Raw genomic sequence first — 57,671 nt, forward strand, 5'->3', positions numbered from 1 at the left:
GGTGCCCCGCGCTCCGTTGCCTTTGATGTAATCAGCGTCGCGGGCTGCCCACTGCGAAATGGCGGGGAAGTAATCCCGGTTCAGCAGATTCTCGACGCCCAGCGCCAGCGACCAGGCGGGAGTAAACTGATACGACCCGCTCAGGTTCACAAGCGTATAGGCCCGCACCGGCGCCTGCGCATAGGCATAAACCCCGCTGGCATTCGGCCGGAACCGATCGCGGCTGCCGGCGGTCAGCGTACTGATCGAGAGCATCCACGCTGCGCTCGGTTGCAGCCGAATATAGGCCGTTGTTTTGGGCGATGCGATCCGGTCGTTACCCAGGTAGGTTTCGTAATCGCCGTCGGCATTCCCGTCCGACTTTCCTTCAATGTAGGCATAGCTGCCGCCAATGGCCAGCCAGCGCAGGGGCGTAATGTCCAGGGCGGCTTCGTAGCCACTCACCCGCTCCGGTGCCCGGATAATCTCGAACACCCCCGAGGGCAGCTGCCGGTACGACGCGCCCAGTTCTGAGCTGCTCCGGTACGCATTCAGCTCATACGAGACATAACGCCCCAGTTGCCCGGCAATCCCCGCTTCGTAGTTGTTGACAATAATCGGCTTCGTTTCCAGCTGGCTCACCACCGACCGCTGCGACGTTCGAAGAATACGGCCCAGTTCGTTGATCGAGAATGCCTGCGAGAAACTCACGAACGGCTGTATCGCCTTCAGCCCCGAGTACCGCAATCCTATGTTACCCACCAGCGCGTTATAGGTCAGGTCGCCCCCCTGCACGGCCAGGCCACCGTCGTATTTTTTAGTCGTAGCGTTGTACGTTTTGAGGGTGGTAAAGTCGGACACCCGAACGGCTATATTTTCGTACCGAATACCGGCTTTCAGCGTCAGCTGATCGAAGAAATCTGTTTTTAGCTGGGCGTAGGGGGCCAGGTTACGCATGCGCATGTCGGGTGTCCAGAACCGGCCGTCTTCCAGCTTCTGGGCCGTCTGGTCGTTGAGCGCGTCGAGTCCGTAAACCAGATTTCCGCTTACAGCACGCCCCAGCCGGTACGGCGTGTACAGATTCAGCCGGACGCCGTTCTTGTTGGACACCACGTTGGACTGCCCCCCGTTTTCGAAGAACTCAGCCTCGTACCCGTATACTGTCCGGAAGCTCTGCAGATAGGCTACGACCTCCAGGCCCGTCTTGCCGATCAGCTCGTTGTGCATGTACCGAACGGTGGCGTTGTGGTTGTAGGGGGTTCCCTGCGGCCGGCCCGGTACCGATTCAGTGGGGACGCCAATGGTAGGTGTAACCCCAAACTTGCCGAGTTGCTCGCGGTAGTTCAGCTTCGACTCACTCCCGAAGTAGTTATACATCACCTCAACCCGCTGCCGGTCCGACAGGCGGTAGCCCACTTTGGCCAGCAGGTTGTAGCTGTTCATCTGGCCCAGGTTGTAAAACGGCGAAATAACCGCGCCCGTGGCATCCTTGAAGAGGCCCGTGCGCTCAACGGTTCCGTTCAGCACGTAATCGATCCGGTTTGTTTTTCCGGAGAACTGCTGACTCAGCCGCCAGCCCTGCGTATCGGTAGCGTTGCTGAGGCCACTGGTCAGGCCGACCCAGGTCTGCCCCGAAAACGGTTTGTTGCCGGCCGGATTCTTCGTGATGTAGTTGATAATGCCGCCGTCGGCCCCGTTCCCGTAAATAGCCGTTGCCCCCTTGATGACTTCAACCCGCTCCAGCGCCGACGGATCGATGGTGCGAATATCGCGCCCTCCGTTACGCAGTGGCGTCGACTGCGGCACCCCGTCAATCAGCACCAGTACCTGCCGGCCCCGCAGCGTCTGGCCCGTATTGCTGGTCCGGTTCGTGAAATATCCGAAGCCGGGCACCGTATTCATCAGTACGTTGGTGATGTTTGTATTGATAGCCAGTTGCTCGGTGATCTGCCGGGGCGTCACGATGCTGACCGCCGACGGAACCTTACTCAGACTCTCGGCCTGCCGACTGGCCGTTACGACTACTTCATTCAGCGCGCGGGCGTTTGCTTTCAGGGTTATGAGTACGTCCGATGCCGGTTGCCCGTCAACCTGAACCACCTGCTCGATGGGATCGAACCCTACCGCCGATACAACCAGCGTTTGCGACCCTACCGGCAGCGAACCCAGCTGGAACGTACCCGTCTCGTCAGCCGTTGTACCCTGAGGATATCCTTTGAGACTGATTGACACGAAAGCAGCTGGCTGACCATCGGCGCTGACGACGCGACCACGAATAGTACCGGTAGCAACCGGCTGCGCAGTACTGTTAAACGACAGAAATAGAATAGAAAAAAGAACGAATACGTTTCTCATGAAGCGAATGGTGTCGACCGGCAGGCAGGTTGGGCAAACCGCCCGAAAAGCGGATTACTGCTCAACGAATCCCCGGAGCGACCTCAGTACGACGTCGGTTGTCCGGGGGTCTGATCCGACAGACAATTGGTGAATTATACGGCAAACCTAGGACTTGTTTAGAATCGATCCAAACAAATGCCTGAGTAATTTAAAACAAGTCTAAACAACTTGGGGTAAATCGACGGCGGGTGGGTAACAGAAAAGCCCCTCCGATTGCTCAGAGGGGCTCTAATACGTTTATAGCGTTGTCGGTAATAAATACCGGCAGTTGTGCCTTAGTAAAATTACTTCGCGCTATCCGACGACATGGTCGAAGCAGAATCGGTAGCCATGGTCGAATCCGTAGCCATCGTAGATGACGAATCAGACATCATGGTCGACGTGCTGTCGGTTGTCGTCGTTTCGGTTTCGGTCTTTTTCGAGCTGCAAGAAGTAGCGAGGGCGATCATAGCCATGAAAAAGAAGGCAGATTTCGTGATTGCTTTCATAGTTTTGGAATGTTTTTGTTTACAGATGAAAAATGAATGAATGTCAACGTTAATACCCTACCGGGTAAAAGGTAACCCAACTTTTTTTTATTTTTTTTTGGGTTACGTCTCCGGCGTTTCCCGTATTAAGTAATGAACCAACGCGATGAAGGAAAGCAGGCAGCCTGCCTTGACTGATGATGAACTGCTGACGGGCCTGGCCAATGGGTCCGATCATGCGCTGACTCAGTTATATCGACGGTATTTCCCGATGGTGCTGCATCTGGTTACGACCAACAGCGGTACCGACGACGATGCCAAGGATATTTATCAGGAAGCGCTTGTGGTGCTGTATGAGAAAGTTCGCTCCGGTTCGCTGGAGTTGCACTGCCAGCTGAAAACATATTTGTATTCGGTATGCAGACGACTGTGGCTGAAGCAGTTGACCCAGCAGAGCCGCTACATGGTACGCGATGTTGACGCAGCCGCAACGGACCAGCAGGCCGTTAATCAGTTAGATGATGATCTGACTGATCACGAAGAGCGAAACCGTCAGTTCGATCTGATGGCCGACTCGCTCGACCGGCTCGGTGAACCCTGCCGAACGTTGCTGGACGATTTTTACATCCAGCACCTGAGTATGCAGGACATCACCGAAAAATTTGGCTATACCAACGCCGACAACGCCAAAACGCAGAAGTACAAGTGTCTGATGCGGCTGAAACGGCTGTTTTTTTCGGAGTACAAAGTATAGGGTTCCCCCTGCGGCAACCCTGTCAACTGATCATCCCATCTGACTCGAACGAGTCTGCACAACAAATATGGATATGAACGAACACAATGACATTGAAAACGCGCTGCGGGCCTATGGCGACCGCATCCGGTTTCGGCGCAGACTGGCGGCTATCCATGCCGACATGAACCTCGACGACGTACGTGAAGAGGCTCGTATGTACCGTTCAGACGCCACCCAGTCGGGCCAGATCCGCATGTTGTGGCGTACGTATCGCACTACGCTGGCCGTTGCCGCGTCGGTAGCCGTCATTACAACCTTTGGCTCTATTTTCCTGTATCGGGCCTATCAGCAGAGCCACAAGCAGCAGGAGCAGCAGTACAGCCAGTTGAGCAAGGAGATCCAGGCGGTAAAGTCGTCGCAGCGGAAACTCATCAATGATTTCACGGGGCGGAGTCGCTCGCTGAGCGTCAACCCGGCTCAGATTGCCGGGTCAGGTTTTCTGCTGACCCCCGATGGCTACTTCGTCACCAACAATCACATTGTTCGGGATGCCGACTCGGTTTATGTGCAGAGTGCCAAAGGCGAGATCTACAAAGCCCGGATCGTTCATACCGACCAGGCCCACGATCTGGCTATTCTGCAACTGTGCGACGATACGGCTTTCCGAACCATGCCACCGGTTCCGTATAGTTTCGAGGCACATACGTCCGATCTGGGCGAACGCGTTTTCACCCTGGGCTATCCCCGCGAAGAGATTGTTTATGGCGAAGGCTATTTAAGTTCGGGAACCGGCTTCCGGGGCGATTCAACGGCCTATCAGGTAGCTATCGGTGTGAACCCCGGTAACTCGGGCGGCCCTTTACTCGACGAGAAAGGCAATGTGATCGGCATCATCAGCGGCAAACAGACTACCTCCGAGGGGGTTAGCTTCGCTGTGAAGACGTCCTATCTGCTCGAAAGCATCAGCAGCATTCCGGCCGACTCGCTGAAGGGCCTGCCACTGCGGCTAAACCGGAAGAATACGCTGGTTCGTCTGCCCCGCAAACAGCAGATCAAACGGATGCAGGATTACGTCTATCAGGTAAAAGTGTTCAAACATTAGTCGGCTAACGTAGTTGTATACGTAGTGTAAACACTCGACAACTATGAAAAAGCTCACTATGCTGGCCTTTGCGCTGGTACTCACAATGGCTGCGGCTTCGGCGCAGGACACGAAGGAAAACGCAAAAGAAACGGCTCGTCAGGCTGGCCGCACGGTAGATGCAGCCGGCGATAAAGCCGCCCGCGAAACGCGTAAAGCTGGTCGCAAAATTGACAGAGCTGCCAAAAACACCAAAGAAGACGTGAAAGATGGCACCAATAAAGCCATGGATAAAACAGAGCGCAAGCTGAAAAAGGCCGAGCGCAAACTGGATAATTCGAAATAATACGCTCTTAGCACAGACAAAGGCGTTGGGGCATAGCTCCGACGCCTTTGCTTTTTTGCGGATCGCTCCGTTGCCTGCTACCCGTATATCTCTTTACTTTGACCTCATGAACTCAACCGTATCTGTACTGCTGTTCGGTATTACCCGCGACCTGACTGGCCAGTCGGCCCTCTCCATACCCATCCAGACCGAAACCCGTGTTGGCGATCTGCTCGACCAGGTTCGGCAGCAATACCCGGCCCTGGCGGGTGTGCGCTCCTTGCTGGTTGCCGTAAATGGCGAATATGCCGAAGTAGACCAGACGTTAACCAGTAAAGACGAAATTGCGCTGATTCCACCTGTGAGTGGCGGCTAGATACTATGATTGCTCTGACCACCGACCCCATTGATGTGGCCTCGGCCTTGAAATACCTGCAATCGTCGCAGGCGGGTGCCATTGATCTCTTTCTGGGCGTTGTCCGCGATAATACGCAGGACCGCCCCGTTGACCGGCTCGAATACGAAGCCTACGACCGGATGGCAATCAGCGAGATGCAGAAGATAGCCGACGAGGCCCACCAGCGCTGGTCGATCCTGCGCTACACCATTATTCACCGGAAAGGCACGCTGCTCACCGGCGAGATAGCTGTACTCATCGGCATCACCACCGCCCACCGGGCCGACGCCTTCGAAGCCTGCCGCTACATAATCGACACCATCAAGCAAACCGTGCCTATCTGGAAAAAAGAAATATTCACCGATGGCGAGGTATGGGTAAACGCCCATCCATAAACCAATAGGCTCTACAGGCCTGCGATTTACAAATGGGCGTTTGCTTATTGGAATGAACCGGGCGAAACTCTATCGCCTGTTGCTGCGAAATGGCTGATCAACCGGTACACGAATGGGTACAAGATTACGCTGCTGCGCGTTCGGCATAATTACCGGCCGAAAGATCCGGTCAGCCAGATGGCTCCAGTTGACCACTTGCATGTATTGACTAATCTGCTTGAGTGCGTTGTACATATGGGGAACAAGTTAACTGGTAAGAAGTTGTATATCAGCCAGAAATGCAACCACCCGGGCCTGGCTTGCCGCCAAATTACCAGTGGTAACACCGACTCGTTCTGGTTGTATATGTAGTAAACGAATTTGTAGGCAAAATGCTTTAAAATTCCTGCTATTCATTTATTTAACCGCCCTGGCTGCTGCCGTAAGCTCCGCAGATAAAGGAAGTTTTCTCCTGCTTCCCGAACTAAATTCAGCCTACTTTTCTCCGACAGCGTCCCCACCTGACGCGTGCTATGTGGCGTTGCGGCAATCCGAATTGGGTTAGGTTCTGCATGTACACCCGCCTTTCTACATACCTGGCACCACGGACCCTTAGCCGTAAAAATGCTTAATCTATAAGCAAATATATGCACTTGTATGCAAATCTTACCTGGAATAGTGCACCTCGATATTGTGTAAAATTACCTACACTTTTACACCATCCCTAAGTATACTCAGCTACCTAAATAACTATCAATCAATATATTGGTTACTCCCCAGAGTTGTTGGCACAGTTTTTCCAAATGCAATGTCGTGTTTATCACAGTCAACTTTAATACATCACTATCATGTTGTTTGAAAGAAGAAAGCATCCACAGGACTACCTCACAGACCAAACCTTTCTGACTGGAGTACTGACCGGACTGGTCACTGGCCTGACAATCGGCTTTCTGTTCGCTCCACGATCAGGCAAAAAGCTGCGCAAGCAGATTGCGAACTCACTGAGTGACCAGAGCTGGGATGCCCAGCGCCAATGGAACAGAACGAAGGAGCAAGCTCGGGAAACCGTAGATACCATCAAGGCGAACGTAGGCTACGTTGCCGATAAGGCAAAAAATAAAGCCGAACACCTGGCCGACGATGTTCGCTCGGGTGTCGATCATCTGAAAGATGCAGCCAGAATCGGTTAATACAGTTCGGCTATTCTGATTTACTCAACAAGTATGAAAGAATCCCCGACTCAGATTGAATCGGGGATTCGCTTTTAACCGCCCAGCCTTTATAAGTCGATGCAGCGCTGTGCCAGGCCCCGACGGGCCATCTTTACTTCTGTAGTCACATTAATACTCAACGTCAATTAGCAAAACAATGGAACGCGAATTTTCCTACTCGACAGATCCAGTCTACGGACGGGCTAGTTTTATGAAACGAATCTCCTGGAGCGCTGTCTTCGCCGGCGTACTGGTAGCTATTGTTAGCCAGATGTTGCTGACCCTATTGGGGCTCGGCATCGGCCTAAGCACCATCGACCCGGTATCAGAACGCAACCCAACTGCCGGACTGGGAACCGGAAGCGCCATCTGGTACATCATAAGCAGCCTGCTTTCTTTATTTATGGGAGGCTGGATTGCCGGTCGGCTAGCCAGTACCCCCCGTCTGTTCGATGGTATTGTTCATGGCGTACTGACCTGGTGTCTGGCCACACTGATCACGATCTATTTCCTGACAACGACCATCGGCAGTCTCATTGGCGGGGCTAGTCGGTTGGTAGGCAGTCTGGTAAGAACAGCCGGAACGGCGGTTGCTGCAGCAGCCCCGAGCATCGGTAACGCCGTAGAGGGTGAGCTCAAGGATAACGGAATCGATCTGAAAAACCTGGATCTGGGCGATCTGAAAAAGGAAGCCAACCGGCTGTTGCGACAAACCGGCGATGCCAATCTGAACCCAGCTACGCTGGAGCGCAAAGTAGAGCAGGCAGGTCAGCAGGCAAAAACGGCCGCCGATCGGGCCGCGACTGACCCGGCAGCAGCCGACGATATTGCCGGGGGGTTATTCGACCGGCTGTTCAAACAAGGACAGACTACGGTAAACAGCGTTGACCGGGAAGATGCGGTAAATGTGGTTATGAAGCGTACCGGAAAAAGCCGGGCCGAGTCTGAACAGATTGTCGACAACTGGATCAGTACCTACCAACAGGCAGTTGCCAAACTACAGCAAACTCAGAAAGAAGCCGAAGCCACCACCCGCAAGGCCGCCGATGCCACGGCTTCTGCGGCATCAAAAGCGGCTATTTTTGGCTTCCTCGGCCTGTTGATCGGGGTCGTAGCGGCTGGCTACGGTGCTAAGATGGGCACCGACTCTAAATACAACCTGAGTTCACTGGATCGCCCAATGGGGTCCGTCCGCTAATTATCCTACCCACTACACGCCAGGCCGGGTATCTGCTTTCAGAGCAGATACCCGGCTTTTTTGGTATCACTTTAAAACTACGGAGCTTGCGGTTTACCCCCATAGGATACCGTTCGTTTTGCGCGAGCTATCAGGTAATGCGCGGAATGGGTTCAGTAGAAGCCATTCTAATTATCCTTACGATGTGACGCTCCGTTACAGGCTACACAATCACGGCCTGGTGTAACCCGGTAACCTGATGATCTCTCCCGCTTTTTCCAGACGACTGAACATAGCTACGCTGGCTACCCTGGCCATGTTAGGCCTGTGGCTGCTGCTCGATTCTACGCTGACGGCCACGATCTGGGACGGTATGACCATCAGCCAGTCGGCCGTACAGGTAGAATATTGCGAGTTTAACCATCCGCATCGCGTCTTCCACCAGCCGATCAATACCTACTCGAACTTAGCCTACCTGTTCTTTGGCGTTTTTATTCTGCTCGTTGCTTATCAGGACCAGCAAAACCACGGGCTTCCGGTCACTAATCGGATGGCTGGTTTTCCGCTGCTCTCGGGCCTGATGGGCGCCTGCTTTGTTTATTTATGCCTGGGCAGCGCCTTTTTTCATGCCTCGCTGACTTACGTTGGCCAACGGGTAGACATGAACGCTACCTATAGCATCCTGCTCACCCTGGTGGGCATTACGATCTATCACGTTTTCCATAAACTACAGCTGAAGCCAACTCAGCAACGACTCTGGGTTGTGGTGTTGCTGGCGCTGATTGGCCTGTGGGCTCCGCTGGCCCTCCTCGTGCCCAGCTCCCGACTGGTGCCAGCGCTGATCCTGCTCCTGAACGTGGGCATGCTGGTGAACTACGTTCAGTTCAGGGTCCAGCGTTCTATCGGGCTGGTGCTGCTCAGCTTCGTGCTGATTGTGCTGGCTATTTACATCCGGACAATGGATGTACGAAAAATCAACTGCGACCCTTATTCGTATTATCAGGGACACGCGTTATGGCACGTCCTGACGGCCCTGAGCAGTTTTTGCAGCTACTGTTTCTTTCGATTCGATAAAGCTTCGAACCCTGGTCGGCCCTGACGTTTTCTCTGCGCAGGTATCCGGCTTTTATACCGCCAGCACTTCCTTAACGGTCTGTTTGGCCTGCCACCAGCCCAAGCCTGGCGGAACGAGCGTATCAACAGGTCGGCCAAGAGCCAGCTGCCGCACCATGTCCGTTAACTCGGTAGGCTCCGGGCGCCCGCTGCTCAGGTCGAAGACGCCGGGTTCGTGGCGGTTTTCGACCCGGGTCAGCAGATTGTGCCAGTCATAAAGGCCCAGTAGCGCCCAGGCCGTAACCGCCCGGATATCGGCCCCCGCCCGCCGGGCTGCTTCGGCCTGTTGCCATACTTCGCCCAGCCAGCGCTGTTGCTCATCGACGGTACAGCCCAGATGAGCTTCGGTAATGGCCATCGGCAGTCGGTACCGTTCCCAGGCCTGACAGAGCAGGGCAGCAATGCCCAGCCGCTGCGCCGGGTTGGCGCGCACAATCTCGGTATCGGCGTATCGATGACGTCCGTTACTGCCGTGGGTCCAGGCCCCGTGACGAGTCAGATCCTCGTCCAAGTATCGTTCGCTGGTTACGTAATGATTGATACCGAGTAACGAGGGCGGACAGGGGTTCTCGACGTGAAACCACAAGTCGCGTTCCGACGCACCCGATCTCCGCAGGTAGCTCCATAAAGCATGGCCAGGCGTAACGCGACCGCTGAGCAGATCCCAGGTTAGCCAGCGCCTTTCGTTCTCAAAATCAGCCTGATAGCGCAATTTTGGGGTACTATGGGTGCAGCCCAGATCATCGGTCTGAACGAGCTGGGCCGCGGGTTGAACAGCCCGAATCTGAGCCATAGCCAGCACAGTGGCGCGTAACTGCCTTAACAGAATAGCGACAAACTGTTTGTCCGACCGGCCGTGTGGATACCATATGCCGTATAAGCCCGAGAAGCGGGCCGTGGTAAGTGGTTCATTGACGGGCGTGTAGGCTTGCACCCAGGGGTACCGCTCAGCTACCTGCCGGGCATAGCGGGGGAGTTCCCGGTCGAAAGCGGGCGTATCGAACGTGGCGTAACGCGGTCCGCAGCCGTGGTGAACCAGACCCACTATGGGCCGTATCCCCAGCGCCCTCAGTCGGTTCAGCCGCTCGTCGGGCCAGCGCCAATCCAGCGAGTCGGGGTGGTCGGGGGCCGTGCGTTCCCACAGTACAGGGTAGCGCAGCGTCCGAATGCCCAGCTCAGCTACCGCATCCAGATCCGAAAGCCGGTCGTGGTGACCGCTGCGGCTGATCTGATCCTGATATACATCCCCTACCCGATTGACGGTGCATTCGATTCCGCCCCAAAGGGCTACTTTGGCCGAAGCTGGGGTGGCATCCACCGTCTTTTTCTGTATCCGTATACTCATCTGATTGTGTATAAGAAACCGCTCCGTCCGTTCGAATGGCCGCGACAGGGATTGATCTTTGGCAGCATTGCCTATCTGTATCGAATCCGGTCACTCGGTTCTGTAGTGGCAACTCCTTAATTATCAGAAAGCTCCTGAATCAGCAGCAGTCCGGTGAGGCAACGGCCGTTTTCCGTACCGGACTACCGATATCGGGTTCTGGTTGATCGACAGCAACGACGCTACCAGGGAGTCTGGCCAAGCGCTGCCTCCGGACCAAATGTTCCTGATGACCATATATAGTACTAGTTTTGGCGCAGTTTGTTGCAGATCACAGCCGGTAGAGTTACTTTCCAGGTCCATACTCCTGTACAGCAGCTGCCTGTAAAGGGGCTCCTACTGAGCATCGTCTCGTCGCCCACGCTACGGATAGGAAGGCTGATGTAATACGTGTAAAGCTGAGTTACTGGTAGAGCCAGCGGGCTACCCATCGTACATAGCGTGGCATGATAACGAACGTCATCAATCCAACCAGTACCATACTCGTCATCAGCGGTTTAACCAGGGGCGCTAACCAAGCAGGAAGAGCCGACAAAAAGGGCGATAGCAGCCAGGGAATAAGAATGGATAAGGGAAAAATAGCCGACCATGTCAGCAGAAACTGCTTGTAGGCCGGAGCCGCTTTTCGGGAAGCCGGTGGGGTGAACCAGAACTCAAGCCCTGTTTTCACATCTATCTGTTCGTCGGCGTGCAGCAAAGGCCGCACCTTCTCGATCATTTGCCGGCGGATGTCCGACTCCAGCCAGTTATGCAGGTCAGCTTCGGAAGAAAAATGAAGAACAATGGTGTATTCGTCGTTCTCGCCATGGGGTCGGATTACATTCACCCCCCGATGCCCCGCAGCCCGTTGCGCCAGGGGCACCATTTCCTTCAGCCAGTTTTCATAAGCGTGAATCTGCTGTTTGATGGGCCGCTGGAGAATAATCGTCGTCACGGCGCTGTCAATTTCGATCGGCATACTGGCTGACATGGCGAGAGTCACTTGGTGATACGGTCTGACGGATATAAGCAGTTAGTTGTAAAAATACTTTCGGAGCCGGCTCAACCTCTTTTACCAGCTGTAACAAATCCAGTAAGAAGTTATTCGTACCGGCAACCGAGCGGGCCTTAGGCCGGCAGATACAAGCTGAAGGTAGCTCCCTGGCCGGGCTGACTGGTGGCGGTAATGGTGCCGCCATGGTTGGCCGCTACTTTCTGACAAATAGCCAGCCCAATGCCGGTACCCGCAAATTCGCCCTTACTGTGTAGCCGCTGAAACACCTGGAAAATACGATCGGCATACCGGGCGTCGAACCCGATGCCGTTATCGGCCACCTCAATGCAAAAATACACGTCGGCCGTTCGGGTGGGCTGAATGGCTGGCGGCAAGGCAGCAGCCACCACCCGTTCGCACCTGATCCGGATCTGCGGAGTCGCGTCTGGCCGGCGGAATTTCAGCGCGTTGGAGAACAGATTACTGAAGAGCTGCCCCAGCTGCGATGTATCGCCTGCTACCGTCGGTAGTGGGTCAATCGTTACCTGGGCTTTGGTTTCATCAATAACCATCTCCAGGTCCAGCAGTACCTCCTGCACAACCGCCGTTAAGGAAACCTGCGCCTGGTCTTCCTGCTGGGTAGAAATGCGGGAGAAGCTCAGCAGATCTTTAATGAGCGTCGACATCCGGCTGGCGGCTGCCTGCATCCGCTCCAGAAAGTTCACCCCCTCCCCCAGGCCGTCGGCATACTGCGTTTTCAGGATATCGCCAAACGATTGGATCTTGCGCAGCGGTTCCTGCAGATCGTGGGAGGCTACGTAGGCAAACTGCTGCAGGTTCTCGTTAGACCGGCGCAGATCACCCACCAGCGCCTGCAACTGCTGGGTACGCGCCTGTACCTGCTGCTCCAGATCGGCCGATAGCTGCCGGTAACGGGCTTCGCTTTGCTGAAGATCCTGCTGCGCTTTGATCTGCTCAGTAACGTCGATGGCAATGTCGAGGATGGCAAACACCCTGCCCTGCTCGTCGCGCAGGGGGGTGTAGGTGATGTTGTAGAAATTATCCGTCATGACCCCATTGCGGACAATTTTCACCTGCGAACCGAAGCTCTGGAACATCTGCCCCGAGGTGTAGACCGTATCCAGAATTTGCAGGAAGGGCTGGTTTTCGGTTAACAGTTCGGGCATGACCTCCCGCAGCGGCTTCCCGACGATGTCGGGGCCTTTCCCGACAATATCGATGAAGGCCTGGTTGGGTAGCTCGACCACCAGATCGCGCCCCATGAACAGCCCCATGGCCGCAGGTGCACTGGCTATGACCGAACGAAGCCGGGTTTCGCTGGCCTCAACCGCCCGCCGGGTATGCACATGCTGGGTCATATCGACGACAACGACCAGCACGTGGGTAATCTGACCGGTCGAATCCCGCTGGGGATGGTAGGTGTGATCGATATAGATCGTTTCCAGCCGGTCGCCATGCCGTACAACGACGGGCACCTCATGGTTGCGGTACGACTCGCCGGTACTCATCACCTGACGGAGCAGCTCGTCGAAACCCTGCCCCGCCAGTTCGGGGAGGGCCGTCAGGAGGGGCTTCCCTACCAGTTCGTGAGGGGGGCGTCCTGCCAGCCGTCCGTAAAAGGGGTTGGCCATCTGAAAAATCAGCTCTTTCCCGCTGATGAGGGCGATCCCGACGGGGGCATCTTCAAACGAAGCCAGAAGCCGCTGCTGGCTTTGCTCGATTTGCTGACGGGCCAGCCGCTGCTCGGTTACTTCATTGGCCACTACCATAACCCGATCGATGCTCCCGTCCGGGTTGGGCAGCGGCTCGTACACGTAGTCAAAAAAGAGTTCTTTCAGTTGCCCGTTACGAACCAGCCGGACCGGTTGCTCCCGGCCAATGAAGGGCTGCCCGGTTTCCCGTACGGCTTCCAGCTGGCGATCGAAGCCCTGCCCGGCTAGTTGAGGAGCAGCTTCGAGCAGGGGCCAACCCGTTACCTCTTCAGCGGAGTGGTTCCAGAGTTGAGACAAGGCTGGATTAACCCGCTCAATCAGGTTGCTGGTGCCCCGGAAAACAGCCACCCCGAGCGGGCTGCGCTGAATCATGGCATCGAGCAGCTGCTCGTTGGCTTCTACCTGCCGACGGGTCAACACCTGGTCGGTTATCTCGGTAGAGATAACCAGTACCCCCGAGATAACGCCATCGCTCTCGTAAAAGGGTTCGTAGACAAAATCAATGTAGGTAGGCTCCAGCTGGCCATTACGCTCCAGCATAACCTTGAGTTCGTTGGCTACAAACCGTTTGCCGGTGGTATAAACGCCCGTCAGCAGCTCTTCAAAGCCCTGGCCGGCGGCTTCGGGCAGAGCGTCGAAAAGGGGCTTGTTGATGACTTCTTCACGCGTACGCCCCCAGTAGTCGAGTACCTGTTCGTTGGCGAGGCTGATGACAAACCGGGGGCCGCTGAACAAAGCCATGGCTACGGGTGCCTGTTCAATCAGTCGGCTAAACCGCTCTTCACTTACCGCCAGCTGCTGTCGGCTTTCGACGGCCTGGGTTGTTTCTGTGCAGGTGACCAGCACCCCGCTCACCGCCCCGGCATCATCGGCCAGCGGACTGAAACTGTAGGTCCAGTAGGCATACCCCATCTGCCCCTCGCGGTAAATGGGCAGTTTCTGATCTTCGAACCAAACGGCGTCACCACCGCCCATAATCCCCCTGATCATCGGGCCAATTACCGGCCACGACTCGGCCCAGCTTTCTTCACCCCGCTGCCCTAACGAAGAAGGGTGCTTGCCGTCATTTCCCAAACTGGGCCGAAAAGCATCGTTATAGAAGGTAATCAGGTCGGGTCCCCAGAAGATGAGCATGGGAAAGCGGGACGAGAGCATCATGTGGACCAGCGTACGCAGGCTGAGCGGCCAGCGGTCTGGATGCCCCAGCGATGTGTTCGACCAGTCGTAGTGACGGGTGAGCTGCCCCATCTCTCCGCCCCCGGCTAAAAACGGAAAAGAAGCGTTATCGGATTGTTCGGGTACCATAATCCAGCGTAGAGCCCGGGAGCTTTGCTTGTAAACAATCGGAACGAAAACGGCCGACCACGCTGGTCAACCCAACAGGCGTGTACGCGTTGATTTACGAAGACTGGCAGAAGCTGACAAGCCTGCTTTTCGGTCGGGTCAGCTCACCGGCTTGCCTTACTGTACTTGGCTCACCGGTTAGCCGGCAGCCGGGGTATAGCCTGGCAAATACGTCTTCTGAGCCGGTACAGCCCCTCGTCAAAACCGCCCCGTATGAGCGGCCCCGTCCTTCGCAAACATAGCTTTTTTGCCGTACAATCAGCCATAAAGCCCCTAAAACTGACCGCACGACCCAATCAGGCGCCGACGCTGAGCCCGATCCGGACGACCGGCCCTACGGGTCATTACTGCGGACTGGCTTGCATCAGTTTGAGGGCCTCTTCGTCTTTGTACCTGACAATCTGCTCTTTTAACTGGGCTTTGAGCCTAGCCGTCACGTTCTCGTAGCCTTTCTGCCCGTAGAGGTTTTTAAGATTCTGGGGATCTTTCTGAATGTCGTATAGCTCCCAGAAATCATCCGGACCGTAGAAGCGGGCCAGGGTGTACTGGTTCGTGCGTAATCCGAAATGGGGCGATACCCGGTGCGGCTGCGGATACTCGTAGTAGTGGTAATACGCCTGGTTTCGCCAATTTTTCTGACCTCCGGTCAACAGCGGCATAAACGATTCACCCTGGATATAGGCCGGAACGCGGGTGCCGGTCAGGCTGAGCAGCGTGGGCGCCCAGTCGACGTTCGATACGATCTGCCGCACCTGGCTGCCCGGTTTGATAACCCCCGGATACCGAATCACGAAAGGCGTTTTCAGTGATTCTTCGTAGATCCACCGCTTGTCGAACCACCCGTGTTCTCCCAGATAAAAACCCTGATCAGAGGTGTAAACGACCACCGTATTCTTGGCTAGGCCACTTTTATCGAGGTAATCGAGCAGTTCGCCGATGTTCCGGTCGAGTGAGTTGGCCGTCGACAGATAATCTTTCAGGTATCGCTGGTATTTCCACTCGGCCAGGGCTTTACCCGTCAGCTTTTTCTCCTCAAACTCGCGGCTGATTTTCTGATAATAGCCGGAGAATGCCTTTTTCTGCTCCGGGCTGAGCCGTCGGTAGGCGCCCTCCCGAACGTAGGTATCCAGCTGCTTTTCCTGCTCGGGCGTTGGTTGGTTCGATCCGTACAGGGCTTTCCGGAACTTGGCCTTTTCCTGATCGACGGTAGCCTCGTTGACCTCATAGGCGACGTTCACTTTCAGGTCGGCCATGAGACTCATCGTCTTGTCGATGCTCATTTCCTGTTTCTGAGCCGCCAGCCGGCCTTCGTAGTTGTCATAAAACGTAGCCGGTATCGGGAATGTGACCTTGTCATAAGCCCCCAGATCCTCCAGCGCGGGCATCCACTCGCGGTGGGTTGCCTTATGACCAACCACCAGGAAAAAAGGCTTCTTCGTATCCCGCCGGTCCAGCCAGTCTGTCGACAAGGTCGTTACGACATCGGTCACGTAGCCCGGGTAGCGTTTTGTCTCGTTGTTGGAGTTGACAAAATCCGAATTGTAATAACTGCCATGCCCCGGCAGGATATTGAGGTAGTCGAACCCGTGGGGCAGGCTACCAAGGTGCATTTTGCCGATCCAGGCGGTCTGATAGCCGTTTTTCTGCAGCTCCTCCGTAAATACCGGCTGGGTAATGTCGAAGACTTTCTCGTTGAACTTGTAGCCATTCCGGTGCGAATACTGGCCGGTCAGTAAGGTGGCCCGGCTGGGTCCGCAGATGGAATTAGCTACCACGTTGTTGTACAGAATGGCTCCCTCCCGGGCAATCCGGTCAATATGGGGCGTTTTGGCCAGTTTACTGCCATAGGCGCTGATAGCCTGGGAGGTATGGTCGTCCGAGATAATAAAAATGACATTGGGGCGCTGCGGCCCGGCCTGGTCCGGCAGGCGGTTATCCACCTGAACGGACATGTAGCTGGGGATGGCCAGCAGCGCAGCCAGGGCAGCAGCTCCCGGTACGGAGCGAAAAAGCGTCTTTCTGTTCATAGGGTCAACGATTGTGGCTGCGCTATCAATACCGGCCTGAGCCAGCTCGCAAACACCGCCGAAACGATTATCTGGATGTTACGCACCGAAAGCCGAGGTTATTACTCCCACTCGTTACTTCTCCTTTGCCCCGGCTCCCGGCTTTGTATCGAATACAATATTGATCACTGCACAGAAACGAGCCGCCCCGCTGCACCCGCTTTATGGCGCCAGGCTCGTCGGGGTCGTAGCTATCAGTGGGCCCCTGCGGATTCTGAGCCGGCGACGCAGCGTAGTAATCGGGGCGGTAAAAGTCCTGACACCACTCCCACACATTACCGTCCATGTCGTACAGCCCGTACGGGTTAGGTGGGAACGTTTTGACCGGAGCGGCTTCGGCGTACCCGTCTTCTTCCGTGTTTTTCTGCGGAAAATTGCCCTGGTAAATGTTGGCCATCCATTTGCCCGCCGGCTTCAGCTCGTCACCCCAGTAGTAGGTAGACGGCTTTTTGCCACCCCGTGCAGCCAGTTCCCATTCGGCTTCGGTAGGTAGTCGTTTGCCCGCCCACTGCGCGTAGGCGGCCGCATCTTCGTAGCTGACATGCACAACCGGCTCGTTGTCGCGCCCCTGTAGGGAACTGCCCGGCCCCTTCGGATGCCGCCAGCTCGCACCGCCTACGTACCGCCACCACTGCAGCGGATCGGTGAGGGATACGGCCTGGGCGGGGGGCGTAAACACCGCAGAGCCGGACACCAGCTGATCGGCGGGAACGTCCGGGAAATCGGCTGGCTTCAGCGGTCGCTCGGCTACGGTGACATAGCCCGTCTTGCTGACGAAGCGGGCAAACTCGGCATTGGTCACTTCGTGCTCGTCCATCCAGAAACCAGCAACGGTCACGTTATGAACGGGCCGGGCATCGGGAAACTCGTCGGCGCCCATCAGAAAGGTAGTACCGGGTATCCAGACCATCCCGTCGGGGTGGCCCGTACCGGCCGCCTGACGAATTGTGGAGGAGTCGGAAGGTTTTTCGCTGGCGCGGCCGGGCGAAGCGTTCGTGTCCGACGTTGACTGGCATCCGCCCATGACGGCGCTCCCCAAACCGATCATCACCGAGGCTACGCGCGTAACGGTTAGCACGCCCCGAAATCGTAACGCTGGGTGAACGGAGCAATCGATAAGGCGGCTAATTTTAGGGGTCATAGCTGCGTCTGGCCAGTGGCTCACTGGCTAAAGTTAGCGACATCAGCTAAACTACTAGTCCAGATGGGTTAGTAATAACAGACGGATTTTTGTCCTTATAGGAAAGTGTGTTCAATTTCTATACTACTTTAGTCTACTTTACCCCTACCTCATGAATCTCCCCATCGAACCGGGTTTCCCGAACCGACGAACCTTCCTGACCAGCGTTACGGCGCTGGCAGCAACGCCACTCCTGTCGGCTTTACCACGCGTTGGCCCGGCTCATTATCCCGGTCAAACCAGCCCGGCTTATACCGTTCAGCAGGTTATCGATCTCATCCTGCGGGAGATTCCGGGCGCGCCCTTCGCCAAAACGGTCGATCAGCTGCGGGCCGGTAGTCCTGACCAGTCGGTAACGGGTATCGTTACGACCATGTTTCCCACCCTGGAGGTCATCGAAAAGACGGTAAAAGCCGGAGCTAACTTCATTATTGCCCACGAAACCCCGTTTTACAACAACGAAGATCAGACCGACTGGCTGCAGCAGGACGATGCTTATCGGTACAAAGTAGACCTGCTGACGAAGCATAAGATTGCCCTGTGGCGATTTCATGACTACTGGCACGCCCACAAACCCGATGGTATCCTGTTCGGCAACCTGCTCAGGCTCGGCTGGGACAAACTCTACGACAGCGCGAATCCCCGCATCATTACCCTGCCCCAGGCCATGCCGTTGCGGTCGATCGTTCAGCAGGTGAAACAAAAGCTGGATATCCCCTCCGTACGGGTAGTAGGCCGGTTGCAACAGCCCTGCCGCAGTCTGTACCTGGCGTTTGGCTACATGGACAGCAAGCGTCAGATAGCCGCCATTCAGGCGTACAAGCCCGATGTGATCCTGAGCGGAGAAACCAGAGAATGGGAAACGGTGGAGCGGGTCAGAGACGGCCTGCTGATGGGCCAGAAAACATCGCTGGTCGTGCTTAGCCACGCCGTCAGCGAAGAAGCCGGCATGGCTTACGCAGCTACCTGGCTGACGCCCAAACTGGCGGGTCTGCAGGTTACCCACATACCCAGCGGAAGCCCGTTTCAGTTACTCTGACCCGCGGACTGGCAACCTGCCAACAGCGTATAGACCACTTACCACCAGGCCGGCTACAGTTACGGTTGCGCCCACGACCGTTTGCAGACCGGGTATTGGCAGGTTAGCCATAAAGGCCACATCCATCAGCCCGTGAAAAAGCGCACAGGCCAGTATACTGCCCCGACTTCTGCTGAAAAGAAACGTAAACAGGATCGAGCCACACCACAGACTAACAAGCCAGCCCGCCAGGCCAGCCCCATCCAGGCGACTAAAGCCGGACCTGGCATACAGAAACAATGGCCAGTGCCAGACTGCCCAGCCCAGCGTAAGCCAGCCCGAAGCGCCGAGTGCGGTATGTTGATTCAGGAGCCGGGGCAGGGCGTAGCCTCTCCAGCCCGTTTCTTCACCCAGGCCGACCCAGCCCAGCGTGAGCAGCAGGTACGGGAAAGGTTTGATGGCTGGCAGCTCGGACGTGCGCCAGATGGCCATCCAGTCTACCGCGATCCCCTGCCAACGGGCACTGACCCAGGCTACGCCCAGCACCAGCCCCAACGGAAGCAGGGGAACAACCAGCTCGTAAAACAGCGGCCGGCGGGGTATAACCATGCGCTGCACCAGCTTTTGCAGCCCCGCCTGGCCCCTCTCTCGCCAGGTCAGATACAGGCCTGCCAGCATGGGGCCCGCCAGACCCAGGTAATGAGGCACCGCCGACAGGGACCAGCCCGGAAACCACAGCGGCCGAATGTAAGGAAACCAGCAGGCCCACGAAAAAGCGCACGCCAGCAGATAAAAACGTCCGATTGAATACATAACCTACCCGGATTAACTCCCCCGCAATGTCTGCCCCAACGCTGCCTGACGGTATGAGAACCCTCAGCCAGCGCGCCGATAAAACTCAGCGTGCAACTGGCGCTGGGCGGGTGCTGACGGTGCTGCCCCTACTGACCTGCCGGTGTTCACTGTTTTTTTTTCGGGCTGATGTTGCACAACAAAAAATAGTATTAACTTTGAATCACAAAGTACTTTATATGACACAGCATCAAGAGCAACTCGCAGCCTTGCAGGAGATCCGCAGCCTGATGGAACGCTCCTCCAGCTTCACGTCCCTGAGTGGGTTCTCCGGCATTGTTGTCGGTCTGCTGGCCCTGGTCGGGCTCGGCGTCGTATACGGCATCATGAACCAGCAGCATGTATCCTATTCGGCTGTCTGTCAGGGTCAGCTTCCGGCAGCAACCGGCCAGCTCCTGATGCTGACGGCGCTGGCGACGCTGGTACTGGCCCTTGGCTCGGTGGTCTTTTTCAGCTGGCTGAAGGCGCAGAAAGCCGGGCAGTCGATCTGGCAGGAGCCGGGTCAGCGGGTTTTCGGCAACCTGTTCATTCCGCTGATCGCGGGCGGGGTATTTTGCGGAGTTTTGCTCTACCACCAGATCCCGTACCTGGTAGCACCGGCGATGCTTATCTTTTACGGACTCGCGCTGATCAACAGCAGCAAGTACACGTTTATCGATATCCACTACCTGGGTCTGGGGCAAATCGCCCTCGGGTTGCTGGCCAGCTTTCAGGTCGAGTATGGTCTGCTGGCCTGGGGAGCTGGCTTTGGAGGGCTAAATATCCTCTACGGTACGCTGATGTACGACAAGTACGAAAAAGACAGGTAAAGACTGTATCAAGCCATCGAACGTCCTGACTATCGAGATGTGAATGATTACATAAACCATATCAACAAAGACTTCGAGAGTCGGGTCCGGCTGGGCATCATGTCGGTGCTGATGGTGTCAGATCCTGTCAGCTTTACCGTTCTGAAAGAAAGTCTGCACCTGACCGATGGCAACCTCGCCAGCCATTTACGAGCCCTGGAAGAAGCCGGGTATCTGCGGGTCGAGAAGCAGTTTGTGGGGCGGAAGCCGAATACCGTTTACCAGGCCACGCTGGCAGGAACCGAGGCCTTCAGAAACCACCTGAACGCGCTGGAGCAACTGGTTCTGAACACGAAAAGCAACTAATTTTTTTCATCTTTTCACTTTGAATAACAAAGTACTTTACTATCTCATACATTACCGCCATGCGTGACGAAATCCTGTTGAACCTGCAGAATCCCGGCCAGCTCGAGAAGTTGTACCGGGCCAACAAACCGACCTTCAAAACGGTCTTTAACAGCCTGTATCCTCAGTTGCAGAACAACCCTGTGGCCGAGAGCTGGTACCATCGACTCAACTACGGGCAGGACGAGTCTGTCTGGGGCACCCGCAACGACCGCATCGTTGTGGTTGGGGCGTCGCTACTGGCGGCCCTGCTGGCCAAACTGCCAACCCTGCTGTCGCTGGATAAGGAGTTCTTTTACACCCGGAACATAGGCTTCATCGTTTTCCCTATCCTGATGGCCTATTTTGGCTGGAAAAACAACCTCTCCCGCCTGACCGGACTGTGGCTGGCCGGGCTCATCCTGATCGCCATCGGGTTCATCAATGCACTGCCTCAAACCAACACCAGCGACACCCTGATTCTGGCCTGTATCCATCTGCCCTTATGGCTCTGGTCGCTGCTGGGGTTCACCTTTGGCGGGGGTCGATTAACGGGCGGGATCAACTGGCTGGGTTTTCTGCGGTATAACGGGGAACTGGCCGTGATGATCGCCCTGCTGCTGATTACCGGCGGCCTAACCACGGGGCTCACCATTGGGCTGTTCAAGCTGATTGGGTGGAACATTGAGCAGACATACTTCGAGTACGTGGTCGTTTGCGGACTGGCTGCCGTACCGATGGTGGCTACGTTTATCACCCAGTCTCAGCCGGCTCTGGTCAGTAGGGTTTCGCCCGTGATTGCGAACCTGTTCAGCCCCGTTGCGCTGGTTATGCTGGTGGTTTATCTGGTGGCTACGGTTGTCTCGGGCAAAGATCCGTATCACGATCGGGAGTTTCTTCTTCTCTTCAACGCGCTGCTGATCGGCGTTATGGCGCTGATTTTCTTTTCGGTGGCCGAGGCCACACCCGCCAGCAAGAGCCCGGTTCAGCTTCTTATCCTTTTTCTGCTTTCGGCGGTGACCATCCTCGTAAACGGCATCGCGCTGTCGGCGGTCCTGTTCCGGATTGCCGAATGGGGCGTAACGCCCAACCGGATTGCCGTACTGGGCGCCAACCTGCTCATGATCACTCATCTGGTTTATGTAGCGTTCAGGCTGCTGGGCGCCGTAACCCGCCGGACCGACCTCTCGCTGGTGGGCCAGTCGATGACCCTGTTTCTGCCGATCTACAGCCTGTGGACCGGCATCGTGACCTTCCTGTTCCCGCTACTCTTTGGGTTTAAATAAGACATCGACCCGGTCAGGCGCCACAGACACTTCTCTGACGGGCACCGACTCCGTGGTCGTCAGAGAAGCTTATATCCGATCGGCCAGAAAATAAATAAGGACGCCTATCCCGATCAATATCCAGCCGATTAATCGTAACGTTCGGTTTCTGCTATAGGGATTCATCATCAATCTGTATGGCCTGCTGCCCTTATTTTCGTTCGGAAGCAGGCCATGCTATCAAGCCGAACATCTATCGTGAAAGACCAACCCTTACTTGATAAAATAGCCCTGGTTACGGGGGCATCCCGGGGCATCGGGCAGGAAATAGCCCTGCGTCTGGCGTCGGCAGGAGCCACGGTGGTTGTCAATTACAAAAGCAGCCGGCAGGAAGCCGAGTCGATTGCCTCGCGGATCACAGCAACCGGCGGCCAAGCGCTGGCTCTCCGGGCCGACGTATCGGACGAGACCGACGTGCGGAATCTTTTCGACCAGATCAGCGACCAGGCCGGCCCCGTAACCATTCTGGTCAACAACGCCGGCATCAACCCGACCAGGCCGTTGCTGGACCTGACCCTGGCCGATTTTCAGCAGTCGCTGACGGTAAACCTCACCTCGGCCTTCCTGACGACTCAGGCGGCCCTGCCGGCCATGATTGAGCAGCGCTTTGGCCGCATCATCAACATCTCCTCGGTGGCGGCTCAGCTGGGGGGCGTGGTCGGTCCCCATTACGCAGCGGCCAAAGCCGGTATGCTTGGCCTGACACATGCCTATGCAGGGATGCTTGCCCAGTACGGGGGCATAACCGCCAACGCCATAGCTCCCGCCCTGATCGAGACCGACATGATCAGAAACAACCCCGCTATCAAACCCACGATCATCCCGCTGGGGCGCTTCGGCCAGCCCGAAGAAATTGCGGACGTGGCGCTGCTGCTGGCTACCAATGGCTACATAAACGGCCAAACCATCAACGTCAATGGCGGCTGGTACATGAGCTAGTCCCGTAACAGGACTAGACTCCGGGTTGGCCTCAGGGCAGCGAAAACACGACATACCCGCCCTGGGGAGCCGATGTGGCGTTGTCGGGGCGCCCTTCGGCCCGGCCCCATCGGAGCGGGGTGGTAGCGGGCACCACCAGATACTGCCGTCCGTTTACCGCGTACATCGACGGCAGCCCTTCGGTTCCGGTGGGCAGCTGTCCGGCCCATAGCTCCTTGCCAGTATCAGCATCCAGCGCGTAGATCTTTCCATCCCGGGCCGTACAGAAAAGCAGTCCGGTCGAGGTAACGATCATCCCATGGCGCTGGGAACGCAGCAAACCCGTGTTTTCTGTAGCGCCCTGTTCGGCCACCTCCTTGTCGCGCCCGATGGGTATTCGCCATTTGATGACGCCCTCGTTGAGGTCATAGGCAATGATCGACGACCAGGGCGGGCTGATGATATAGGGCGAGCCAAGGCCCCAGCCCGGCGGAACGAAGTAGCGGGTTTTGGGAGCGCTGGCACCCGCCGGGTAGGGTGCTCCGTATGAGTTGAACCCCATCCGGGAGGCCGCCCGGGCCGATTCGGCAATTTCCCGCAGCTGCTGCCCGCCCGGTGCTCCGCCCGAGGCCACGACGGGTCCGCTGAGCGGTTCGAGCTTGCGGTTCCCTCCCGGCCGGGCCATACGCGGATCGCTACCGGTCTGGCTAGTCAGAAACGTGTACAGCTTCCGGAGGGTGCTTTCGTCGAGGTGCGGAAAAGCGGGCATCTCCCCTTTCCCGGCCACGACGACCTGCTGAAACTTCTCAAAGTTGAGTCTCGTCGCCACATCCAGCAGCTGCGGCCCCACCAGTCCTTTCCGGTCGGCGCCGTGGCAGACCTGGCAGTTTTTAGTGTATAGCTCCTGCCCCATCTCGGTCAGCGCCACCGACGCCGACTCATCCTGCCCGGGTATGTCGCGTTTTTCTATCTTCCCGTATACCGAAGGCCAGTCGATACTACGCACGTATACCAGTCCCCGGGCGGGGTTGGCGGCCGTACTACCCCAGCTGGCTCCGCCCACGGCGCCCGGTATCGACAGGGTTTCGCGGGTCATGGACAGGGGCGTATACAGGCCCGTACCCATGCTGTCGATGCGCTGCTTCCAGTCGGCGCGTTCCTTGTCGGTGAGCAGGTAGGGATTAATATCTTTGGAGGTCATGTTCTGCCGGCCAAACGGGGGCAGCACCGTTGGGTAAGGCTGCGTAGGCCACGACTGCTCGCCGGGAATGGTGCTGGCTGGCACGGGGCGCTCTTCGATGGGCCAGAGCGGTTCGCCGGTAACCCGGTTAAACGCAAACAGAAACCCGTTTTTGCCGGCAACGGCTACCGCATCGATTCGTTTGCCTTTGTGGGTTACGGTGATCAGCTGCGGAGCCGCTGACAGGTCATAGTCCCACAGGTCATGGTGAACCAGCTGAAAATGCCACAACCGTTTGCCGGTGCGGGTATCCAGAGCCAGGATGCAGTTGCCGTACAGGTTGCTGCCAATGCGGTCGCCCCCGTAGTAGTCGTAGGTGGGCGAGCCCAGCGGGAAGTAGGCAATGTGCCGTTTGGTATCGACGGATATTTCGCCCCAGGTATTGACACCCCCGATGTACGTATAGGCGTCTTTGGGCCAGGTGTCATAGCCATACTCGCCCGGATGTGGAATGGTATGGAACGTCCAGGCGCGTTTGCCCGTAACGACATTAAAGGCCCGCAGATGCCCCGGCGACGAAATGTAGTTTTCGCCCGTAGCCGACCCCAGCAGGATCAGATCGTCCACTATTTTGCCGGGCGTACCGGACTGAACCCGAACAATCGTTTTGGGATCGCGCCCGAGGCCTTCGCGCAGATCGACCAGCCCGTTCTGGCCGAAGCTCAGGATCGACTGGCCGGTGCTGGCGTCGATGGCCTGGAGGTAATTGTTCATCTGGAACAGCAACCGCCGGTCTTTACCATCTTTGCTCTGCCAGTAGTTGATGCCCCGGATGGCCATACCCTGGAGGTGGGCATGAATCCAGATTTCCTTACCCGTCGTTGCATCCAGCGCCACCAGCGAATTATCCTTGGCCAGCACGTACATGGTATTGCCGACAATGAGGGGATTGAACTGGTAAACGTTCTTATCGTTGGTCGGATAAAACCAGGCGACTTTAAGCTGGCTGACGTTGGCTTTGGTGATGCCGGTCAGCGCCACAAACTTCGACTGGTCGGGGCCACCGCCATAGTCTTTCCAGGTTGTGTGCTGGTCATCCGGCTCGTCGGCCGCGGCAAAGGGTAAGTCCTGCCGGGTCAGCAACGCGCTACAGGCCACCCAGGCAATCAGTAACAACCCACACCAGATCACCGGCTGGTATGGTTCGGAAACTCGTAGTTTCGATGAAAATGTTTTCATGAGTTAGGGGCAGTTAGGTACCTTTCGGAATAAGGGGCACGCGGTATCGAAGCAGCGGAACCGGGTCGTTTGGGCGTGGTCAGTCCGGAAAATCGACAGCCTCGAACATCCGGTAGTTGTCTATACTGGTAGCGGGGGCGAAGAAGCAGATCACCTTCATCTCTACATCGCCGGTGTTTTTGAGCATGTGTACGTTGCCCTGCTCGAAGAGTATGGCCGACCCCGCCCGCACGCTGCCTACCTCGTTCTCGATCATTACTTTTCCCGAGCCGCTGATGATGTAGATCAGCTCTTCGCTGTTGGGATGCGAGTGGGCGGGTCGTACGGCTTCGCCCGGCAGCACCCGAATGACGCATACCGACAGGTTCTGGGCGGGCAGGGAGTCGTCGCTGGCCAGCCAGCGCATGAATCGTCCCGGATGTTCTTTTTCCGGTACGTCGTCTTCGTGAAGTATGGTCATTGGGGTACCTGGTTTAGGATGTCTGCAATTTGGTGGCTGAGGTGTTCGGCATCCAGCCCGTAATGGGCCGCCAGCTCGGTATACGTGCCCGAGTGGATGTAATGGAGCCCTTCGCGGCTGGCCGTATTGATGGGGTACAGCCGCCAGGTGTTCAGCTCGGACTCGCGCTCGAAGAGCACCTTTCTGAAGTTGGTCCAGAGGTAGCCGTTGTTCTGCTCGGCAATGAATACAGGGGTTCCGGCGCGGTACAGGGCTACGATGGTGTCGGAATCGATCGACGGCATATCGACTACGTTGACAGCCAGCCCTTTGGCGGCCAGCGCATCGGCCGCGTCGAGGGCTTCGTAAACGCCACGGCCGCTCGTGACGATGGTTGCCCGGGCCGCATCGGTCTGCCTCACCGGATAGGCCCGGCCAAACTCGAACCGGAAATCCGCGTCGTACAAGGCCGGAGCCGGGGCCCGCAGCGTCCGCATGTACACAATTCCTTTGTTGCCTTCGGCAATCCATGTCAGCACACCAAGCAGTTGCTGCGGACACGACACGTTGATAATCCTGACATGGGCGGCTTCGTTGAGCAGCAGCGCGTCGTCGTTCCCCATGTGCGTGGCTCCGTTCGACTGGGTTTCCAGATCGGCCGCCGTAGCTACCATGGTCAGGTCGATGCCGTGGCCTTCGGATAGCCAACCACCGGCCGCAATCACCTCCAGCCGTTCCTGATGCCCTACGGCAATCCGGCGGAGTACTTTCCAGTCGTAGAACGGGCAGAACGTGCTGATCCAGGCGTTGGCACCCAGTATGGCAAAGGCTTCGCCAATCAGCATCATGTTGGCCTCGGCCACGCCCACGTTCAGCGCCCGGCCTTTATCGACAAAGCCCACCCCGGCCTGCAACCCGCTGGTCGACGCCAGATCCGAGTCGACCGATACGACCCGCTCGTCCTGGGCGAAGGCGTTCATGGCCTGCTCGATCACCTTGTGCGCCCCGTAGGCTTTCCCTTTTTCGAGCCTGGGCAGCCGTTGCGGATCGTACTGCACCCGTTTGTCGCGGACCGGCGCTTTTCGGGGCTTCACCGAGGCCGGTACCGTAGCTACGCCCACCACCCGGCCTTCTGCCTGGGTCAGCGTAAACCCCATGGCCCGGGCCTGCTTCCCGAGCAGGGAGACGATATCGGCCGAGGACTCATCGGCCGTGAGCTGGTCGACGAACTGACAGAACTCCCGCTCGGCAGCCGCCCGTCGCTGGGTCTGCATCCCCGACTCCTGCCGCAGCAGCTCATCAGCAATGGACACCTTGTGGTTGGTCATGTACTCCGAGAAGCCGCCGTAGCCCTTCGTTGATTTGCAGATAATGACCGTGGGCCGACCATCGCGCGGGCCGTACTTGAACGTCTGCAGAGCGGCATAAACGGTATGGTACTTGGTGGCGTCGACCTCCAGCACCCGCCAGCCAAAGGAAGCGAAACTACCGGCCAGCCCCTGGTACGGAAAATGAAGCACATTGACCGTATCCAGCTGACCGCCGTTGTTATCGACCAGTACGCAGAGGTTATCCAGTCGCTTGAACCCGGCATACATCACGCTTTCCCAGATCGACCCTTCCTGCAGCTCGCCGTCGCCGGTTACGGCATACACGTCGAACCGGGGCGATCGCTGGCCGGCGATGGCAAAGCCCTGCGCCACGCCCATTCCCTGCCCCATAGGACCGGTAGCCACGTGAACACCCGGCAGCAGCGGACCAGGGTGGCCGTTGAGCAGGCTGGTGATCGAGCGCGAATTATCCAGCATGGCCGGATCGATGTAGCCCAGGTCGGCATAGATCGACGCCAGGGTGGCTACGGCATGCCCCTTGCTGAGCACAAACATATCCTGATCCGTGGCCGTGGGTTCTTCGATATTCAGGTCGATAATACCCCCGTAGAACAGGCTGACCATGGGGATCGTAGCCGAAAAGGCGCCCCCGATATGGATGGCCTTATCCACCGCATGGGCACACTGATACAGGCTCAGCAACCGGATATCCGCGTCCTTAATGGCCAATAGCTGGACAATGCCCCGGTCGGCCAGGGCTTTCTTGTCTTCCAGATAAATCAAGGTAATAAGTTGGTTAGTAAGTCCTTAAAACGGTTTACAAGGTATTGTCACCTGCCATCGCAGACGCGGGGTTCGCCCGCTACAAAATAGACCAGCCGCCATCGACAAAGTAGGTGGCCCCCGTCACGAACGAAGCCTCGTCCGACGCCAGAAAATACATGACGTTGGCTACCTCGGCGGGTTGGCCCATGCGGTTCAGCACGCTCTTCGCGTTCAGAAACTGTTCGGTACCCGCCGGGTCGGGCGAGTCGTTGATCGAGCCGCGCAGCAGCGGGGTGTCGATAGCCCCCGGCGCTACGCAGTTGACCCGGATCTGCTCGCTGGCCAGGTCGTAGGCCATACTCCGCGTCAGGGTATCGATGGCCCCTTTTGATGATGAATAGGCCGCCCGCTCGCCCACGGCCCTGTAGCCCAGAATCGAGCCGGTGTTGATCACATTACCCCCACCCTGCTCGATCATCATCGGCACAAAGGCGTTGCTCATGTAAAAAATGCCCTTGAGGTTGATGTCGTAGGTGCGGCTCCAGTCGGCCTCGCTGCACTGCAGAATACTACCCCGGATTTCAAGCCCGGCATTGTTGATCAGCACATCGGCCCGGCCAAACCGTTCGCGGGTTTGCTGAGCCGCCTGCTTCACCTGCCCGTTATCGGATATGTCGCACTGGCAAAACAGGGCCTCGACGCCCATCTCACTAATGTGTTGTTCAGCCTGTTCGCCCTTCTGGGCGTCAATGTCGATCAGTACGATGTTGTACCCGTTGCTGGCGAACTTAACCCCTGCGGCCAGCCCCAGCCCCGATGCGCCCCCACTAACAACCATGACTTTCCTACTCATATAGCTCGTTGTTAAAATCGTCTGTGTTAATTCATTCCATTGGGCTTCGTCGCCACCTTGATAGCACCGTCTTTCCGGTTTTCGTAGGTATCCAGCGCGGTTCTGAAATCGGTCAGTGCGTAGCGGTGGGTCATCAGCGGACTCAGGTCGATCCGGTTGTTGATCAGCAGTTCGATCGTTGGCTGGGCCGTATTCGGGTTGGCGCGGTTGCCCACCAGTTCGACTTCATCCAGCACCATCCGCTTGATGGGGATCGAGGGGTCCGAGTGCGGAATCCCGATCACCGACACCACGCCCCCTTTGGCAGCGGCCAGACAGGCCTGGGTCAGCGACTGCGCCGTACCCGCGCACTCCAGCACCGCCGGAACGCCCCGCCCGCCGGTCAGCTCGCGTACGGTCGTGACGACGTCGCCCTCTTTGTAATCGATCGGTATGGCGCCCAGCTCCTGCGCTTTGGCGAGCCGCTCACCGCTACCGGCCGCGTATATACGGGCCGCCCCCAGCGCCTTCGCACAGAGAACGGCCATGAGCCCCTGCGGGCCGGTACCGATGATCAGGATGTCGTCGCCGGGCTGCATGCGCGACCGCTTCACGGTATACAGCGCAATGCTGAGCGGATCTACGCAGGCCGCATACTCCAGCGACATGGCATCCGGAATTTTGAAGATGCTTTTCACGGACGTACGCATGTACTGCGCGTAGGCCCCCGGCGTATAATGACCATATTGCCGGTGTCCCCGCTCTTCGTGGCCGTAGTTGAGGCAGATGTTGTAGCGACCTTTCAGGCACATCTCACAGTAGCCGCAGCCGCAGTGCGAAATACCACACACCCGGTCGCCCTCGCGCCAGCCCAGGCTGGCCGCCCGGGGGCCGGTTTGCACCACGGTTCCTGACCATTCGTGACCCGGTATGAACGGAAACCGGGTAGGCCAGAAATTAGGGAAGTCGCCCGCTACGATATGCGGATCGGTACCGCAGATGAAGGTGGTGTCAACTTTGCAGATCACTTCGTCGGTATCCGGTACCGGCACCGGCACGGTCTCTATAGCAAAATCGCGAACACCGTTGAGAACCAGCGCATCCATGTGTTGAGGCAAACTCATAATCAGTCGATTAGCTTTTTATAGTTGAGATTGGGGCACGATAGCGACGCCCCGGAACGGCGAGCCGGAGCCCCCTTTAATTTTGAGCGGCAGGCCCACAAACCAGAACGCGTGGGCGGGGATCAGGTCGACCTGGGCCAGGTTTTCGATGTTCAGGATTTCGCGCTCGCGGCATACGATATGGGCCGGCTGCTCCCTGACAACGGCCACTTCATGATGGCTGTCGATACTAGGCGCGTCGGCCCCTACGCTGATGGCGCCCAGGTCGTTGAGGTATTCGATGGCGCTACGATCCAGGCCGGGATAGCCCCGGATGTAGTCGAACGGCTGTTTCCACTTTTTGTACCAGCCCGTATGGTAGAGCACCACCGACTGGGGTTTGATCGTAACCCCCGTTTTGTCCAGAGCCTCCTCGATATCGGCCCGGGTGATGTAGCTGGCCGGTTCCTTATGCGAAAAGTCGAACCAAACGCCGGGGGCCATGAACCACTCCAGCGGCAGCTGATCGACGGAGCGCGCGTCGGGCTCGTTGACCACGTGGTTGATGGCATCGACGTGGGTATTGGAATGGTCGCAGAGGGTGAACCCGACTACCTTGTACGAATAAGGTGGTTTGGTGAGCCCCATCTTCTGGGTTTCTTCGTGCGACAGGTGATTCCAGATCAGGGTGCGCTGGTGGCCGATGAAGGTAGGGTCTTCGGTGCTGATGGTATGACTGAGGTCCGTTACGACACAGTCGATGCCCAGGAAGTTGATCCGGGTCTGGAGGCTGAAAGGCGGGCAGAAGGCTTTTTGCAAGGTTGACATACGTTTTGATTCGCTAAGGATGAGGAGCAGAACCGCTCAGAACCGACCTGTACCGCTAGAACTTACGCGACCATTCTTTGGGCCACCGCTCCACAACGACTTTGGTTTGGGTGAAAAACTCGACCGCGTGCCGACCCTGCCCGTGCAGATCACCGAAGAAGCTTTCGTTCCAGCCGCTGAAAGGAAACTGCGCCATGGGAGCCGCCACCCCGATGTTGATGCCGATGTTGCCGGCCATGGCCTGACTCCGGAACTTGCGGGCGTTGGCTCCGCTGCTGGTAAACAGACAGGCCATATTGCCATATCGGCCGCTGTTGATGAAGGTCAGGGCCTCGTCTACCGTACCGAGTTCGATAAGGCTCATAACAGGGCCAAAAATCTCGGTGCGAATCACCTCGCCATCGAGCGGCAGGCCTTCCAGAATGGTGGGCCTGATGAAGTTGCCCTGCTCGAAACCGCTGATGGCCGGCTTGCGGCCATCCAGCAGCACCCGCCCCCCCTCCTGAATGCCTTTATCGATCAGGTGTTCGATCCGGGACCGGCTGTCTGGGGTAATGACTGGCCCCATCTCGACCGATTCGTCCAGGCCGAAGCCGGTCGTTCGGGATTTGGCCGACTCGTACAAGGCATCTTTGATGGCCCCCTGATCGCCCACGGTGATGATGTTGGACGCGGCCAGGCAGCGCTGACCCGCGCAGCCGAATACGCTGTCGGTGATGATCTTCACGGATATGTCCAGATCGGCATCGGGCAGTACCACCACCGGATTTTTGGCTCCTCCCTGGGCCTGAACCCGTTTTCCGTTGGCGGCTCCTTTGGCGTAGATGTATCTGGCAATCTGCGTAGACCCCACAAAACTGATGGCCTTGACGTCGGGGTGTTCCAGCAGGGCGTCTACCGTTTCCTTACCACCGTGGACCAGATTGATAACCCCCTCGGGCAGGTCCAGCTGATCGATGAGCTCGAACACCTTCAGCATGGTCAGCGGCACTTTTTCCGATGGCTTTATGATGAAGGTGTTGCCGCAGGCGATGGCGTAGGGCAGAAACCAGAACGGAATCATGCCCGGGAAGTTGAACGGTGCAATGCAGGCGCAGACGCCCAGCGGCTGACGAATCATGAACTCATCGATGCCCGGCGCGATATTTTCCGAGAACTCGCTCTGCATCAGCACCGGCATGCCGCAGGCTACCTCCACGTTCTCGATGGCCCGCTGAATTTCTCCCCTCGACTCGGCCAGGGTTTTGCCGCATTCGAGCGTAATGGTCCGGGCAATCTCCTCGGCATTAGCTTCGAGCAGCTGCTTCAGTTTGTAGAGCGGCTGTACCCGCTTCATGACGGGTACCTCGCGCCAGGCCGCAAACGCTCCGGCGGCTGCCGCTACCGCACTGGCCACATCGGCGGACGTATGGCTCCCCAGCGGAACAGTACCGATCACTTCCTGCGAGGCCGGGTTGATCACAGCCACCGTATTTTCTTCCTTACTTTTTGTCCACGTACCGCCGATATAATTCGCTAGAACTTCCATAAACCAGGGGAAAACAAATCTTGATTAACGCGTTTTTGACTGCCAGACGCTGGCGTATGTCGACTAGGCTACGAACTTGTATCCCAGCTTTTTAAGGTAATCCCGGGACACTTTGGCCGATTCGAATTCTGTCATCGGCATCTTGTTTTTCCGGTCCGAATCGAGTTCGAACATGATCATGCCGGCCATGTCTTTCTTGCGGGGTTCGAGCATATCGAGGATTTTTTTCAGGTCTACGGTCCCGGCGCCCAGGGGCGCGTAGCCGAGGTAGCCGTTGTCGTTGCCGCCCGAAAAATCTTTCAGGTGAACGTGCTGAACGAGTGGCAGAAAATCCTGTACGATCTTGACCGGGTCGCTGCCGCCTTTGGCCAGCTGCCCCACATCCGGCCCGAACTTCATGTAGTTCGTATCCAGATTCTCCATGATGAAGTATACCTCTTCGCGGGTTTCGATGGGCGTACCCGTATGCGGATGGAGCGCGCAGACCAGCCCCATATCGGTGACGACTTTGGCGTACTCGTTCATGGAGTCGACCAGGTTCTTTTTATGTTCCCTGTAGTCGTAGCCGTCGCGTTTGATACCGGTGGGGCAGTATTCGACGACTTTGCCGCCGTTTTCTTTTAGCAGCTGCGCCCAGCGTTCCAGCTTCTTGCGCTCGGCCGGCCGTTTGTCGGGGTCCAGGACGTCGGTCATGCAGAAGGCCGAGATGATGGGAACGCCGTATTTCTGAACGACCTTACCGAATCCGCCCCGCTTTTCTTCCCATTCCTGAATAACCTGTCCGAAGGTCTCGAACGAATGGTAGCCTAGTTTGGCCATGTCGCTGAGCGAGGCTTCGAGGTTGTCGGCGCCGTATCCCCACAGGATGAAGGTGGCACCGATTTCGTTTTTTCTGGCGAGTTGTTCCATGGCCAGGGTGGGCAGGGCCAGCGAGGCCGCGCCGGCCATACCGGCCGCTTTGATAAAATCCCTTCGGGTCAATGGCGTATGCATAGATTTCAGGCTGTTATTTGGAAAATGTGCAGACGGCGGCCCCGGCAACCAGCAGCAGTGCCCCCACCACTTTCATGGCAGAAATGGGCTCCACCGGCGACCCCAGCGCGCCAAAGTGAGACAGGACCAGGCCGGTCACCACCTGACCGGCAATCATCAGGACGAAGGCGGTAGCGGCCCCGACTTTAGGAACGGTCCAGGCAATTCCGAACACCAGTGCGGCCCCCATAACGCCCGCCGTAAGCAGCCAGACCGGCACCTCGCGCAGCCGGGAAAACGCTTCGGTATCGCCGGAAGAAAAGCCGATCGCCAGGGCGGTAAGGGCGCCAATACCCCAGAAGATAGCATTGCCTACTTTGGGATTCCGGATAATGGCGCCCACCTGGGCGTTCATGGTCAGGTGCAGGGACAGGATGACCCCGATGAAGAGCATCAATACGATCAAATACGGTTTCATGAGTAAGGGCTTAGGGATTAGGATTGAGGAACCGGGATCGGAAGCCAGCACAACAGCCTGGCTGTGAGACTTATTCTGACCGGGACGGCTGTTTTTTAGGTTTGCTGCCAGCGGGGGTGTTCCAGAAAATGAAGGTGCCCCGGTTGGTTGAGGTGACGATGTCGATGGCGCCGTCTTTGTTGATATCGACCGCGGTTACTTCGGAGCCCGCCCCCGAGCGGTTATGAATCAGTTCGGGCACAAACTCGGCCCCGCCGGGCGCTTTCGGATTCCGGACGGTTCGGTACCAGTACAGCACCGGCGCGCCGTACGAGTCGGGATCGTACATGTTGTCGAGATGGGTGAAGTAGCGTTTGCCAACGATGAAATCGCGAATACCGTCGCCGTCTACGTCGGCATAGGTGGCGCCGTGGGGTTGCGAGAAGGTCACGTTACCAGCGCTCTTTGTCGAGTAGTCGTCGCTGATCATATGGCGGGTAAACGAGATAGCACCGGCCTTGTCGCGCACCTGCTCGAACCAGGCCAGGCCAAAGCCATGTACGTTGAGGTTGGTGATTACATCGTTCAGCCCGTCGCCGTTGGCGTCGAATACAGCCATCAGCGTGCCGCCGATGTTACTACCGCGGTTGCCGTAGCGACCAAACGCATACGGATGGTACGCCCAGAGGGTTTCCGGCGTCTTTTGGTCGGGCTGCTCCCACCAGCCGTAGGCGTTCAGGATGTCGAGCCGGCCGTCGCCGTTGATATCGCCGGTTCCGATGCCGTGGGCCAGCGCGTAGCCTTTGTCCGAAATAATGAATTCTTTCCAGGGTTTGGTCGGGTCGGCTCCGTCGGGCTTCGCATACCGCAGGGAGCCGCTGGCCGCATACACCAGTTCGGGCTGGCCGTCTTTATCGATATCCACCAGATCGGTGATTTCGCTCTGCACAGCCGGCAGAATATCGTAGCTTTTCCAGCGCCGGGATTCCCCTTTCGGGTTGATCAGCACACTGGCCCCCGACGGGCTGATGAGCACATCGGGCCAGCCGTCGCCGTTGAAGTCGTGCGTAAACTGCACGTGGGTGCGGGTGAACTCCTTCGATGGACTCACCGCAATGGCCGGAAAAATTTCCCGATGCTTCGTGTAGTCAGGCCCGTAATAGATGTAGGGACCCGCAACTACGTCCATGATGCCGTCTTTATTGAAATCGGCGGCATCGGCACCCCACGAATAGTACATATCACTGATACACTGCACGTTGAACCGGGGAGACGACTTTTCGGCCGGGTTCACGCGCATCGCAATGTCCTTGACCATGATGTCTTTGAAGCGAACCTCACCCGACCCGCCCGCGTAGAGCGCAATAGGACCGTATTCGTATGTAGCCGAATCGCCATCTACGGCCCCACCGATCTCGGCGCCATCGTTCAGAAAATTGCGGATGACGTTCAGCTCGATAAACGTTTCGACCATATTCCAGTCGTCGGCGCGGAAGTCCGTATTGGGTCGGGCCAGCGGCAGGTTGGCGGGGGTAGCGGGGCGGGGTGGCATAGCCCGGCGGGCGTTGGCCTGGGCGTCGTTCTTCGGGGGGGCCAGCCGGTAGTAGATACCGCCCGCATACCGCAACTTTTCGCGCTCGGTTATTTTCCCCTGCGCATCGATGGATACCGCATAAGGAGCTACTTCGTCTTTATTCAGGGCCAGGAAAATACCCTTCATGCCCCGATCGGTTTTCTGCATCCGCAACAGCACCCCCGTTTCGGCCGAGGGGCTGCACTTGAACAACGCATGAAGACCGACATCCTGATACGACCGGTTCAGCACGAGCCAGCTCCCCCGGGAATCAGGCGCTAGCCGCGCAACGATCTCTCCGTTCTGAGCCTGCCAGTCGGCCTGCCCAACCACCTGGAACGAGTTGATATCGGAGGCCCTGACTACCTGGTCTGGCACAAACGTCTGACCGAACGCCGGTTTTTCAGACGCCGTCATATCCTGACCAAACAAGCTGGCAGACAACACCATTAAAGCAAATACACTTACAAACAGCCGCATGGAAGAGGTAGTTTAAACCAGGCCGGAGCGCCGGACTGTGGGAGTAGTGAGAAGCAGGCAGCCGGGCGGGGGTCAGTCACCCGCAGCCCGTATACGGGAGCCGGGTGACTGACTTCGGACAACTGGTATGGTTTGGGGAAGGCATAGTTCGCCCAACCCACGCCCGTCTGGTACGATGACAGGTCCTGCGTTTAGTAGCCCGGATTCTGCTTGATTTTGCCGCCACTCAAATTGATTTCGAGCTGCGGAATCGGGAATATTTCGTTGATACCGTCGCGGAAGCCGGCGCCTTTGGCGGTTTTGTATTTTTCGCCGTAAGCCCGCAGCACTTTCCCGGCCCGGCCCTGGCGGACCAGCTCGAAGAAGCGCTCATACTCCTGCCCGAACTCGACCCGCTGCTCCTGCCAGATTCGTTCGCGAAGCGCCACTTTATCGGTCACCGTTACGTCGGGTAGTACTCCCGTTTTTCCCTGCCGGGCGCGGGCCCGAACCTGATTCAGGGCATTCAGGGCAGCGGTTGTGTTTCCGTTTTCGTTGGCTGCTTCGGCGTACCACAGCAGTACTTTCCCCAGCCGCATGTAGATATCGTCTCGACCCGCCTGCAGCGATCCGGCAATGCGCTCATATTCGGGCACGTACACTTTCTTGTTCAGGTAGCCGGTGCTGCTGTTGCCTACGTTGGCCACAAGCCCGTCGGGCATGACATCGCCCGTTTTGTAGACCGACTGCTCCAGGCGGGGGTCGCCGGGCTCGAAAGCGCTGACAAAATCGGGGGTAGGGTTATTGAAGCCCCAGCCATTGCGGGCGCGACTGGCCATCACGATATTGATCTGATTATTGGCTGGCTGCGCACCCTGATCGTTCAGGAACTGCACCTGGAAGATATGCTCCCGGCTGGTTTCGCCGGCCCGCAGAAACATGCCCATGTAATCGGCATGCAACGCGTACTCACCCGACTTGATCACTTTGTCGAACCATTCTTCGGCCTTGGCGAAATTATTCATATACAGGTAGACCTTACCCAGATAAGCCTGAGCGGCCCCTTTGGTGGCCCGGCCCCGGTCGGCAGCCGGGTACTTACTGGCCAGCGGGAGTACCTCGGCGGCTTCTTCCAGGTCTTTGATGATCTGGGCGTAGACCTGCTGTTTGGGCGTGCGCTCCATGTCGTAGGTATTCTGCGAAGCAGTCAGCACCAGCGGCACATCCCCGAAGGTTTTGACCAGATTGATGTAGTACCAGGCCCGCAGAAACTTGGCTTCGGCCAGGTACTGGTTTTTGAGGGCCGCGTCCATCTGGATGTTCGGTACGTTGTCCAGCACCAGGTTGGCCCGCCGTATGCCGATGTACTCCGTCGACCAGGCGAAGCGGGCCGCATCGTTGTCCGACTGAATGTTGAAGAGGGAAATCTGCTGCGCATACAGCTGATCGGACCCCGATTCGCCCCCTTTTTCGGTATCGTCAGACGCTACGTTGGCTAGTACCCAGTGCATATAGCCGGTTCCTACGTAGGTGCAGCACCAGTTATTACCGGCCAGCGGGGTATAAGTAGCGGTTACGGCCCGGCGGGCATCGTCGGCGGTGATGTAGGCGCTGGAGGCACTGATCTGCGCCAGGGGTTCTTTATCCAGTACGCTCTTGCAGCCCTGCGAGGTGAACCAGCAAAAACAGGTTAATAAGACGTATGATAGTAGCTTCATGGCTAATGGATCTTGGGTTTAAGGAGCGCTTTTGTGGCAGCGTGTTCACGGTAGCGCCGGAAAGCGCTTTGGACAATATCAAAGGCCAATGTTGACGCCCAGGGTATAGATCCGGGGCAGCGGGTAGTTCGTCTCGTCGATACCGATGTAGAGGGGGCTGTTGCCGCGGTTGCTACCCAGCTCAGGATCGAATCCGGGATATTTAGTGAAGGTCAGCGCGTTCTGAACCGACGCGTATACCCGCAGACTCCGCAGATTGACCACGCTCTTCGGAATGCGGTAGCCGATCTGGATATTCCGCAGCCGCAGATACGATCCGTCTTCTACGTAGTATTCCGACGAGCGCATGTTGTTATTCGGGTCGTTGGTATTCAGGCGGGGCACCGTATTGCTGGTGTTCGGGCCGGTCCAGCGGTTTTCCCAGACGTTCATGGTGTAGTTGAAGAAGTTGGCGCCTTCCATTCTGAATTTCAGCCCCATGAATATGTCGTTGCCGTAGGTGCCCTGCAGCTGCATCCGGAAGTCGAGGTTCTTGAACGACGCGTAGGACGTTAGCCCGTAGGTGAACTTGGGCCAGGGATTGCCGATCACGGTCTGGTCGTTGGCGTTAATGACGCCGTTGCCGTCCAGGTCCACGAAGCGTATGTCGCCGGGCGCGGTTCCGGTGCTCTGGAACGCGTGGGCCGCAATTTCTTCGCGGCTCTGGAAGAGGCCATTGGTCCGCCAGCCCCAGAATGAAGCGATGGGGCTGCCCACCTGCGTAACGTTTACCAGACCAACAAAGCTGATGAACTGGTTGATGGCCGTTCCGGAGTTGCTCAACGCATTTACCCGGTTCTGATTGAAGGCGATATTGCCCGACACACCGTAGTTGAAACCACCGGGAATGCTGTTGTTCCGATCGTAGCCCAGCGACAGCTCAACCCCTTTGTTGGTCACGCTGCCTCCGTTTACATAAGGCGCGTTCTGAATACCGGAGTAGCTGACAACCGGCACCTGCAGGAGCATATCGGTCGTTTTCTTGTTGTACACGTCGACCGAAGCCGTAACCCGGTTGTTGAAGCCGGTAAAGTCGACCCCTATGTTGGTTTCTTTGGTCGACTCCCACCGGAGGTCCGGGTTACCCATGCTGGTGACGGCCTGGCCGCGTACCACCGTCTGCGGGTTGCCGAAGGTGTAGTTGATATTAGGCGTAACCAGCTCAGTGAAGGCGTAGTTGGGTAACGAGTTCTGGTTGCCCAGAGACCCCCATCCGCCCCGCAGCATCAGGTTATTCACCCAGGTGACCTCTTTCAGGAAAGGCTCTTCGGACAGTTTCCAACCCAGCGAAAACGAGGGAAAATACCCGAATTTGTTGTTCTCCCCGAAGCGCGACGACCCGTCGGCCCGGAAGTTCACCGTCGTGAAATACTTGCTCTTGTAGTTGTAGTTAATCCGGCCGAGGTACGATAAGATGCCCCAGGCGCCGGCGTCGCCCTCTACCCGGTTGCTTTGGGTCGACAGGTTGAGGTAACGCAGATTCGGATTCTGGGTCGCGTTCAGGGGCAGTCCGGCCGCGTAGGCCAGTATACCCTGCGTGTAGGATTCCTGAACGGTTACCCCGCCCAGAATATCGAACGTATGATCACCGATGTTTTTCTGGTAGGTCAGCGTGTTTACCCAGCTGTATTCACGAAAACGGCTGGTACTTTCGGTCAGGTTGGCTACGTCGTTGAAGTTACTGGTAGAGATACGATACGCGGGGTTGAACACCGAGTTCTCCGAATAGCCAATGTTGAAGTTATACTGAGAGCGGAAGGTCAGCCCCTCCAGCGGAATGATCTCCGCGTATACATTGCCATTGATGACGGGCCGCCGGGTGTTGTTGTTGGTGTAATTGATACTGGCCAAGGGGTTGCCGGAGTTCAGCGAGGTTGGCGAATAACCCCAGTTGCCATCGGGCATCCTGACCGGAATTTCGGGGTTGGCCGTCAGCGTACTGCCCAGTATCGACCCGAAGTTGAACTCCGATATCTGCTTATACTGCGCCAGACTACCCGACAGGTTCTGACCGACCCGGAGATACCGGTTAATCGTGTGCGACGAGTTGATCCGCAGGTTGGCGCGGTTGAAACCCGATCCTTTTATGATACCCTCCTGGTTGATGTAGCCCCCCGAAAAGAAGAACTTGCTGTTCTCGTTACCCCCGCTGGCCGACAGGCTCACGTCGGTCATGGGCGCTACCTGAAACACTTCTTTCTGCCAGTTGGTACCCTCGCCCAGGGCCGATGGATTCGGGTAGAGCGGCTGCTGGCCCGCGTTGACCAGACCTTCGTTATAGAGCGTTGCGTACTGAAACGCGTTGGTAACGGGGAAGTATTTCCGGATTTGCTGTACCCCCTGCGACAGGCTGACATCCAGCTGGGATTTGCCCGCCCGGCCTTGCTTGGTGGTGATCAGAATCACGCCGTTGGCGCCCTGAGCCCCGTAAATAGCGGCTGCGCTGGCACTTTTCAGCACCTGAATGCTCTCAATCTGGTCCGGTACCAGATCGAGCGGGTTGCTGTTCAGGTTGCCGTCCACGACGTAGAGCGGGTCCGAATTGTTGACGGTACCCGTACCCCGAACGCGGATCAGCAGGCCGGAACCGGGAGCCCCTGAATTTTGGGTTACCTGCAAACCGGCCACCTTGCCCTGCAATGCCTGACCAATCTGAACCACCGGCTCATCCTGAATTTCTTTGGCACTGATCGACCCAACGGCGCCCGTGATGTCACTGCGTTTCTGGGTACCATAGCCCACAACGACCACTTCGTTAATCAGCTTGAGATCGGTTTTGAGCTGTACATTGACAATGCTGCGGTTGTTGACCGCAATCTCCTGGGGCAGGTAGCCGACAAACGAGAAGATAAGCACGGCCGCGCTGTTGGGCGAGTTACCCTCGCTGATTCGGAAGGTATAATTGCCCTGCACGTCGGTGGCGGTTCCCTTCTGAGTGCCTTTCAGCAGGATGTTGACCCCCGGTAGCCCTCCCCCGCTCTCGTCGGTAACCCGCCCGGAAACGACCTGATCGGCCACTTTCAGGCTCAGTGTGCCGGCTTTGCCTGACTGGGCGTCGGCCTCCAGCTGATGGCCGGCCATTGCCGTAGCCGTAACATGATCGGTCAGGCCGGGGGTAGCCGGGGCGCTGTTCGATACGCTTTTCCTACGATCCCGCTTCTCATCCAGAATCAGGTACGAACCCTCTTTCACCTTCTTGTAACGCAGATGCGTCGGCTTCAGAATAGCGTTGAGGTTCTGCTCCAGCGGCAGGCTGTAGTTGATGCTGATGACCGACGTAGTCACGTTTTCGACTACCCCACCCTCAAAAATGATGTCGACCTGGTAGCGGTACTTGAGTTCCTGAAGAATATCCTTCAGTTTACGCATTTCCGATGTGGTGAGCTTCGGATTAATAACCTGGCGGCTGGAGGCAAAGGTCTGAGACCAGGCGGGCTGACTCATACAGGAAACAGAAAGCAATAGCAATCCTGCCCTCGCGAGTGGAGAGAATTTTTTCATGAATGAATAGGGCTTAGAAAGGATTAATTAATCGACTTCACTCAAACGCACTGTATTCCCGTCGCGGGTGACTTTAAGATCAAAGATTTCGGCAACGAGCTCCAGCAATTCATCGACATTATCGGCCCGGAACGAGCCTACCAGCGTTCGCTGGGCAATCGCACTGTCAGATATGGTTACCGACAGTCCGTAATTTTCGGTCAATAGCTGCCCGAACGCCTGTAAACTCATATTGTCAAAAACGAACCGGCGCTCTTTCCACTGTTCGTACACCTGCGGTTTGATCTGGTGCTGAATCTGCGGTCGGTTCGGCTGCTCCAGCGATACGAGGTCGCCGGGTTTGAGAAAAATCTGATTCTGCGTTTTGCCCAGATTGCAGTTGACCTGAACTTTGCCTTTCCGCAGCATGACATTGGCACGGTACGAGCGGGTATTTACGGTAAACTCCGTGCCGTGAACAACCACATCGAAGCTCTTATCGGTCTTGACCTGGAACTTCAGGTTATTGTCGGTATGGGTGACGACAAAACCAGCTTCGCCTTTCAGCCATACCTCCCGGCTTCGTTCGCTAAACCCGAATCGGGGCACGCGCAGCAGCGAATTAGCCTGTAAGAAAACCCGGCTCCCGTCTGACAGCAGCACCGGTTTCGTTTCGCCGTATACCGTCTGGTATGTTTTGTATAAGATCGTTTCCTGATACTGCCAGCCTAAAAAAAGCCCGCCAACCAGTACCGATGCGGCAGCCAGCCACCCCCAGGGCGACCTCACCCCCCGCCGTTGCGTGACGACCTCGAGCGGTCTCAGCTTGTCGGCATCCACATCGGCCAACCCGGATGGCACCTTGTTCATGTGGTCGACAAACCGTTGCAGCGGTTCCTCAAGTGCTGGCAGATACGAGGCATTGTGCTGTTCCCATTCTGACAACCAGGCATAGAATTGCTCCCTGTTTGCTTCGCTGCCTAGCCACTCTTCGATCTGCCGTTTCTGCAAGGGCGTCGTCTTATCAGCGAAGTGGTCGAAAAGAAGTTGTTTGTCTATAGCCGGAAGCATATGTTGAATCTCTATCTGAATATGTGGACAAATTGCCTGGGAAAACTACGTACTGTACCTGCCAATAAATTTATCAGCACAGCCAGCTTTCCAGCCAGGTGGTCAGGGCTATAACCAGCCATTGGTCTTTTAACCCCGATCGCAGCGTTGACAGCGCCTTGGCAATATATACCTCAACGGTACGCACCGATAGCTTCAGCTCCTGGGCAATATCTTTCGCTTTCCGGCTTTCGAACCGGAACATGATAAACACCTTACGACACTGCGGAGGCAGTTCGGCCACCATCTTATCGATGCGGTGGTACAGCTCCTCGTACCGCATGATGGACTCGGGCAGATCGCCCAGGGGGGCCTCCTGCTTCTCGGCCGACTCAAGCGAACAAAGTTTTTTATGCTCGTTGGCCAGGTAGTTGTACGATCGATTCCGGACAGACCGAAACAGGTAGGCCCGGTACGACTGACGCACCGACAGGTAGGCCTGGGTGTCCCAGAACGTATAAAATACATCGGCAACCAGATCCTCAGCTACCTCTTTGGAATAAACGAACCGGCTGGCGTGGGTGCACATGGGCCGGTAATAATGCCGAAAAAGCAGTTCGCAGCCCTTTTTCGGATCAGTCTCGAATACCTTCCGGATAAACAGCTCCGTATCGACGGGTAGCTTCACTAACTCATCCGGGGTTTCGTTGGCGGTCGGGTTACTAACTATATTGAAAGGTCTTTGAAAAGCACTGGTTGAGAGCGTCAAAGGAGCAACTGTCTCCATAAGTTAGCTATGATTAAGTTAGTTTTTCGGCCACCTATCTATAAGACAAAAAACCCGATAGAACTACGTAGCTAATTTCTAATTTTTTCCAGAAAAATTTGGACAAATTCTCTTTACGGTAGGAATGACTAGGTACATATCACGTACCTAAAGCAACTACAAGTCTTTCTACAGCGCGTTGCCCGACCGCCAGGCAGTAGTTATACCCTTTCGTAGCGGTTGGTTGACATAGGCCGGGCGCGGTGTAGAAAATAGTACCTTCGTTTGTATAGCCGATCGTACAGCCCTGGTCTCTTTCTATAACCTTGCTATAGTGGTTAACCCGAACATAATGAAGTGTTTACCAACCCGATACTGAATCAACATCAGGTATGGAAGCCGACATAGGAAAGAAAGTTGCTATCAGGATTCCATATCGTTGTGTTAAAAAACCTTACTATCCAGATAATCTTATACTTAATAATGATATAAAAATACTTTTACTTTGTAGTTGCGGAATCTGCCTCTATGCTCAACAACCAGGGAAACAGAGCCGATTAAGGTCACGGTACTTATCTGTCTCTGTTTCTACGAAATAACCGCTACAGGGTATATGAAAGGCCGGTTCCGTCTCCAAACCCGACCATTAACCAACTCGGCTCACCTGACCGGTACCTACGGACAGGCAGGCACATAGACCCACTGGAAGCACGAACTGAACCTGTACAGTACAACTCAATTTTCACTATACAACTGAAAGCGGAAAATTTACCCGTTCAGTTGGCGTAAGGGATCTCCAAACATTCATGCTAGCCCATACCGACGACAAAGATTTGTGGCAATTATATCGTGAAGGCGATAGGCTGGCATTAGGTGGACTAGCCGAGCGCTACTATCGCGTGTTGAGACACTATGGGCTGAAGTTTATGGTCGATGAGGTCGTTGTTGAAGACTGCATACAGGAGCTTTTCTTACAACTCTGGCAAAACCGTCTGCAAATCGGCGACACCGAGTCGGTTAAACATTATCTGCTCAAAGCACTCCGCAACCACATCATCCAGCATATCAGAACCCAGAAACGGGTGTCGTACGAAGAACTGGACTGGGATACTTCAGTAGCAGAAGAGGCCGATTCGGAGTCCTTGCTGATTCATCAGGAATCTCTGAGCCTGCTGACCAAACGTGTTCAGAACCAGTTGGACCTGCTCCCTGCGCGGGAGCGCGAGGTGCTCTACCTTCGCTTCTACGAAAATTTATCGGTACCCGAAATTGCTGAGGTCATGCAGGTAAACCGGCAGTCGGTTTCCAATCTTCTCCAGAAAGCGCTTGGCAAACTCCGGAAACGCTGGCTCGTACACGCCCTGCTGATTAGTTGGATTTTTTTTCAAAAAAATTTGCTTTGAGAAGGGTATGAGCGGCCGGACTCTTCGTACTATCAAGGAATATAGTAGAATAGTTCAATGAGCCTGCCAACCCAGAACCTGGTAACCTTAGACGACTTTTTGCAGAGCGAGGACTTTCGCGTCTGGATGCGGGAAAGACGACCCGAGGATCAGCTTCGCTGGAGAACCTGGCTGGCCGAACATCCTGATCGCCAGGAAGTCTACGAACAGGCCGTTGCTACCTTTCTGGTTTTGCAGGGCACACAGCATACTATTTCCGACAAAGCCGTAAAAGACCGCGTGGAGCAGGTGATTCAGCAGCTGCCGCCCGCAACGGCCACCATCCGGCCGTTTAGTAACTGGCAGTGGGGTCGGTGGGTAGCTGCGGCTACGGTAGCTGGTCTGATCGGCTGGTGGCAACTGGGCTTCCCCCTATTCGATCCGCTGTCGGTAGCCAATACCCCGCCCAAACAGGCTACAAAACAGGACGCCTGGAAACTGGTGAAGAACTCGACCGGTCAGGCGCTGGTCGTGATTCTGCCCGACAGCTCGTCGGTACTGCTGTCTACGGGTAGTCAGCTGCGCTATCGCAAACAGAACAGCGGTTCGGTGCGGGAGGTGTATCTGCAGGGAGAGGGCTTCTTCGAGGTTACCAAAAATCCGGCAAAACCCTTTATCGTCTACGCGCCTAACCTAACTACCAAAGTACTGGGAACCAGTTTTCAGGTGCGTGCTTTCAGGCCGGGGGCAGCTTCCTTCGTAAAGGTAAAAACCGGCCGGGTAACCGTCACGTCTACCTCCTCGCCTACCGAAACGGTTCTGCTCACCGCCAACGAAGAGGCTAACCTCAAAACCAGCCATGAGCACTTTGTAAAGCACGAAACGCTGTCGGCCGACAATACAGACCGCATCCTCAAACAGCAATTCACCTTCGAGTACACCCCGGTACATGAGATCCTGAACCGGCTCGAAGAAAGCTATAACATGCCTATTCAGTACGACCGGGCTGCCCTTAGTAACTGTACGTTTACAGGGCAGCTCAACGACGTACCCTTTTTGGAAAAAATACGACTTCTGTGCCTGGCCACTGAATCTACTTTCGACGTGACGGACAACCTGGTAATCATCCATAGTCGCGGTTGTAAATGATTAATTCATTCACCCTTAATTAGCCCGAAACCAATGCAATAAATCTATCTATCACCTCACAGGGTGGTGGTATTCAGATACTTCCACTCCCTGTTGATAAATGTGTAAAAAAGACACATTTCAACGCCTTCCAGGGCATTTTCATCTCATGCGACAACTTTAAAAGCACAAAAACATGCATAACTGGTTGAACAGCCGCCAGGGTTGGGTCAGGCTAATGAAAGTTTCGAGCCTGCAAATTCTGCTGGCGCTTACTATTGTCAACATAAGCTTCGCGGTCAAAGGCAAAGCACAGGAAATTCTGAACCGGCGCGTTACCCTGAGCATCCAGAACCAGGATGTGGAAGAGGTAATCCGGCGAATCCAGGAACAGACAAAAATCCAGTTTCTGTTTAGCCGGGAAGTGATTCAGTCGAAACGCAAACTGAGCTACCAGGCCAAGAATGAACAGCTCCAGCAGGTACTGAACCGCTTGCTGACTCCGCTCAATTTAAGTTACGAGGTGGCCGGTCAGCAGATCGTTATCAAGCGAATCGCGACCGCACCCGTTCTTCCCCAGAACGCCCCCCGCGAATCCTCGATGGAAACCAGTCAGGATATACAGATCACGGGCCGGGTTATTGACGAAAAAGGCGAAGGGCTGCCCGGCGTCAACATCCAGATCAAATCGACAACGCGCGGTACTACCACCGACGAACGTGGTAATTACCGGCTGGCCGTTCCGGATGCCAACGCCGTGCTGGTATTCTCGCTGGTGGGCTTCACCGCCCGGGAGGTTACCGTTGGCTCACAGAACGCCATCAACGTTACGATGGCGCCTGATGACAAAACGCTGGATGAGGTGGTAGTCGTCGGCTACGGTACGCAGCGCAAGCGCGACGTGACGGGCTCCGTTGTTTCGGTCAATGAAGCGACGCTGAAAGAAGTACCGGCTCCCAACCTGATCAACCAGCTGAAAGGTCGTGCTGCCGGGGTAACCATCGTCAGCAACGGCTCCACGCCCGGTAGCCAGGGATCTATTCGTATCCGTGGTAACCGCACGCTAACCAGCGGTCAGGCATCGGCAAGTGATGGCGCCGACGGCCCGCTGGTGGTGGTAGACGGTATACCGTTCGGTGGTCTGAACGACATCAACCCCGATGACATCGCCAATCTGGAAATCCTGAAAGATACCTCTGCCACGGCTATTTATGGATCACGGGGTGCGGGTGGCGTTATTCTGGTTACCACCAAGCGGGGTAAAATCGGGAAACCGGTTTTCAGCTACGATGGCTACCACGGCGTAACGACCATCATGGACAAGTACAACGTCATGAACGGGCAGGAGTACGCCCAGTTCAAACAGGATGCAACCAAATACAACCGCACGGCTCCGGGCACCACAGCCTACCCGCTGACGATCAAGGAGCAGGAAGCGCTGGCGGCCGGCGTTTCGACCGACTGGCAGGATTTGATTTATAAGCCCGGTTTCAACACCAACCACCAGCTGGGTATGCAGGGCGGTACTGACAACACCCAGTACTCACTGGGCCTGGGTTATTTCAACGAGACGGGTATTATTCCCAGCCAGAAATTTGAACGCTATACCATCCGGGCCACCATCGATCAGCGGCTTGGAAAAAGCATCAAGATCGGTTTGAATACCCTCAATACGCTTACCTACACCAACACACCGGGTGGGGGTGGCGTGCCGGGTGGCTTGGTTCGGTTAACTCCGCTGGCCTCTCCCTATAATGCGGATGGCACCGTAAACCTGTTCCCTTCGGAAGGGTCCATCGATGCGGCCAACATAAATCCGCTGACGATCATCACGAAACGAGATGCCTATCTGGGGCGTACCCGGTCGTTGAGAACGTTCAACAGTCTGTATGGCGAGGTAAACATCCTGCCCGGTCTGCGGTACCGGTTCAATGCCGGTCTGAACTTTAGCCAGTCCAACTATAATGGCTACAATGGCCCGCTTACCTATTTTAACCAGGCTCAGGTTCAGTCGTCGTCCAACGCCGAGATCAGCAATACCGAGTTCTGGGATATCAACCTCCAGCACCTGCTGTACTACGACAAAACATTTGGGAAGCACAAACTGGGTGTTACGGGTCTATACGAGATCACCAAAAACCACTCGCTGGGAAGCCGGTTTACGGTAACGGGGGTACCGGCCGATTACATCAAAACGTCGAACTTCTCGCTGGCATCGGGCCAGCCGGTGGCTAACTCAGACTTTGGTAACAACTTCACCGAAACCGGTTTGCTTTCCTACATGGGTCGGGCCAACTACAGCTACAACGACCGCTACCTGTTAACCCTGACCCTGCGTCGCGATGGCTCGTCGACCCTGTCGCCTGCTAACCGGTACTTCAACTACCCGGCCATTGGCGCGGGCTGGAACGTAATCGAGGAAGGGTTTATGAAATCCATTCCGGCTATCTCGAACCTGAAGCTACGGGGAGGCTGGGGTATCTCCGGCAACCGGAACGTAGGCGCTTACGCCACGCTGGGTGCCCTGTCGGCGGGTTATTACAACTTCGGCCTGGGTACGGCCGGTCAGCAACTGGCCTATACCGTTACCAGCCTGCCCGCTACCAACCTGGGCTGGCAGTCGACATCGCAGGTCGATATCGGGATTGACTTTGGCTTCCTCAACAACCGGATCACCGGTACGGTGGACTGGTATCTCCAGAAGACCAAAGATATTCTACTCTCTGTGCCGCTGCCGCCGAGCAACGGTGCCGGCTCGACCCTGCAAAACCTGGGCCGCACAGAAGGCCGGGGTTTAGAAACATCGCTGACCTTCGAGATTTTCAGAAATCCCGGCGGGTTCAACTGGAGTGCCGACGTGATTTACTTCTTCAACCGGGAGAAAATCACCCAGCTCACCACACCAACCGAACTGTCCAATATTGGCGCCGGCTGGTTTGTGGGCCAACCCCTTTCGGTCATTTATGATTACAAGAAGATTGGCATCTGGCAGACCGCCGATCAGGAAAGCGGCCTGTTGGCCAGACAAACCGTACCCGTCCAGCGTCCCGGTCAAATCAGGGTTGAAGACGTAAACGGTGATAACCGCATCGACCCGGCCGACCGGCAGATTCTGGGCAATTTCCAGCCCAAGTGGGAAGGCGGCATTACGAACCGGTTTAGCTTCAAGAACTTCGACGCGTCTATTGTGACCTTCGCCCGGATGGGCATGAAAGTAGTGGTGCCGTATCTGACGGGTAACTCGACGGGTTCGGGCGGGTTCGCCTTCTTCAACCAGGGCCGGGTAAACCAGGTTAAAACCGATTACTGGACGGATACCAACCCGACCAACGCCTTCCCGGCGCCGGATGCCGGTGGTGCTGTGCAATGGTTTGGATCAACGCTGGGCTATTACGACGGGTCGTTCGTTAAAATCAGAAGTATCAACCTGGGCTACACCTTCACCAGCCAGTTGCTCAAAAAGGTGGGTGCCAGTTCGGCCCGGCTTTACATAAACGCCACCAACCCGCTTATCCTGTATTCGCCCCTGGTTCGTGATAATCTGGCTATCGATCCGGAAGGGAACGGCTACGCTAGCGGTCAGACAACGCTGAATGACCAGGCGGGAAACCGGGCAACGCCGGAGCGCCAGATTTCGGTAAACCTCAACAACCCGCCGGTTCGCCAATTTACGGCCGGAGTAAACCTTAAATTCTAATCATTGACACTCCTATGAAATCGATAAAAGTTGGGGCCCTGCTTGGCCTTATGGCTTTATTAAGTACAGGGTGCGAAGAGATTCTGGAAGAGAATCCGCAGTCGCAAATTGTTCCTTCTTACTTCAACAGCCCTTCGGGGGTGCTGGGTGGTATTGCCGGTGTCTACAACGACATTCGGGGACAGTGGGGTACCGAAGGGTTTACCGTTGAGATGCAGGCCGGCACCGATGATTTTTTGCAGGGCGCCAGCTCGGGCGGGGGACCTGCCTACACCTACAACGGTCTGAACGGGAGTAACTTCGGCTCGGCCTGGGGCGTGGCTTTTCAGGATATCAACACGCTGAACGGCGTATTGCAGTACGGTGCTACCATCGATTTGCCGGAAGCCACCCGCCGTCAGTATCTGGCCCAGGCCAAGTTTCTACGCGGATTCTGGTATTTCTATCTGGTACAGACCTGGGGCGATGTGCCGCTCAGCACCACCTTTATTACGGTGCCTTCGCAGGCCGCTTCCCGTCAGCCAGCCGCCGACGTGTACGCTCAGATCATCAAAGACCTGACCGAAGCGGCTGCCGACCTGCCCAACACACCAACGGCGCCGTTCCTGGGTAAAGCCGCCACCAAACCCGTAGCGCAGCTGCTGCTGGCCAAAGTGTACCTGACTCGCGGCTGGCTCAACAATACGGCGGCCGACTTCACCCAGGCGGCTACCATCTGCGCCGATATCATTGCCAACAAAGCCACCTACGGGCTCGACCTGTGGGCCGATTATGGCGATGCCTTCGTGCCGGCCAACGACTACGGCAAAGAAACCATGTTTGTGAGCGATCACGTGCTCGACCCGAAGTTTGGGTACTATCAGGTAGGCGCGGGTGCCAGTGGCGGTGCCGCCCAAAACCTGACGCCCTGGTTCACAACCTGGAACTACCCCAACAACAGCGGTGTCAACTCGTTCGTCAATGCCGCCGGTACGCTGGTCAACAGCGGCACCTCCGGTATGATCCGCGACTCCCAGTACGGCCGTCCCTACGTTCGGATGCGGCCCAACACCGACAGGCTGAAAACGGGGCCCAACACGGGTAAGAGCTATTTTCTCGATCAGGCCTTCACGAACCGGAACATCGATACCCGCTTTGCCAATTCGTTCACGACGGTCTACATCGCCAACACGTCGGTTACCAACACCCCTACAGCCGCCAACAACAGACGGGGTATTGGGTATACAACCGTGGTTGGCGCCGATACGGCCGTGTGGCTGCCCGATTTTGAAGTGGCGGGTGCTCCCCAGTTTGTCGGCACCAGACCCTTCAAAGGCATTGTTGTACCGCCCAGCCTGTGGAACAATGGTATCTTCCCGGCGCTGAAGAAGTTTATGGACCCCAGCCGGGGCGCTAACTTCAACGACCCCTCAACCCGTCCTGTTGTTTTGTACCGCTTTTCGGATGTCTACCTGACGGGGGCCGAAGCCTACCTTAAAGCCAATGACCCGACCCGGGCGGCCGCTTTGATCAACGTAGTACGGCAGCGGGCGGCCTTTAAAAAGACCAACACAGCCGCCCAGAACGCAGCCGCAGCCACGGCCCTGACCATCACCCCCGCTGACGTAACGGTCGATTTCATCCTGGATGAACGCAGCCGGGAGTTCTTCGGCGAATGGCAACGGTGGCATGATCTGGTCCGGACACGTTCGCTGGTACGCCGGGTGCAGGCCTGGAACCCCGAAGCGGCTGCCAACATCAAGGACTACCATATGCTTCGGCCAATTCCCCAGACACAGATAGACCGGGTTGTTGAAGGACCTAAATTCCCGCAAAACCCTGGCTACTAAATTTTTATAAGTAGCAGTAGTATCAGATGGAAGAGGCTATTTTAGTCCTCTTTCATCTTGTTTTTGGGTAGTTGGTCTGTCGTTTTTGCTGGTAACTTTGGCAGGCCGCATACCATCCGTTCGCCATCGAGGCCATCGAATCTACCCCTTTTAGTGCGTTTTAGATGAGACACTTTCTTTGCTTGCTTCTGCTGGCCCTACCGATCCAGGTCTTTTCGCAGACCAATTCAGCGCTGAAACTCTGGTACAACAAGCCGTCGGGCCAGACCTGGGAAAATGCCTTACCAGTCGGTAATGGCCGTCTGGGCGCTATGGTTTATGGCAACGTAACCCGGGAAACCATACAACTCAATGAGCACACGGTCTGGAGCGGAAGCCCCAACCGCAACGACAATCCGGATGCGCTGACGGCTCTGCCAGAGGTTCGTCGGTTGATCTTCGAAGGGAAACAGAAAGAAGCGGAACAACTGGCTAACAAGGCGATGATTACCAAAAAGTCGCACGGACAAATGTTTCAGCCGGTTGGTAATCTGCACCTTACCTTCAACGGACACGAAAACTTCACTAATTACTACCGGGATCTGGATATAGCCCGAGCCGTTGCCAGCACATCGTATACGGTAAATGGGGTAACCTACACCCGCGAAGTGCTGGCTTCGTTCCCCGATCAGGTACTTGTTATGCGGCTGACCGCCAGCCAACCGGGCCGGCTGTCGTTTTCCGCTTCTTACTCCACTCCTCAAGTTAACGCGAAGGTTACCGTTAACGCAGCCCGCGACCTGACCATTACCGGCGTCACATCGGATCACGATGGGGTCAAAGGTATGGTCAGGTTCAAAGGCATTGCCCGGATAAAAACCGAAGGCGGCTCGCTCGCAACCACCGACACCTCCCTCATGGTGCAGGGCGCCAATGCTGCCACCATTTATCTGTCAGTAGCCACCAACTTCAACAACTACAAAGACCTCAGTGGCGACGAAAACGCCCGGGCAGAAACGTACCTCAACAAAGCCTATCCCAAACCCTACGCGGCTATTCTGACCCCACACGTGGCCGCGTACCAAAAATACTTCAACCGCGTGGGGCTGGACCTTGGCTCAACCGAAGCCGCCACTCTGCCAACCGACGAACGACTAACGAATTTCCGATCAGTCAATGACCCCCAACTCGTCACGCTCTATTACCAATACGGCCGTTACCTGCTGATTTCGTCGTCGCAGCCTACGGGTCAGCCCGCTAACCTGCAAGGCATCTGGAACAACAGGATGCGGCCCCCCTGGGACAGCAAGTACACCATCAACATCAACGCCCAGATGAACTACTGGCCCGCCGAGAAAACCAACCTGGCCGAGTTGCACGAGCCGTTTTTACGGATGGTACGCGACCTGTCGGAGACCGGTCAGGAAACGGCGCGGGTCATGTACGGCGCCCGCGGCTGGATGGCTCACCACAACACCGACATCTGGCGGGCAACGGGTGCCATAGACGGAGCCTTCTGGGGTATGTGGGTGGCCGGTGGCGGCTGGACGAGTCAACACCTCTGGGAGCATTACCTCTACAATGGCGACAAAGCTTATCTGGCCACGGTTTACCCGATCCTGAAAGGAGCCGCCACATTTTATGTGGACTTTCTGGTGGAGCATCCGAAATACCACTGGCTGGTCGTAAATCCCGGCAGTTCGCCGGAAAACGCACCGCAGGCCCATGGTGGCTCATCGCTGGATGCGGGTACGACCATGGATAACCAGATTGCATTCGACGTTTTCACGACCACCATCCGGGCGGCCGAACGGCTGAAACAGGATGCCGCTTTTGTCGATACGCTGAAGCTGATGCGCAGCAAACTGCCACCCATGCACATCGGCCAGCATGGGCAATTGCAGGAGTGGCTGGAAGATATTGACGACCCCAACGACAAACACCGCCATATTTCACATCTGTACGGTTTGTTTCCATCCAATCAGATCTCGGCTTCCCGCACGCCCGGCCTGTACAATGCGGCCAAAACAACCCTGATTCATCGGGGCGACGTGTCGACGGGCTGGAGTATGGGCTGGAAAGTGAACTGGTGGGCACGTTTGCAGGACGGTAACCATGCGTATACGCTGATTCAGAATCAACTGACACCACTTGGCGCTAACAAGGAAGCCGGGGGTGGCGGCACGTACAACAACCTGTTCGACGCGCACCCGCCCTTTCAGATCGATGGGAACTTTGGCTGTACGTCGGGTATCACCGAAATGCTCATGCAAAGCGCCGACGGAGCCGTTCACCTCCTGCCCGCCCTACCCGACGTATGGCCGACCGGTAGCATCAAAGGAATACGGGCAATCGGTGGCTTCGAGGTGGTGAACATGGAGTGGAAAGAAGGCAAGCTGACGAAGCTCGATATAAAGTCGAACCTGGGTGGTAACCTGCGCGTACGTACGCCCAACGCGCTGAAAGCGGGCAAAGACGTAACGTTAAAACAGGCATCCGGTCCGAATAGCAACCCATTTTACGCGGTTGAGACCACGCCTACACCCATCATTGCCGCCAATGCTAGCCTGACAGCACCCGTACTGAAAGAAACCATGCTGTATGACATAGCCACTCAGCCGGGGAAAGTGTATTCACTGGTGGGGCAGTAAACTTTTTGTTTTTTGTCATTACTTCTGCCGCACCGGCGGACCGGTCGGGATGACAAAAAAAGCGAACGACAAAACAGTCATTAAAAACGTGAAAATCAAATCATTGATGGAAAGATATATTGCCTCTTTTGCCCTGATTCTGTGCTGTTTTATGTCCAGCCACATCGCATCGGCGCAGACCACCCTGACCAACCCCGTCCTGACCGGTTTTTACCCCGATCCGAGCATTGTTCGGGTGGGGCCTGATTATTATTCGGTGCATTCTACGTTTTCGTATTTCCCGGGTTTGCCCATCATGCACAGCCGCGACCTGAAAAACTGGAAGCAAATCGGCAATGTGATCAACCGGCCTTCGCAAATGGAGTTCATGGGCGAGCGGATGACCCGCGGGTTATTTGCCCCAGCCATCGCGTATTACAAAGGGACCTACTATGTGACGTGTACGGATATCGACCATGATGGAAATTTTGTCGTGACGTCCAAAAACCCGGCGGGTCCCTACAGCAATCCGGTGAAAATTCCGCAGGTACGCGGGATTGACCCATCCATTTATTTCGATGAAGAAACCGACAAAGCCTACATCATTTACAACAGCGATGCGCCCGACCGCAAACCTCTGTACTCGGGCCACCGCACCATCCGGATGTACGAGTTCGATTATAAGAATTTGACCGTTGTCGGCGAAGAAAAACAGTTGGTAAATGGTGGTGTAGACCTCTCGAAAAAACCCGTTTGGATCGAAGGTCCCCACATTTTGAAGCGTAACGGCTGGTACATTCTGTACGCGGCCGAGGGCGGAACCTCCGTCAATCACTCGCAGGTGGCCCTGCGCAGCCGGGATGTTTGGGGGCCTCACGTACCATTCGAAGGCAATCCGGTGCTGACGCAACGAGGCTTACCGGCCGACCGACCCAACCCGATTACGTCGGCGGGGCACGCTCAATTTATCGAAGGTCCCGATGGCAACTGGTATTCGATTTTCCTGGCGGTGCGTCCCTACGAAGGCGATTATTATAACACGGGCCGCGAAATGTTCATTGCTCCGCTGACGTGGGTAAACGACTGGCCGATGATCGAACACGGCGAAAAAGCCATTGAGTATCAGTACAAGACCAACATTAAGGAGGTAAAACAGAAAGGGGCTTTGCCACAAAGCGGCAACTTCGCGTATACGATGACGTTCGACAAAGGGCTCGATCTGTCGATGCTTTTTTTGAGAACGGTAGATAGTAGTTCGTTTAAAACGTCGAAGGCGAATGGGCTGACGCTTACCCTCAAACCCGAAACAATTTCAGAAGCCGGAAACCCTTCGTTTGTGGGCAAGCGTCAGCAACACTTGTACAGCACCGCCGAGACAGAACTGAGCTTCTCGCCCAAGTCAGACAACGAGAAAGCAGGTTTGGTGATTTTTCAGGATGAACGTCATTTTTACTTCGCGGCCAAATCAAAAAAGGAAGGCAAAGACGTGATTCAATTGTTCAAGAGCAAAGACAAAACGCTGGAACTGGTAACTGAAGCCCCTCTGAATTCATCTGCTGCGAAACTAAATGTCAAAATACAGTCGGAAGGGGCCTTGTACAGTTTTTACTACTCGACTGATGGAAAAAACTGGAACCTGTTGAAAGACCAGGTTGACGGCAAGTTTTTGAGCACGAAAGCGGCCAACAGCTTCATTGGCTGCGTATACGGTCTATATGCCACATCATCAGGCGAAAAATCCGAAAATTCGGCATCGTTCAAGTACCTGGCCTACAAAGGCGACGACCCGATGTATATGAAGTAATTTGTCATCCCGACGTCAGGACCGGGCCGCCGGGATGACAAAAGAAAAACAACGTTACTATTGAAAACGACCCTACTCCATATCGCCCTCCTCCTGCTGACCAGCGTTTCAGCACTGGCGCAGATGCAAGCGTTCGCCTTGCAGAACGTTAGGCTGACGGGCGGACCATTCAAAAATGCGCAAGATGTTGACCAGCGATATATCATGGCCCTGAACCCGGATAAGCTGCTGGCTCCGTACCTGATCGATGCGGGCTTGCCGGTAAAAGCGCCACGATATGGTAACTGGGAAAGCTCGGGGCTGGACGGGCACATTGGTGGGCACTACCTGTCGGCGCTGGCCATGCTGTATGCCTCGACCGGGGATGCCGAGCTGAAAAAACGACTCGATTACATGGTCGATCAACTGGCACAGTGTCAGGCCAAAAATGGTAACGGCTACGTGGGCGGTATTCCGCAGGGCAAGGTGTTCTGGGAGCGGATTCACAAAGGCGACATCGACGGCAGCAGCTTCGGACTTAATAACACCTGGGTACCGCTCTACAACATTCACAAGCTGTTTGCGGGCCTGCGCGATGCCTATGAGTACGCCGGAAACAAACAAGCCAAACAGGTACTAATCGGCTTGGGCGACTGGTTTGTCGAGCTGATCAAACCCCTGTCCGACGAGCAGATTCAGCAAGTGTTGCGCACCGAACACGGCGGCATCAACGAAACGTTCGCGGATCTCTATATCCTGACGAAAGACCAGAAATACCTCGAAACGGCGCAGCGGATTTCGCATCGGGCCATTCTGGAACCGCTGATGGCGAAGCAGGATAAACTAACCGGATTACACGCCAACACCCAGATTCCGAAAGTGATCGGGTTCGAGAAGATCGCTACGCTGACGGGTAAAAACGACTGGTCGGAAGCGGCCCAATACTTCTGGCAAAACGTATCGCAGACGCGCAGTGTAGCTTTCGGCGGCAACAGCGTGCGGGAGCATTTCAACCCGACCACTGATTTCAGTCAGGTGCTGCGCTCGAATCAGGGGCCGGAAACCTGCAACTCGTTCAACATGCTGCGGCTGAGTAAAGCCCTGTTTCTGGACAAAAATGACGTCAGCTACGTTGATTTCTACGAACGGACGCTCTACAACCACATTCTGTCGAGTCAGCACCCCTCAACAGGCGGGTTCGTATATTTCACCCCCATTCGGCCCAACCATTACCGGGTGTATTCGCAGCCCGAAACCAGCATGTGGTGTTGCGTGGGTTCGGGTATCGAAAATCACACCAAATACGGCGAACTGATCTACAGCCACTCGGCTAATGACCTGTTCGTGAACCTGTTCATTCCATCGATGGTGAACTGGACCGACAAATCCGTCAAGCTGACCCAGCGCACCGATTTTCCGTATCAGAATGGGTCTGACCTGGTTATTGAGACAACAAAGCCACAGGAGTTTTCACTGAACATCCGCTACCCGAAATGGGCCGAAAACCTGGTCGTTCTGGTGAACGGCAAAGAACAGCCGGTCGATGTGAAACCGGCCAGCTACGTGGCCGTTCGTCGGAAATGGCAGTCGGGCGATAAAGTGACGGTACGTTTCAACACCTCGACACGGCTGGAATATCTGCCCGATGGGTCGAACTGGGCGGCCTTCATAAACGGTCCCATTGTGCTGGCCGCTAAAACCTCGACCGCCGATTTGAAAGGGCTTTTTGCCGATGATAGCCGGATGGGCCACGAAACAAAAGGTAAATTGTACCCGATCACCAACGCCTACGCGCTCGTCGGCGATCCGGCCACGTATCTGGGGCAGATCAAACCGACCAGCAAACTCCGCTTCAGCCTGGACTCGCTGACCCTGCAGCCGTTCTACGAAGTACACGACGCCCGGTACCAGATGTATTTCCAGACGTTTACCCAGGCGGCCTATGATGAGCAGAGGGCCAGGTTGAAACAACAGGAAGCCGAAGCGCTTGCCCTTGAAGCACTAACCATTGACAAGGTGAATTGCGGGGAACAGCAGCCCGAAGTCGATCACCAGTATAAAGGTGAAAAGAGCGATTCGGGCTACGACGACGAGCAGTTCTGGCGACGTACCCGATCCTCTATCAGCTACCAGTTGCAAAACAAAAACCGGGCGGGTAAGTACATCGACATTCGTGCTTTAGATACTATAAGGCCGGAGACAGTACGCTTTCTGATCAACGAAAAACCGGCCCAGATTCTTTCTGCCGACGGGAAAACGATC

The 57,671-nt window shown here is 56.1% G+C and carries 42 protein-coding genes (2 of these 42 running past the window's edge); 20 read left to right on the plus strand and 22 right to left on the minus strand.

Annotated elements, in window-relative coordinates:
• Nucleotides 1–2,334 carry the 5' portion of a TonB-dependent receptor gene (locus tag EQG79_RS21280; RefSeq protein WP_129603816.1) on the minus strand. Its footprint begins 24 nt before the window's first position, so 2,334 of the gene's 2,358 nt are visible here — the first part of the coding sequence; it begins with the start codon at nucleotides 2,332–2,334; the stop codon falls past the left edge of the window.
• A 326-nt stretch (nucleotides 2,335–2,660) separates the two neighbouring features.
• Nucleotides 2,661–2,864, minus strand: a complete 204-nt coding sequence (locus EQG79_RS31180; RefSeq protein ID WP_170315661.1) for a hypothetical protein — start codon at nucleotides 2,862–2,864, stop codon at nucleotides 2,661–2,663.
• Nucleotides 2,865–3,009: 145 nt separating this feature from the next.
• On the opposite strand from EQG79_RS31180, the gene EQG79_RS21290 reads away from it, so the two are divergent.
• The 8 genes from EQG79_RS21290 (at nucleotide 3,010) to EQG79_RS21325 (ending at nucleotide 9,243) form a co-directional block, all read left to right on the plus strand.
• A complete protein-coding gene (locus EQG79_RS21290) occupies nucleotides 3,010–3,597 on the plus strand; it encodes an RNA polymerase sigma factor (protein ID WP_077921276.1) in 588 nt (195 codons plus the stop codon).
• 67 nt (nucleotides 3,598–3,664) lie between these two features.
• The gene (locus EQG79_RS21295) at nucleotides 3,665–4,681 is read left to right on the plus strand and encodes a S1C family serine protease (protein ID WP_077921277.1); all 1,017 of its coding nucleotides are present in this window, start codon (nucleotides 3,665–3,667) and stop codon (nucleotides 4,679–4,681) included.
• Nucleotides 4,682–4,724: 43 nt separating this feature from the next.
• On the plus strand, nucleotides 4,725–5,006 hold the full coding sequence (locus tag EQG79_RS21300) for a hypothetical protein (RefSeq protein ID WP_129603819.1): 282 nt from the start codon (nucleotides 4,725–4,727) through the stop codon (nucleotides 5,004–5,006).
• Between the two features lie 106 nt (nucleotides 5,007–5,112).
• Nucleotides 5,113–5,361 (plus strand): molybdopterin converting factor subunit 1, encoded by a 249-nt coding sequence (gene moaD / locus EQG79_RS21305; RefSeq protein ID WP_077921279.1) that lies wholly within the window; start codon nucleotides 5,113–5,115, stop codon nucleotides 5,359–5,361.
• A gap of 5 nt (nucleotides 5,362–5,366) precedes the next feature.
• Entirely contained in the window at nucleotides 5,367–5,777 is a 411-nt protein-coding gene (locus EQG79_RS21310) for a molybdenum cofactor biosynthesis protein MoaE (RefSeq protein WP_077921280.1), read from the plus strand.
• Between the two features lie 827 nt (nucleotides 5,778–6,604).
• Nucleotides 6,605–6,946 (plus strand): YtxH domain-containing protein, encoded by a 342-nt coding sequence (locus EQG79_RS21315; RefSeq protein ID WP_129603822.1) that lies wholly within the window; start codon nucleotides 6,605–6,607, stop codon nucleotides 6,944–6,946.
• 232 nt (nucleotides 6,947–7,178) lie between these two features.
• Nucleotides 7,179–8,165 carry a hypothetical protein gene (locus tag EQG79_RS21320; RefSeq protein WP_236648736.1) on the plus strand — a complete coding sequence of 329 codons (987 nt, stop codon included), beginning with the start codon at nucleotides 7,179–7,181 and terminating at the stop codon, nucleotides 8,163–8,165.
• 238 nt (nucleotides 8,166–8,403) lie between these two features.
• On the plus strand, nucleotides 8,404–9,243 hold the full coding sequence (locus EQG79_RS21325; RefSeq protein WP_129603825.1) for a ceramidase domain-containing protein: 840 nt from the start codon (nucleotides 8,404–8,406) through the stop codon (nucleotides 9,241–9,243).
• A gap of 27 nt (nucleotides 9,244–9,270) precedes the next feature.
• Here the strand turns inward: EQG79_RS21325 and EQG79_RS21330 are convergent, their stop codons facing one another.
• The 5 genes from EQG79_RS21330 to EQG79_RS21350 all read right to left on the minus strand — a co-directional run bounded on the left by EQG79_RS21330 (nucleotide 9,271) and on the right by EQG79_RS21350 (nucleotide 17,898).
• Nucleotides 9,271–10,602, minus strand: a complete 1,332-nt coding sequence (locus EQG79_RS21330) for a family 1 glycosylhydrolase (RefSeq protein WP_129603828.1) — start codon at nucleotides 10,600–10,602, stop codon at nucleotides 9,271–9,273.
• Between the two features lie 442 nt (nucleotides 10,603–11,044).
• A complete protein-coding gene (locus tag EQG79_RS21335; RefSeq protein ID WP_240699413.1) occupies nucleotides 11,045–11,599 on the minus strand; it encodes an antibiotic biosynthesis monooxygenase in 555 nt (184 codons plus the stop codon).
• 149 nt (nucleotides 11,600–11,748) lie between these two features.
• Complete coding sequence (locus EQG79_RS21340) at nucleotides 11,749–14,652, minus strand: PAS domain-containing sensor histidine kinase (RefSeq protein WP_129603831.1); 2,904 nt, start codon at nucleotides 14,650–14,652, stop codon at nucleotides 11,749–11,751.
• 383 nt (nucleotides 14,653–15,035) lie between these two features.
• On the minus strand, nucleotides 15,036–16,718 hold the full coding sequence (locus EQG79_RS21345) for a sulfatase family protein (protein WP_129603834.1): 1,683 nt from the start codon (nucleotides 16,716–16,718) through the stop codon (nucleotides 15,036–15,038).
• 67 nt (nucleotides 16,719–16,785) lie between these two features.
• On the minus strand, nucleotides 16,786–17,898 hold the full coding sequence (locus EQG79_RS21350; protein WP_394343318.1) for a formylglycine-generating enzyme family protein: 1,113 nt from the start codon (nucleotides 17,896–17,898) through the stop codon (nucleotides 16,786–16,788).
• 151 nt (nucleotides 17,899–18,049) lie between these two features.
• Here EQG79_RS21350 and EQG79_RS21355 point away from each other — a divergent pair, with 151 nt between their 5' ends.
• Nucleotides 18,050–18,976 (plus strand): Nif3-like dinuclear metal center hexameric protein, encoded by a 927-nt coding sequence (locus EQG79_RS21355; RefSeq protein ID WP_129603837.1) that lies wholly within the window; start codon nucleotides 18,050–18,052, stop codon nucleotides 18,974–18,976.
• Here EQG79_RS21355 and EQG79_RS21360 read toward each other — a convergent pair.
• Nucleotides 18,968–19,768, minus strand: a complete 801-nt coding sequence (locus EQG79_RS21360) for a CPBP family intramembrane glutamic endopeptidase (protein ID WP_129603840.1) — start codon at nucleotides 19,766–19,768, stop codon at nucleotides 18,968–18,970. The two genes, EQG79_RS21355 and EQG79_RS21360, sit on opposite strands and share 9 nt — an antisense overlap.
• A gap of 218 nt (nucleotides 19,769–19,986) precedes the next feature.
• On the opposite strand from EQG79_RS21360, the gene EQG79_RS21365 reads away from it, so the two are divergent.
• The 4 genes from EQG79_RS21365 to EQG79_RS21380 all read left to right on the plus strand — a co-directional run bounded on the left by EQG79_RS21365 (nucleotide 19,987) and on the right by EQG79_RS21380 (nucleotide 23,243).
• Nucleotides 19,987–20,616, plus strand: a complete 630-nt coding sequence (locus EQG79_RS21365; protein ID WP_129603843.1) for a hypothetical protein — start codon at nucleotides 19,987–19,989, stop codon at nucleotides 20,614–20,616.
• Between the two features lie 39 nt (nucleotides 20,617–20,655).
• Nucleotides 20,656–20,961 carry a winged helix-turn-helix domain-containing protein gene (locus EQG79_RS21370; protein ID WP_077921291.1) on the plus strand — a complete coding sequence of 102 codons (306 nt, stop codon included), beginning with the start codon at nucleotides 20,656–20,658 and terminating at the stop codon, nucleotides 20,959–20,961.
• A 59-nt stretch (nucleotides 20,962–21,020) separates the two neighbouring features.
• On the plus strand, nucleotides 21,021–22,265 hold the full coding sequence (locus EQG79_RS21375) for a hypothetical protein (protein ID WP_129603846.1): 1,245 nt from the start codon (nucleotides 21,021–21,023) through the stop codon (nucleotides 22,263–22,265).
• A gap of 237 nt (nucleotides 22,266–22,502) precedes the next feature.
• Complete coding sequence (locus tag EQG79_RS21380) at nucleotides 22,503–23,243, plus strand: 3-oxoacyl-ACP reductase family protein (RefSeq protein WP_206445602.1); 741 nt, start codon at nucleotides 22,503–22,505, stop codon at nucleotides 23,241–23,243.
• Between the two features lie 31 nt (nucleotides 23,244–23,274).
• On the opposite strand, the gene EQG79_RS21385 is transcribed toward EQG79_RS21380, so the two are convergent.
• The 14 genes from EQG79_RS21385 to EQG79_RS21450 form a co-directional block, all read right to left on the minus strand.
• Nucleotides 23,275–25,641 (minus strand): outer membrane protein assembly factor BamB family protein, encoded by a 2,367-nt coding sequence (locus tag EQG79_RS21385; protein ID WP_129603852.1) that lies wholly within the window; start codon nucleotides 25,639–25,641, stop codon nucleotides 23,275–23,277.
• 79 nt (nucleotides 25,642–25,720) lie between these two features.
• The gene (locus EQG79_RS21390) at nucleotides 25,721–26,101 is read right to left on the minus strand and encodes a cupin domain-containing protein (protein ID WP_077921295.1); all 381 of its coding nucleotides are present in this window, start codon (nucleotides 26,099–26,101) and stop codon (nucleotides 25,721–25,723) included.
• On the minus strand, nucleotides 26,098–28,194 hold the full coding sequence (locus tag EQG79_RS21395; protein WP_206445603.1) for a transketolase C-terminal domain-containing protein: 2,097 nt from the start codon (nucleotides 28,192–28,194) through the stop codon (nucleotides 26,098–26,100). The genes EQG79_RS21390 and EQG79_RS21395 overlap by 4 nt, the downstream gene beginning before the upstream one ends.
• Nucleotides 28,195–28,273: 79 nt before the next feature.
• Nucleotides 28,274–29,029, minus strand: coding sequence for an SDR family NAD(P)-dependent oxidoreductase (locus EQG79_RS21400; RefSeq protein WP_129603856.1), 756 nt, complete (start codon nucleotides 29,027–29,029; stop codon nucleotides 28,274–28,276).
• Between the two features lie 26 nt (nucleotides 29,030–29,055).
• Nucleotides 29,056–30,132 carry a zinc-dependent alcohol dehydrogenase gene (locus tag EQG79_RS21405; RefSeq protein ID WP_129603858.1) on the minus strand — a complete coding sequence of 359 codons (1,077 nt, stop codon included), beginning with the start codon at nucleotides 30,130–30,132 and terminating at the stop codon, nucleotides 29,056–29,058.
• Nucleotides 30,133–30,150: 18 nt separating this feature from the next.
• Nucleotides 30,151–30,939: a cyclase family protein gene (locus EQG79_RS21410; protein ID WP_129603862.1), complete on the minus strand. Its 789-nt coding sequence runs from the start codon at nucleotides 30,937–30,939 to the stop codon at nucleotides 30,151–30,153.
• Nucleotides 30,940–30,994: 55 nt separating this feature from the next.
• Nucleotides 30,995–32,467 carry a CoA-acylating methylmalonate-semialdehyde dehydrogenase gene (locus EQG79_RS21415; RefSeq protein ID WP_129603864.1) on the minus strand — a complete coding sequence of 491 codons (1,473 nt, stop codon included), beginning with the start codon at nucleotides 32,465–32,467 and terminating at the stop codon, nucleotides 30,995–30,997.
• A gap of 63 nt (nucleotides 32,468–32,530) precedes the next feature.
• Nucleotides 32,531–33,460, minus strand: a complete 930-nt coding sequence (locus EQG79_RS21420; RefSeq protein ID WP_129603867.1) for a TIM barrel protein — start codon at nucleotides 33,458–33,460, stop codon at nucleotides 32,531–32,533.
• A gap of 13 nt (nucleotides 33,461–33,473) precedes the next feature.
• A complete protein-coding gene (locus EQG79_RS21425) occupies nucleotides 33,474–33,917 on the minus strand; it encodes a DMT family transporter (protein ID WP_129603869.1) in 444 nt (147 codons plus the stop codon).
• Between the two features lie 70 nt (nucleotides 33,918–33,987).
• Complete coding sequence (locus EQG79_RS21430; RefSeq protein ID WP_129603872.1) at nucleotides 33,988–35,949, minus strand: FG-GAP-like repeat-containing protein; 1,962 nt, start codon at nucleotides 35,947–35,949, stop codon at nucleotides 33,988–33,990.
• A gap of 191 nt (nucleotides 35,950–36,140) precedes the next feature.
• A complete protein-coding gene (locus EQG79_RS21435) occupies nucleotides 36,141–37,646 on the minus strand; it encodes a RagB/SusD family nutrient uptake outer membrane protein (RefSeq protein ID WP_077921304.1) in 1,506 nt (501 codons plus the stop codon).
• Nucleotides 37,647–37,724: 78 nt separating this feature from the next.
• A complete protein-coding gene (locus tag EQG79_RS21440) occupies nucleotides 37,725–41,054 on the minus strand; it encodes a SusC/RagA family TonB-linked outer membrane protein (RefSeq protein WP_206445604.1) in 3,330 nt (1,109 codons plus the stop codon).
• 159 nt (nucleotides 41,055–41,213) lie between these two features.
• Nucleotides 41,214–42,236 carry a FecR family protein gene (locus EQG79_RS21445; RefSeq protein ID WP_129603877.1) on the minus strand — a complete coding sequence of 341 codons (1,023 nt, stop codon included), beginning with the start codon at nucleotides 42,234–42,236 and terminating at the stop codon, nucleotides 41,214–41,216.
• 73 nt (nucleotides 42,237–42,309) lie between these two features.
• Nucleotides 42,310–43,002, minus strand: a complete 693-nt coding sequence (locus EQG79_RS21450; protein ID WP_129603879.1) for an RNA polymerase sigma-70 factor — start codon at nucleotides 43,000–43,002, stop codon at nucleotides 42,310–42,312.
• A gap of 785 nt (nucleotides 43,003–43,787) precedes the next feature.
• On the opposite strand from EQG79_RS21450, the gene EQG79_RS21455 reads away from it, so the two are divergent.
• The 7 genes from EQG79_RS21455 to EQG79_RS21485 form a co-directional block, all read left to right on the plus strand.
• Nucleotides 43,788–44,384 (plus strand): RNA polymerase sigma factor, encoded by a 597-nt coding sequence (locus EQG79_RS21455; RefSeq protein ID WP_077921308.1) that lies wholly within the window; start codon nucleotides 43,788–43,790, stop codon nucleotides 44,382–44,384.
• Between the two features lie 57 nt (nucleotides 44,385–44,441).
• Nucleotides 44,442–45,512, plus strand: a complete 1,071-nt coding sequence (locus tag EQG79_RS21460) for a FecR family protein (protein WP_129603881.1) — start codon at nucleotides 44,442–44,444, stop codon at nucleotides 45,510–45,512.
• Between the two features lie 217 nt (nucleotides 45,513–45,729).
• Nucleotides 45,730–49,188 (plus strand): TonB-dependent receptor, encoded by a 3,459-nt coding sequence (locus EQG79_RS21465; RefSeq protein ID WP_394343320.1) that lies wholly within the window; start codon nucleotides 45,730–45,732, stop codon nucleotides 49,186–49,188.
• Between the two features lie 14 nt (nucleotides 49,189–49,202).
• On the plus strand, nucleotides 49,203–51,017 hold the full coding sequence (locus EQG79_RS21470; RefSeq protein ID WP_077921311.1) for a RagB/SusD family nutrient uptake outer membrane protein: 1,815 nt from the start codon (nucleotides 49,203–49,205) through the stop codon (nucleotides 51,015–51,017).
• Nucleotides 51,018–51,181: 164 nt separating this feature from the next.
• Nucleotides 51,182–53,647 carry a glycoside hydrolase family 95 protein gene (locus EQG79_RS21475; protein WP_129603886.1) on the plus strand — a complete coding sequence of 822 codons (2,466 nt, stop codon included), beginning with the start codon at nucleotides 51,182–51,184 and terminating at the stop codon, nucleotides 53,645–53,647.
• A gap of 106 nt (nucleotides 53,648–53,753) precedes the next feature.
• On the plus strand, nucleotides 53,754–55,430 hold the full coding sequence (locus tag EQG79_RS21480; protein WP_129603889.1) for a glycoside hydrolase family 43 protein: 1,677 nt from the start codon (nucleotides 53,754–53,756) through the stop codon (nucleotides 55,428–55,430).
• 60 nt (nucleotides 55,431–55,490) lie between these two features.
• Nucleotides 55,491–57,671, plus strand: the 5' portion of a protein-coding gene (locus EQG79_RS21485) for a glycoside hydrolase family 127 protein (protein ID WP_129603891.1). Its footprint extends 102 nt past the window's final position; the window shows 2,181 of its 2,283 coding nt (coding positions 1–2,181); its start codon is at nucleotides 55,491–55,493; its stop codon lies beyond the right edge, outside the window.

Origin of the sequence: Spirosoma sordidisoli, assembly GCF_004138325.1 — a bacterium.
In the GTDB taxonomy this organism is placed as follows: Bacteria; Bacteroidota; Bacteroidia; order Cytophagales; family Spirosomataceae; genus Spirosoma; species Spirosoma sordidisoli.

Excerpts from the sequence above, each read along its gene's own strand:
- EQG79_RS31180 (WP_170315661.1), bottom strand. The coding sequence starts at position 2,864 with ATGAAAGCAATCACGAAATCTGCCTTCTTTTTCATGGCTATGATCGCC.
- EQG79_RS21290 (WP_077921276.1), top strand. The coding sequence starts at position 3,010 with ATGAAGGAAAGCAGGCAGCCTGCCTTGACTGATGATGAACTGCTGACG.
- EQG79_RS21295 (WP_077921277.1), top strand. The coding sequence starts at position 3,665 with ATGGATATGAACGAACACAATGACATTGAAAACGCGCTGCGGGCCTAT.
- EQG79_RS21300 (WP_129603819.1), top strand. The coding sequence starts at position 4,725 with ATGAAAAAGCTCACTATGCTGGCCTTTGCGCTGGTACTCACAATGGCT.
- moaD (WP_077921279.1), top strand. The coding sequence starts at position 5,113 with ATGAACTCAACCGTATCTGTACTGCTGTTCGGTATTACCCGCGACCTG.
- EQG79_RS21310 (WP_077921280.1), top strand. The coding sequence starts at position 5,367 with ATGATTGCTCTGACCACCGACCCCATTGATGTGGCCTCGGCCTTGAAA.
- EQG79_RS21315 (WP_129603822.1), top strand. The coding sequence starts at position 6,605 with ATGTTGTTTGAAAGAAGAAAGCATCCACAGGACTACCTCACAGACCAA.
- EQG79_RS21320 (WP_236648736.1), top strand. The coding sequence starts at position 7,179 with ATGAAACGAATCTCCTGGAGCGCTGTCTTCGCCGGCGTACTGGTAGCT.
- EQG79_RS21325 (WP_129603825.1), top strand. The coding sequence starts at position 8,404 with ATGATCTCTCCCGCTTTTTCCAGACGACTGAACATAGCTACGCTGGCT.
- EQG79_RS21330 (WP_129603828.1), bottom strand. The coding sequence starts at position 10,602 with ATGAGTATACGGATACAGAAAAAGACGGTGGATGCCACCCCAGCTTCG.
- EQG79_RS21335 (WP_240699413.1), bottom strand. The coding sequence starts at position 11,599 with ATGCCGATCGAAATTGACAGCGCCGTGACGACGATTATTCTCCAGCGG.
- EQG79_RS21340 (WP_129603831.1), bottom strand. The coding sequence starts at position 14,652 with ATGGTACCCGAACAATCCGATAACGCTTCTTTTCCGTTTTTAGCCGGG.
- EQG79_RS21345 (WP_129603834.1), bottom strand. The coding sequence starts at position 16,718 with ATGAACAGAAAGACGCTTTTTCGCTCCGTACCGGGAGCTGCTGCCCTG.
- EQG79_RS21350 (WP_394343318.1), bottom strand. The coding sequence starts at position 17,898 with ATGACCCCTAAAATTAGCCGCCTTATCGATTGCTCCGTTCACCCAGCG.
- EQG79_RS21355 (WP_129603837.1), top strand. The coding sequence starts at position 18,050 with ATGAATCTCCCCATCGAACCGGGTTTCCCGAACCGACGAACCTTCCTG.
- EQG79_RS21360 (WP_129603840.1), bottom strand. The coding sequence starts at position 19,768 with ATGTATTCAATCGGACGTTTTTATCTGCTGGCGTGCGCTTTTTCGTGG.
- EQG79_RS21365 (WP_129603843.1), top strand. The coding sequence starts at position 19,987 with ATGACACAGCATCAAGAGCAACTCGCAGCCTTGCAGGAGATCCGCAGC.
- EQG79_RS21375 (WP_129603846.1), top strand. The coding sequence starts at position 21,021 with ATGCGTGACGAAATCCTGTTGAACCTGCAGAATCCCGGCCAGCTCGAG.
- EQG79_RS21385 (WP_129603852.1), bottom strand. The coding sequence starts at position 25,641 with ATGAAAACATTTTCATCGAAACTACGAGTTTCCGAACCATACCAGCCG.
- EQG79_RS21390 (WP_077921295.1), bottom strand. The coding sequence starts at position 26,101 with ATGACCATACTTCACGAAGACGACGTACCGGAAAAAGAACATCCGGGA.
- EQG79_RS21400 (WP_129603856.1), bottom strand. The coding sequence starts at position 29,029 with ATGAGTAGGAAAGTCATGGTTGTTAGTGGGGGCGCATCGGGGCTGGGG.
- EQG79_RS21405 (WP_129603858.1), bottom strand. The coding sequence starts at position 30,132 with ATGAGTTTGCCTCAACACATGGATGCGCTGGTTCTCAACGGTGTTCGC.
- EQG79_RS21410 (WP_129603862.1), bottom strand. The coding sequence starts at position 30,939 with ATGTCAACCTTGCAAAAAGCCTTCTGCCCGCCTTTCAGCCTCCAGACC.
- EQG79_RS21415 (WP_129603864.1), bottom strand. The coding sequence starts at position 32,467 with ATGGAAGTTCTAGCGAATTATATCGGCGGTACGTGGACAAAAAGTAAG.
- EQG79_RS21420 (WP_129603867.1), bottom strand. The coding sequence starts at position 33,460 with ATGCATACGCCATTGACCCGAAGGGATTTTATCAAAGCGGCCGGTATG.
- EQG79_RS21425 (WP_129603869.1), bottom strand. The coding sequence starts at position 33,917 with ATGAAACCGTATTTGATCGTATTGATGCTCTTCATCGGGGTCATCCTG.
- EQG79_RS21430 (WP_129603872.1), bottom strand. The coding sequence starts at position 35,949 with ATGCGGCTGTTTGTAAGTGTATTTGCTTTAATGGTGTTGTCTGCCAGC.
- EQG79_RS21435 (WP_077921304.1), bottom strand. The coding sequence starts at position 37,646 with ATGAAGCTACTATCATACGTCTTATTAACCTGTTTTTGCTGGTTCACC.
- EQG79_RS21440 (WP_206445604.1), bottom strand. The coding sequence starts at position 41,054 with ATGCGTAAACTGAAGGATATTCTTCAGGAACTCAAGTACCGCTACCAG.
- EQG79_RS21445 (WP_129603877.1), bottom strand. The coding sequence starts at position 42,236 with ATGCTTCCGGCTATAGACAAACAACTTCTTTTCGACCACTTCGCTGAT.
- EQG79_RS21450 (WP_129603879.1), bottom strand. The coding sequence starts at position 43,002 with ATGGAGACAGTTGCTCCTTTGACGCTCTCAACCAGTGCTTTTCAAAGA.
- EQG79_RS21455 (WP_077921308.1), top strand. The coding sequence starts at position 43,788 with ATGCTAGCCCATACCGACGACAAAGATTTGTGGCAATTATATCGTGAA.
- EQG79_RS21460 (WP_129603881.1), top strand. The coding sequence starts at position 44,442 with ATGAGCCTGCCAACCCAGAACCTGGTAACCTTAGACGACTTTTTGCAG.
- EQG79_RS21465 (WP_394343320.1), top strand. The coding sequence starts at position 45,730 with ATGAAAGTTTCGAGCCTGCAAATTCTGCTGGCGCTTACTATTGTCAAC.
- EQG79_RS21470 (WP_077921311.1), top strand. The coding sequence starts at position 49,203 with ATGAAATCGATAAAAGTTGGGGCCCTGCTTGGCCTTATGGCTTTATTA.
- EQG79_RS21475 (WP_129603886.1), top strand. The coding sequence starts at position 51,182 with ATGAGACACTTTCTTTGCTTGCTTCTGCTGGCCCTACCGATCCAGGTC.
- EQG79_RS21480 (WP_129603889.1), top strand. The coding sequence starts at position 53,754 with ATGGAAAGATATATTGCCTCTTTTGCCCTGATTCTGTGCTGTTTTATG.